At 51.1% G+C, this 47017-nt stretch carries 44 protein-coding genes; 27 read left to right on the top strand and 17 right to left on the bottom strand.

What is annotated here, in order from left to right; genetic code table 11:
• The 4 genes from M0P74_12845 to M0P74_12830 all read right to left on the bottom strand — a co-directional run.
• On the bottom strand, positions 1–459 hold a 459-nt coding region (locus tag M0P74_12845; protein ID MCK9364472.1), incomplete at its 3' end, for an FAD-dependent oxidoreductase.
• Positions 449–1339 carry a ferrochelatase gene (hemH, locus tag M0P74_12840; protein MCK9364471.1) on the bottom strand — a complete coding sequence of 297 codons (891 nt, stop codon included), beginning with the start codon at positions 1337–1339 and terminating at the stop codon, positions 449–451. The genes hemH and M0P74_12845, both read right to left, overlap by 11 nt.
• Complete coding sequence (hemE, locus tag M0P74_12835; GenBank protein MCK9364470.1) at positions 1336–2370, bottom strand: uroporphyrinogen decarboxylase; 1035 nt, start codon at positions 2368–2370, stop codon at positions 1336–1338. Before hemE ends, hemH begins: the two co-directional genes overlap by 4 nt.
• A gap of 140 nt (positions 2371–2510) precedes the next feature.
• Complete coding sequence (locus M0P74_12830; GenBank protein ID MCK9364469.1) at positions 2511–3776, bottom strand: MFS transporter; 1266 nt, start codon at positions 3774–3776, stop codon at positions 2511–2513.
• Between the two features lie 336 nt (positions 3777–4112).
• On the opposite strand from M0P74_12830, the gene queD reads away from it, so the two are divergent.
• From queD to M0P74_12810, 4 genes are read left to right on the top strand one after another with little or no spacing between them, the layout of a single operon-like run.
• On the top strand, positions 4113–4481 hold the full coding sequence (gene queD / locus M0P74_12825) for a 6-carboxytetrahydropterin synthase QueD (protein MCK9364468.1): 369 nt from the start codon (positions 4113–4115) through the stop codon (positions 4479–4481).
• Positions 4478–5245 carry a GTP cyclohydrolase FolE2 gene (folE2, locus tag M0P74_12820; protein MCK9364467.1) on the top strand — a complete coding sequence of 256 codons (768 nt, stop codon included), beginning with the start codon at positions 4478–4480 and terminating at the stop codon, positions 5243–5245. The genes queD and folE2 overlap by 4 nt, the downstream gene beginning before the upstream one ends.
• Positions 5246–5247: 2 nt before the next feature.
• Positions 5248–7314 (top strand): NAD(+) synthase, encoded by a 2067-nt coding sequence (locus M0P74_12815; protein MCK9364466.1) that lies wholly within the window; start codon positions 5248–5250, stop codon positions 7312–7314.
• The gene (locus M0P74_12810; protein MCK9364465.1) at positions 7311–7514 is read left to right on the top strand and encodes a cytoplasmic protein; all 204 of its coding nucleotides are present in this window, start codon (positions 7311–7313) and stop codon (positions 7512–7514) included. Before M0P74_12815 ends, M0P74_12810 begins: the two co-directional genes overlap by 4 nt.
• A gap of 75 nt (positions 7515–7589) precedes the next feature.
• Here M0P74_12810 and M0P74_12805 read toward each other — a convergent pair whose 3' ends face one another.
• The 6 genes from M0P74_12805 to M0P74_12780 form a co-directional block, all read right to left on the bottom strand.
• Entirely contained in the window at positions 7590–9545 is a 1956-nt protein-coding gene (locus M0P74_12805) for an acetoacetate--CoA ligase (protein ID MCK9364464.1), read from the bottom strand.
• A 108-nt stretch (positions 9546–9653) separates the two neighbouring features.
• Positions 9654–10112, bottom strand: coding sequence for a YajD family HNH nuclease (locus M0P74_12800; protein ID MCK9364463.1), 459 nt, complete (start codon positions 10110–10112; stop codon positions 9654–9656).
• A gap of 29 nt (positions 10113–10141) precedes the next feature.
• Positions 10142–10558, bottom strand: a complete 417-nt coding sequence (locus M0P74_12795; GenBank protein MCK9364462.1) for a DUF948 domain-containing protein — start codon at positions 10556–10558, stop codon at positions 10142–10144.
• A 30-nt stretch (positions 10559–10588) separates the two neighbouring features.
• Positions 10589–10963, bottom strand: a complete 375-nt coding sequence (locus M0P74_12790; protein MCK9364461.1) for a YtxH domain-containing protein — start codon at positions 10961–10963, stop codon at positions 10589–10591.
• 132 nt (positions 10964–11095) lie between these two features.
• Positions 11096–11296 (bottom strand): hypothetical protein, encoded by a 201-nt coding sequence (locus tag M0P74_12785; protein ID MCK9364460.1) that lies wholly within the window; start codon positions 11294–11296, stop codon positions 11096–11098.
• 216 nt (positions 11297–11512) lie between these two features.
• On the bottom strand, positions 11513–12901 hold the full coding sequence (locus tag M0P74_12780; GenBank protein MCK9364459.1) for a sigma 54-interacting transcriptional regulator: 1389 nt from the start codon (positions 12899–12901) through the stop codon (positions 11513–11515).
• Positions 12902–13472: 571 nt separating this feature from the next.
• On the opposite strand from M0P74_12780, the gene M0P74_12775 reads away from it, so the two are divergent.
• From M0P74_12775 to M0P74_12665, 23 genes are all read left to right on the top strand, one after another.
• The gene (locus M0P74_12775) at positions 13473–15041 is read left to right on the top strand and encodes a long-chain-fatty-acid--CoA ligase (protein ID MCK9364458.1); all 1569 of its coding nucleotides are present in this window, start codon (positions 13473–13475) and stop codon (positions 15039–15041) included.
• Positions 15042–15098: 57 nt separating this feature from the next.
• Entirely contained in the window at positions 15099–16367 is a 1269-nt protein-coding gene (locus tag M0P74_12770; protein ID MCK9364457.1) for a hypothetical protein, read from the top strand.
• 92 nt (positions 16368–16459) lie between these two features.
• Positions 16460–17641, top strand: a complete 1182-nt coding sequence (locus tag M0P74_12765; GenBank protein ID MCK9364456.1) for an acyl-CoA dehydrogenase family protein — start codon at positions 16460–16462, stop codon at positions 17639–17641.
• A 68-nt stretch (positions 17642–17709) separates the two neighbouring features.
• Complete coding sequence (locus M0P74_12760) at positions 17710–18903, top strand: CoA transferase (GenBank protein ID MCK9364455.1); 1194 nt, start codon at positions 17710–17712, stop codon at positions 18901–18903.
• A 69-nt stretch (positions 18904–18972) separates the two neighbouring features.
• Complete coding sequence (dctP, locus tag M0P74_12755) at positions 18973–20025, top strand: TRAP transporter substrate-binding protein DctP (protein MCK9364454.1); 1053 nt, start codon at positions 18973–18975, stop codon at positions 20023–20025.
• A gap of 13 nt (positions 20026–20038) precedes the next feature.
• A complete protein-coding gene (locus tag M0P74_12750; protein ID MCK9364453.1) occupies positions 20039–20563 on the top strand; it encodes a TRAP transporter small permease in 525 nt (174 codons plus the stop codon).
• A gap of 78 nt (positions 20564–20641) precedes the next feature.
• A complete protein-coding gene (locus tag M0P74_12745) occupies positions 20642–21925 on the top strand; it encodes a TRAP transporter large permease (protein ID MCK9364452.1) in 1284 nt (427 codons plus the stop codon).
• 18 nt (positions 21926–21943) lie between these two features.
• A complete protein-coding gene (locus M0P74_12740) occupies positions 21944–23491 on the top strand; it encodes an acyl-CoA carboxylase subunit beta (protein ID MCK9364451.1) in 1548 nt (515 codons plus the stop codon).
• Positions 23492–23867: 376 nt separating this feature from the next.
• Positions 23868–25547 carry a hydantoinase/oxoprolinase family protein gene (locus tag M0P74_12735; GenBank protein MCK9364450.1) on the top strand — a complete coding sequence of 560 codons (1680 nt, stop codon included), beginning with the start codon at positions 23868–23870 and terminating at the stop codon, positions 25545–25547.
• A 48-nt stretch (positions 25548–25595) separates the two neighbouring features.
• Complete coding sequence (locus tag M0P74_12730; GenBank protein ID MCK9364449.1) at positions 25596–26909, top strand: histone deacetylase; 1314 nt, start codon at positions 25596–25598, stop codon at positions 26907–26909.
• Positions 26910–26945: 36 nt separating this feature from the next.
• Positions 26946–27335 (top strand): carboxymuconolactone decarboxylase family protein, encoded by a 390-nt coding sequence (locus M0P74_12725; protein ID MCK9364448.1) that lies wholly within the window; start codon positions 26946–26948, stop codon positions 27333–27335.
• Between the two features lie 8 nt (positions 27336–27343).
• Entirely contained in the window at positions 27344–29077 is a 1734-nt protein-coding gene (gene pabB / locus M0P74_12720) for an aminodeoxychorismate synthase component I (GenBank protein MCK9364447.1), read from the top strand.
• Between the two features lie 360 nt (positions 29078–29437).
• A complete protein-coding gene (locus M0P74_12715) occupies positions 29438–30589 on the top strand; it encodes a DEAD/DEAH box helicase family protein (GenBank protein MCK9364446.1) in 1152 nt (383 codons plus the stop codon).
• A gap of 16 nt (positions 30590–30605) precedes the next feature.
• Complete coding sequence (locus M0P74_12710; GenBank protein MCK9364445.1) at positions 30606–31439, top strand: KilA-N domain-containing protein; 834 nt, start codon at positions 30606–30608, stop codon at positions 31437–31439.
• 8 nt (positions 31440–31447) lie between these two features.
• A complete protein-coding gene (locus M0P74_12705) occupies positions 31448–31768 on the top strand; it encodes a hypothetical protein (GenBank protein ID MCK9364444.1) in 321 nt (106 codons plus the stop codon).
• 110 nt (positions 31769–31878) lie between these two features.
• On the top strand, positions 31879–33987 hold the full coding sequence (locus M0P74_12700) for a DUF262 domain-containing HNH endonuclease family protein (protein MCK9364443.1): 2109 nt from the start codon (positions 31879–31881) through the stop codon (positions 33985–33987).
• Positions 33987–34331, top strand: a complete 345-nt coding sequence (locus tag M0P74_12695; protein MCK9364442.1) for a hypothetical protein — start codon at positions 33987–33989, stop codon at positions 34329–34331. The genes M0P74_12700 and M0P74_12695 overlap by 1 nt, the downstream gene beginning before the upstream one ends.
• Before the next feature lie 314 nt (positions 34332–34645).
• Positions 34646–35107, top strand: coding sequence for an ATP-binding protein (locus tag M0P74_12690; protein ID MCK9364441.1), 462 nt, complete (start codon positions 34646–34648; stop codon positions 35105–35107).
• Positions 35094–35945 (top strand): hypothetical protein, encoded by an 852-nt coding sequence (locus M0P74_12685; protein ID MCK9364440.1) that lies wholly within the window; start codon positions 35094–35096, stop codon positions 35943–35945. The genes M0P74_12690 and M0P74_12685 overlap by 14 nt, the downstream gene beginning before the upstream one ends.
• A gap of 116 nt (positions 35946–36061) precedes the next feature.
• Positions 36062–36559 carry a hypothetical protein gene (locus M0P74_12680; protein ID MCK9364439.1) on the top strand — a complete coding sequence of 166 codons (498 nt, stop codon included), beginning with the start codon at positions 36062–36064 and terminating at the stop codon, positions 36557–36559.
• 82 nt (positions 36560–36641) lie between these two features.
• Positions 36642–37487, top strand: coding sequence for a hypothetical protein (locus M0P74_12675; GenBank protein MCK9364438.1), 846 nt, complete (start codon positions 36642–36644; stop codon positions 37485–37487).
• 132 nt (positions 37488–37619) lie between these two features.
• Positions 37620–38147 (top strand): hypothetical protein, encoded by a 528-nt coding sequence (locus tag M0P74_12670; protein ID MCK9364437.1) that lies wholly within the window; start codon positions 37620–37622, stop codon positions 38145–38147.
• Between the two features lie 60 nt (positions 38148–38207).
• Positions 38208–38771: a hypothetical protein gene (locus tag M0P74_12665; GenBank protein ID MCK9364436.1), complete on the top strand. Its 564-nt coding sequence runs from the start codon at positions 38208–38210 to the stop codon at positions 38769–38771.
• Positions 38772–38830: 59 nt separating this feature from the next.
• Here M0P74_12665 and M0P74_12660 read toward each other — a convergent pair whose 3' ends face one another.
• From M0P74_12660 to M0P74_12630, 7 genes are all read right to left on the bottom strand, one after another.
• Complete coding sequence (locus tag M0P74_12660; GenBank protein MCK9364435.1) at positions 38831–39628, bottom strand: enoyl-CoA hydratase-related protein; 798 nt, start codon at positions 39626–39628, stop codon at positions 38831–38833.
• A gap of 128 nt (positions 39629–39756) precedes the next feature.
• A complete protein-coding gene (locus M0P74_12655; GenBank protein ID MCK9364434.1) occupies positions 39757–41562 on the bottom strand; it encodes a long-chain fatty acid--CoA ligase in 1806 nt (601 codons plus the stop codon).
• A gap of 51 nt (positions 41563–41613) precedes the next feature.
• Entirely contained in the window at positions 41614–42396 is a 783-nt protein-coding gene (locus M0P74_12650; GenBank protein ID MCK9364433.1) for an ABC transporter ATP-binding protein, read from the bottom strand.
• A complete protein-coding gene (locus M0P74_12645; GenBank protein ID MCK9364432.1) occupies positions 42396–43184 on the bottom strand; it encodes an ABC transporter ATP-binding protein in 789 nt (262 codons plus the stop codon). Before M0P74_12645 ends, M0P74_12650 begins: the two co-directional genes overlap by 1 nt.
• Before the next feature lie 196 nt (positions 43185–43380).
• Positions 43381–44577: an ABC transporter substrate-binding protein gene (locus M0P74_12640; protein ID MCK9364431.1), complete on the bottom strand. Its 1197-nt coding sequence runs from the start codon at positions 44575–44577 to the stop codon at positions 43381–43383.
• A 142-nt stretch (positions 44578–44719) separates the two neighbouring features.
• Positions 44720–45595, bottom strand: coding sequence for a branched-chain amino acid ABC transporter permease (locus M0P74_12635; protein MCK9364430.1), 876 nt, complete (start codon positions 45593–45595; stop codon positions 44720–44722).
• A 208-nt stretch (positions 45596–45803) separates the two neighbouring features.
• Positions 45804–46874, bottom strand: a complete 1071-nt coding sequence (locus tag M0P74_12630; GenBank protein MCK9364429.1) for a branched-chain amino acid ABC transporter permease — start codon at positions 46872–46874, stop codon at positions 45804–45806.
• Between the last annotated feature and the right edge of the window lie 143 nt (positions 46875–47017).

Raw genomic sequence — 47017 nt, 5'->3', positions numbered from 1 at the left:
CCGGCGCGTAACGAATTCGGCAAGGCTTTCGTCCTTCGTATCTTTTCGGGGCGGGACGAAGAGCTCCATGCCCATCCGCATTTTTCCCGGCCAAGAGATGAGGCCGGACTTGGCCAACGGCATGATCATCGTGGGAACCATCAGCATTACGCCTTCCGGAAGCGGATGGAGACGTCCCCCGGAATAGATGAAGGTCCCCTTGCGCTCATCGTTCGAGCAGAGCATCCGGTCGGCAAGCCCCACCTTTTTTATCAACTGCACCGACCAGACCTTCTCCGGCAGGTAACTGTCGGGTCCGCCTTCGATGGTAAAGTCGCCGATATTTTCGGTGAATAATTTGCCGCCGACGGCGTCTTCTTTCTCGAAGAGCGTAAAGTTGAAGCCTTTTTCCTTCAGAGTTACGGCGCAGGCCAAGGCGGAGATGCCGCCGCCGACTATGGCTATTTTTTTATCGTTCATCGTGATCAAACTTGGTTACGACCTCTTTCAAGGCCCGGATAAAAGCAGCGCCGGCATTAAGAGAGGCAATGCGCCGGAAGGAAAGCCCTTTTGCCAGGGCGTACTGCCGGTGGGTGATGTCAATATCGAAGAGCGTCTCGATATGGTCGGCGGTGAAGCCGATCGGAACCTGGATGATCTCTTTAAACCCGGCGGCGGCGATGAAATCAATTTTATCTTCGACGATCGGGGTAATCCACGGTTCCGGCTGACGCTCCGGGATGCTCTGCCAGCCGAGCGCATGGTTCAGGATGCCGGCGCGGGAGGCAACGAGGGAAACGGTCTCCTCAATCTGTCGCCGGTAAGGCTCATCGGCGTATCTCAGCGGCAGGCTGTGCGCCGAAAAGAGGTAAAAGGCCCGCTCGTCGAACGAGTCGCTGGCGATCTGCTTCACCCAGCTTTCGATAAAAAGCGGTTCTCTATACCAACTGTGGATGAAATCAACCGGTGTGGAGAGGGACATCTTGGCGATGTGGACTTTTGCGACGTCTATGTAATTCCCGGTAGTGACGCTCGTATAGAAGGGAGAGAGCAGCAGGACCAGAATCCGCGCCACTCCCGCCGCCGCGGCGCTTTCAAGTACATCTTCAATGAACGGCTGTGCATGGCGAAAAGCGGGGAAACAGAGATATTCTTCGCCCAGCGCCTCGCCCAAAGCCTTGGTCTGTTCCTCGGTGATGCGCGCCAGCGGCGAAAAACCGCCGATCAGGCGGTATCGTTCGATGACGGCCTTCATCGCCGGCGGAGGCAGCTCCCTGCCGATAAAATGCTTTATGAACTCCGGTATCTCCTCTTGGCAGCGAGGGCCGCCCAGGGTTAGAAGGATGACGGCGGTTTTCATTTTCTTGCACTCAGTTCGTGGACTATGTCGATCATGTATTTCACGTTGTCAATAGGCGCCGTTGGCAGGATGCCGTGGCCGAGGTTGAAGATGTGGCCGTTCCTATTTCCCGCCTTAGCGAGGATCTCCGCAACCCGGCGTTTGATGTACGACCGCGAACCGTAGAGGGCCACCGGATCAAGGTTTCCCTGGACTCCGTTCTCATAGTTGAGCTCCTTCCATGCCGCGTCGATCTCGATGCGCCAATCCAGGCCGATCACATCGCCCCCGGCCTCCTGGATCAGCTTCAGCAGATGCGATGCGTTAAAGGCAAAATGGACATGCGGCGCCGATTGATCAAGCGAGGCCATCAGGCGTTTCTGGTGGGGCAGCACAAACTCCCGGTAATCGGCCTGCGAGAGGCATCCGACCCAACTGTCGAAGACCTGCACGGCCTGCACGCCCGCCTTGATCTGGTCATTCAGGTAAACAATCACCATGTCGGTCAGCTTTTCCATCAGCAGATGCCAGGTAGCGGGTTCCTGGTACATCAGCGTTTTGGTGTAAAGATAGTTCCGGGAACCGCCCCCCTCGGTGATGTAGCTCGCCAGCGTAAACGGCGCCCCCGAGAAACCGATCAGCGGAACCTTGCCGTTCAGTTCGCGCTTCGCCATCCGGATTGCGTCCATCAGGTAGGCCATCTCTTCCATCGGATTGATCGCCCGGATTTTTTCCACATCGGCCCGCGTCCGGACGGTGTTGTTGATCCGGGGGCCGTCGTCCTTGGTGAATTCAAAATCAATCCCCATCTTTTCCAGCGGCAGCAGGATGTCGGCGAAGATGATGGCGGCATCTATTTCAAAGCGCCGGACGGGCTGCAGGGTGAGCTCCACCGCGAGCTCCGGCGTCTTGCACACCTCGATGAAGCTGTGCTTGGTTCTTACTGCGCGGTACTCCTCGAGGTAGCGGCCCGCCTGCCTCATGATCCAGACGGGCGTGCAGTCCACGGCCTCTTTTTTACATGCATTCAAATAGCGGTCGGCTCGTGACATAAGCGTTGATCTCCTTGATAAATTTGGAGGGGTATATAAACCAGATGACGCCAAAAAGATAGTGGTTAATTACGCCAGCGCATGAATGCAAACGGCAGGCTGCTCAAATCTCTCAACGCCTGAACTGCCGCAGCCGCCCGCTATTTTTTTCCGCCTGCCATCTTTTGCGCCTCGGGCGTGGCGCGCAACATTAAAGTCATCAGCGGCCCCAGGACTGCGCCGACGCCCAGCGCGGTCCACGCAAGCCCCCACGCCATCGTCTCCGAGCGGAACGGTTCGCCGCGCATCCAGTCGAGCACAAGCCCAAACACCCAGGGACTGACGATCCCGGCGCCGAAACCAAGTACCGAGCGCAGCGCATAAGCGGCGCCCAGATAGTGGGAGGGAACCAGTTCGGTAAGCGCCGTTGAATAGACCGACGAGTCGGCAATCGCGGTAACGTTGTAGAGCGAAGCTACTAACACCAGGAGCCACAGCGGCAGAGTCATCATCCATCCGAACGTAAAGGAGCACATGATGCTCAGGCAGGCGCCCCAGAGGATGGTTCTGGTTCTTCCCCGGCGATCCGAGAGGGCGCCGCCGTAAATGCTGCCGCTCATGCTGGTAATGTAAGTGAGGGCGGTGAAGAGGGCCCCGAAACCGGCGGCCTGAATGTTCATGGCGCCCTTCTGGACGAGAGACGCCGCTAAATATGCAGGCAACCATGCCCATAACCCGAGCAGTTCCCACGCATGAAATACATAAGCCCAGATCAGAAGCATGGCCGGCCTGTTTTTCCAGACGGCGCGGAGCGCGCGGATTCCAGTGAGTTCATTTCCGTGCGGATGAACCACGTTGGGTGTCGCGCGCAGGGTCCAGAACGAGATCATCATTGCGATAAGCGGTCCGCACGCAGTGACAATGAAAGAGCCCTGCCAGCCGACCTTTGGCATTAAAATACCGCTCAAAAACAGCGATACGCCGTACCCCAGCGAAGCGGCGGCAAGAAACCAACCCATGGCACGGCCGCGCTCCAGGGGTGAATAGCGCTCTGCAACGAGGGTAAGGCCCGGGGTATAGGAGGCTCCCGAACATAATCCGGTAAAACCGTAAAGGAGAAAACCGGAGACAAAGCCGTCAGCAAAAAACGCAAAGATCAGCGCGCTTAAGGCGGCCAGAACGCTGCCGACAAGATACGTTTTTTTAGCGCCGAATCGATCGGCAATGAAACCGACCATAAAAAGCGATATAAGATAACCGGCATGCCAGGCTGATTGTATCAGGCCAGACTGGCTTGCCGACATTTCCCAATCGGTTTTCAGCAACGGCAGCGCCGCCGAGTAGGCGGTAAAAACTAACGCAAAAAAACTGCGGCTTAAGCATATCCCGGTAAGCCAGACGAAGTCGCTTTGTGTTTCCGTTTTCAAGAGTCGCGGTCCTGTATTGTAATGAGAAATCCGTTTCGATGGGGAAGTATAGGGAGAACAGGCCTGTGTGTCAATAAAATATGCTTCCGAATAACAGCATGACAAACCAGTCCTTGTCAGTAACGCAATGATCGGCCAATATTTGCCAAACGCCTGCGTTTCTCTCTGCGCGGACAGATCACTCAATTATTTCTTTTAAACCCCCCTGCCCGTGGGGCACAACGAAGCATGAAAATCTTCGGATGTTTTACTTTGCAAACATTTTCATTATTTTCCGCTTATCGCCTGCGCCTTTTTTGTGATATAGGGCAACGAAAATAAGGGGAGGACATTTTCATGTTCGAAGTGACGATAAGAAAATCTTTTGCTGCGGCCCATCAGTTGCGCGACATTGGCGGAAAGTGCGAGGGACTGCACGGCCATAATTTCACCGTCGAGGTTTCAGCGGGGGCACAGGATCTGAACAAGGACGGCCTGCTGCTCGATTTTCGCCTGCTGAAGCGCTGGACAAACGAAATACTTGAGGAACTTGATCATAAATACTTGAATGAGTTACCTTGTTTAAAAGACCTCAATCCCTCTTCGGAGGTCATCGCCCAATTCATGTTTGAAAGATTGGCGGAAAAGGCCAAATCCGCAAACGCCCCCATTACCCGCGTCACCGTATGGGAATCGGAGGACGCTCGCGTATCCTACAGCCTATGATCGACATACAGAATCTAAAAGATGAGCGGAATGTCAACATCCAGAAGGTAGGGGTAAAGGGTCTTAAATACCCCATAACCGTTTTGGACAAAACCCGCAAAACCCAGCAGGTCAATGCGACAATCAGCATGTATGTAAGTCTCCTCCACCATTTCAAGGGGACGCACATGAGCCGTTTTGTCGAAGTGCTGAACGAAATCAGGGAGCAGGTCAACATCCGGACATTCCACGACATCCTGGAAAAAATACGGGTAAAACTGCATGCCTCATCGGCGCATATCGAGATCGAATTCCCCTACTTCATAGAAAAGACCGCGCCTCGCTCGGGCGCAAGGAGCATGATGGAGTATCATTGCCGCTTTCTCGGAACCCGCGACCATACGGGAATGGATTTCATCGTCGGGGTAGATGTTCCCGTGACAACGGTCTGTCCCTGTTCCCGGGCAATCAGCCTTGTCGGCGCCCACAACCAGCGCAGCATCGTGACGGTGCTGGTGCGTTTCCATAAATTCTTCTGGATCGAAGATCTTATCAAGCTGATCGAAGTTTCCGCCAGCAGCGAGGTCTATTCCCTGCTCAAGAGGGTTGATGAAAAATTCGTTACCGAGCAGGGGTACAATAATCCCATGTTTGTGGAGGATATCGTCCGTAACGTAGCGGTGCGCCTTAACCAGGATTCCAACTTTCAGTGGTACAAGGTAGAGGCCGAAAACTTCGAGAGCATCCACAATCACAGCGCTTATGCTTACGTTGAGAAGGAATAGCGATGAGAAACGACGGAGAATTTTTCAATCTCTACAATCACGGCTTTATCAGAACCGCCGTCTGCCTGCCTGAGGTCCGGGTTGCCGATGTCTCCTTCAACACCTCGCAGACAATTGACCTGGCGCGAAAAGCGGCGGAACAGAAGTGCATCTTCGCTCTTTTCCCGGAGCTGGGACTGTCCGCCTACTCCAACGACGATCTCTTTCAGCAGGAGGCGCTTCTCGACGGCGTCCTTGCGGCAATCCAAGAAGTCGCCCGCGAGACCAAAGACCTCAATGTAATTATCGCGATCGGCGCCCCCTTGCGGCTGGACTGCCGTCTTTTTAACGCGGGAATCGTGCTTTATCGGGGGGAAATCGAGGGAGTTGCTCTGAAGTCATATCTCCCCAATTACCGGGAGTTTTATGAAGTCAGGCAGTTTTGCCCCGCGGAAGAAGCTGTCTCTAAAACGATCTCGTTATGCGGGCAGGAAGCTATCCCCTGCGGCGCCGACCTCATTTTCACGGTTGCCAACATCCCTCACCTCCGCCTTTTTCTGGAGATGTGCGAAGACCTCTGGGTGCCAATCCCACCTTCATCGTTTGCCGCCATGGCGGGCGCCACCGTTATCGGCAACCTTTCCGCCTCGAACGCCACCATCGGCAAGGCCGAATACCGCCGCAGTCTCGCCGCCAATCAGTCCGCCCGCTGTCTCGCCGCCTATCTTTACACAGCGGCAGGCCCGGGAGAATCAACGACCGATCTGGCGTGGGACGGACATGCCATGATCTTTGAAAACGGCAATATGCTCGCCCAATCGGAGCGCTTCGCGGATAATTCCCAGATAATAACAGCCGACATCGATTTGGACCGTCTTGTTCAGGATCGCATGCGGCAGACTACCTTCAGTAAAAATGCCTTCACTCACAAGGAAAAACTTACACAGTTCCGAACTGTTACAATAAAGACAGACCAGAGAGGGGAGCGCCTGCTGCTCAAGCGCCAATACGCCCGGTTTCCCTATATCCCGGCTGACCCAGCCATGCGCGATGAACGCTGTTGCGAGGCTTACAGCATTCAGGTTCAGGGCCTCTCGCAGCGGCTCAAATCCTCCGGCATCGAAAAAGTGGCGATCGGGGTATCCGGGGGATTAGACTCCACGCACGCCCTCATCGTCGCCGCCCGCACGATGGACATGCTGAAGCTGCCCCGGGCGAATGTTCTGGCCTACACGATGCCGGGATTCGCGACATCAGAAAAAACATATAGGAACGCCTTGCGCCTCATGAAATCACTGGGCGTAGAAGTAAACGAAATTGACATCCGTCCGAGCTGTATGCAGATGCTCAAGGATATCGGCCACCCGTTTGCAGCGGGAAAGGCCGTTTACGACGTCACCTTTGAAAACATCCAGGCAGGTGAAAGAACATCGCACCTCTTCCGAATCGCCAATAATAGAAACGCACTGGTAGTAGGCACCGGGGACCTAAGCGAATTGGCGCTCGGCTGGTGCACCTACGGCGTCGGCGATCATATTTCGCACTACAACGTCAACTCCAGCGTTCCCAAAACGCTGATTCAGCATCTCATCCGCTGGGTGGCGAAATCAGCCCAGTACTCACCAGAGACGGCAGCAATCCTGCTCGACATCCTGGAGACGGAAATCAGCCCAGAGTTGATCCCGGGCGGAAAAAACGCGCAGCCCTTCCAGAAAACAGAGGAGATCGTCGGCCCTTACGAACTTCAGGATTTTAATACCTTCTACATAACAAGATTCGGTTATCTGCCGACAAAAATAGCCTTTATGGCCTACTGCGCCTGGCGCGACAAGACAAAGGGAGAATGGCCCGATGTGCCATTAGAAAAGCGAAACCAGTACGCAATCGGCGAGATTCGCCACTGGTTAGATGTTTTTCTGTACCGCTTTTTCCAAACCAGTCAGTTCAAGCGCTCCTGCATCCCCAACGGCCCCAAGGTCGGCTCCGGCGGCTCGCTGTCGCCCCGAGGGGACTACCGCGCCCCCAGCGACTCCCAGGCCGCCGTCTGGCTTGAGAATGCGAAAAATATACCGGAGAGTGATGAAGAATGAAAAACAGGCCTCAATACGACGATTTTGACGCAACCGAGCTGTTCTGCCCCCAATGCCGGCGGGCCGTCCCGGTCAGAAAGCGTCTTTTGTTGATTCTGTCGGAGGGCGACAAATACGACTACTACTGCCCTTACTGCGGAACCTCCGTGGGCGAGAAACTCGTGACGGAAAGGGAGAAACCGTTTTCTCTGTTGAGGTAAGAAGTAATAAAAAAGGGCGGCATTGCACCGCCCTTTCAGTAGTTTTTTGTCACTATCCACCTTAAGTAGTTACAATCAATCTTCCTTTAATTCCGGAATGTTTGCATAGAAATCCAGCGACTCCGGATTTTTCAGGGCGTCCTTGTTGGTAACCGCCAATCCGTCGATCATCTTCTTTACCGAAAGCTCGACCTTTTTCATGTTTAACGTGTAGGGGATGTCCGGAACCGCTATTATCTTCGCCGGCACATGACGAGGCGAGGCGTTCTCGCGGATCAGCTTTCTGAGCTTGTTTCTGAGTTCGTCGGTAAGTTCGACGCCCGGCGCCATCATCACAAAAAGGATAACACGAACATCATTTTTCCAATTCTGCCCGACAACGATGCTGTCCGTGATTCCCTCAACGTTCTCCACCTGACGGTATATCTCCGCCGTGCCGATTCTGACGCCGCCGGGATTAAGCGTGGCATCCGATCTTCCGTAAATTATCACCCCTCCCCTTTCATTGATCAGGACATAATCGCCGTGTCTCCAGATATTGGGATATACGTCAAAATAAGCAGCGTGGTATTTCTTTCCTTCCGGGTCTTCCCAGAAGTAGATCGGCATGGAGGGCGCAGGGGCCGCACAGACCAGCTCTCCCTGCTGGTTGACAACCGGCTTGCCGTGTTCGTCAAAGGCTTCAACCTTCATTCCCAGGCCGCGGCACTGCAGTTCGCCGGAATATACCGGTCCAATCGGATTGCCCAGGGCAAAACAGCCGTTTATATCCGACCCGCCGGAGATGGAGGAAAGTTGTATATCTCCTTTGATCTCGCGGTAGATAAACTCGAATCCCTCTTCGGAAAGGGGTGAGCCTGTCGAAAGGATCGTCTTGAGAGCAGTAAGATCATACTCTTTCCCCGGCAGCACCTTCTCGTTTATCAAAGCCGAGATATACCCGGCGCTCGTTCCGAAGACCGTGATTTTCTCCTCCTCGGCCATTTTCCAGAGGGCGCCCGCATTCGGATGGAACGGATTTCCGTCGTAAAGGACAATTTTCGGACCGACGGCCAGGGCACTGACAAGCCAGTTCCACATCATCCAGCCGCAGGTCGTGAAGTAGAATATCGTATCGTCCCGGGTGACATTTGTGTGGAGGATCATCTCCTTCATCTGGTTGATCAGGATTCCGCCCGCGCTCTGCACCATGCACTTGGGAAGGCCGGTAGTCCCGGAGGTGTACATAATGTAAACGGGATGATCAAAGGGGAGCTGCTCGAAATCTATATCTAACCCACTTTCGGGAGAGCGGAAATTCTTGTAAAGAATGGCGTTCTGCAAGGAGCTGATATCCGGTTCCTTTACAGTATAAGGAACGATAACAACCTTTTCGATCGTCGGCAGAGCCTTGATGATCTCGGCAACCCGGGCAAGGGAATCGAGGCTTTTGCCTTTGAAGAAATAGCCGTTCGCCGCAAAGAGCACCTTGGGTTTGATCTGCCCGAAACGATCCAGCACGCCCTTGATCCCAAAATCAGGCGAGGAAGAAGACCAGACCGCTCCGAGACTTGTCACTGCAAGCATGGCGGCGACGGTTTCAATCATGTTCGGCATGAAGCCGGCAACGCGGTCTCCGGGAACAACGCCGCAAGCTTTGAGGCTTTTAGCCAGTCTTGCGACTTCATCATAGAGCTCGGCGTATGTTGTTTTAACCGGCTGATGATCCTCCCCCCTGAAAACCAGGGCGACGGAATCGTCTCGATAACGCAGCAGGTTTTCGGCAAAGTTGAGGCGAGCGCCGGGAAACCAATTTGCCCCGGGCATTTTTTTGTCATCCTCAATTACCCTGTCATACTTCCGGGAAGCCTTTATCCCGAGAAAATCCCAAGCCGCCCCCCAGAACTCGGCGATATTGTTCACCGACCATTCGTGAAGGCTGCTGTAATCCTTAAAATCTTTTCCATACCGCTCTTTGACGAACGCCATAAAGCGGTGCATATTCGAACCTTTGATTCGTTCCTCGGATGGCTGCCACAAAAGCTTACCCATTTTACATCCTCCTTTTTCAAGTTAGATTAAGATATCCTTATATGCTTATATGAAAATTGAATTTATGTTAGCAACATCGCCGCGTTACATTGCGGTGTTTTTTGGGCTTCATTTATTTTTTTTCTTTTCCAATGCTTTTTTCAGTTTTTCGGCAAGGGCTCCCATTCCTTCTTGCGCGCCAGAATCGGCAAAGAAAACGGCTTCTTCCCGAATTGCAGCCGTTCCTCCGAGGTAATCGCCCAAAAGCTCCCGGCTGTGTACATCCTCGTGACAATAAGCGCAGAGATTCTCCCAGTTGCTGCCATCCGACGGGTTGTTTTGATGATTGCCGTCCTTGTGATGAACGGTGAGGAGGTGGCGATTGGAGGAGTCAAACTCCCTGCCGCAGCGGGCGCAAATCAGGCCATGCATGGCAAGGGACCGCTCCCGGTAATCCTCCTCGCCCGGTGCTTGCGCTGCCTTTATCTGCCGCACGACATCTTCAGCGGAACGGGAGAAAGGAGACGTCTCCTGAACCTTTTTTACAAGGATATGCCCGCCCCTTTTCCCGTACGTTACCCCGGCCATAAACTTCCCTCCGCCATTGTTCGAGTAATTTACCGGTGACGGTTGGGATTCCCGGACGGCGAGCCGGTCTTCAGATAATCGAGAAAGACGCTGATTCCTTTTACAACCGCCCCATAGGTGCGAAAGACATTCGCAACCGGGATGCCCACCTGCTGCCGGAATAACTGTTCTTTCCCCAGATAAAAATTCATGGCGCCGTTAATTTTTTCGAATGTCGAGGAAAAATCGTCAACCCGTCGTTCGACGGTGTTCGTAACCTTGTTCACGCGGGTTGTTATTTCCTCAAGATTTTTCATTATAACCGGCAGACTCTGGTTGACGCTGTCGAGCGTCTCTGCCACGCTTAATGACGTCTTTCTGATTTGAATCAAGGTCCAGACGGCATAGCCGGCAATAACAAAAAAGGCCAGGCTGACAATTAACAGGATTATCTCCATATTCGTCATGGTCAACTCCTCTTTTCTCTTCCGCTTTTCCTATGCCTTTTTCTGCTCTTCCTTGAAGGCTTCGACCCCCGCGACGATAGCATTCTTCAAGCGGCTCTTGCCATCCTGCAATGTATCTTTCCCCTGCTCTTTTAACTCTTCCACCCTCTCGCCCACTTCATCAACCCTTTTTTGGGTCTGTTCCTCGAGCTTTTTTAGTTTCGCCAGGGTTTCTTCATAGGCGTTGCGACTCTTCTCTATTGCGTTCTCGTATTCGTCCTTTGCCCGGGAAAGAAGCTCCTCCGTTTTTCTGCCGATTTCTTCGCGTGTCTCCCTGCCGCTTTTCGGCGCATAAAGAATGCCGACAAGGGCGCCCAAAAAACCACCAACAACCATCCCCGCAATAAAATCACCGCGATTGCTCATAGCTGCACCTCCATTATAAATTTTTGACGCAATTTATAAGTGCTTATACAATACATTTGCGGGGATAGTCAAAAAATAAGATAAAAAAAAGGCTGGAATAAAATTCCAGCCTTTTTTACGGTTAAGACAGAACTACTTTGTTGCCGGGGCTGCCGGGGCTGCTTCGGGTGTAGCAGGAGCTGCCGGGGCTGCTTCGGGTGTAGCAGGAGCTGCCGGGGCTGCGGTCTCCGCAGGTGCAGGTGCCGGCTCTTCTTTCTTGCTGCAGCCAACAACCGCGAACGAAATCGTCGCCAGAAATAAAATAGAAATAATCATTGCGAATATCTTCTTCATTAAACGCCACCTCCTTTCGTAGATTTCAATACTTTACAATCACACTGATCATTGACTGTAAACAGGGGGATTCTACTATTTATTTTCAGCTTGTCAAGAAAATTTTATAAATATGTCTAGAGTAAATAGAAATGTCAGGTTTTGTAGCACGTTAATTGTGCGGTTTTTCTGTTCAAAAAAGGAAGGAGGCACCAGCACAATGTTGTTGTCTCTTTTCTATGATTCCTGCTTTTGCACAATACCATATTGCTTCATTTTATTGTACAAAGTTGCCAGAGAGATCCCCAGTTCAAGGGCAACCATGCGTTTTCCCTTGACGGAATTTTCGTGGCGGTTAAGAGTCTTACTGATAAGTTCCCTTTCAGAAATTCTCACCATATCGGACAAATCAGATGATACAGGCTGATCCTTGATGACAGGCAAATGTTCCGTCTCTATTCTGCCCTCATCGCAACTATTAGCGGCAAACTCTATGATATTGAATAATTCGCGAATATTGCCAGGAAACTTGAATTTTGCCAACCTTACGACCGCTTCGGGGGCAATAGTAAACGTCCGGCGAAATTTTCTGCTCAATTTTTTAAGACAGTGATCTATCAGACAAGGGACATCCTCAAGGTGGCTGCGCAGAGGCGGTATTTCAAAATGCACCACATTAAGTCTATAAAAGAGATCGCTGCGAAACTTCATATCGCCGATAAGTTGTTCTAGATTTTTGTTTGTTGCCGATATAATTCTTGTATCGACCTTGATCGGTTTCGTTCCGCCTACCTTGATAAATTCATGACTTTCCAATACACGCAACATTTTCGACTGCAGTTCGAGCGCCATATCACCTATTTCGTCTAGGAACAGCGTGCCGTTATTCGCAATTTCGAACAGGCCCAGTTTACCACCCTTTTGAGCGCCTGTAAAAGCGCCTTCTTCGTATCCGAAAAGTTCAGTTAGAAGGAGTTGGGGGGAAAAAGCCGCGCAGTTTATAGCAACAAAAGATTCTTCTTTCCTGGTGCTTGTGTTGTGTATGGCATGCGCAAATAATTCTTTGCCCGTTCCGCTTTCACCGACAATCATGACAGGGGCGTCGCTGAGGCTGATGTTCTTTACCTGTTTTTTTATTTTTTCTATCTGTAAATTCATGCCGATGATATCGTCAAGAGAGTACAATGCCGTGTGAAACTCTTTCACTTTCGATGAATATATCTTTATCTTATTGCTGAGACTCACTATCTCAGTTATGTCGTGCGTCACTGCTATTCCGCCTATAACTCTGGCCTTGGCGATTATGGGATGTATATCTGCTATATACTCAACATTGCCAACCTTTCTTCTAATCCCCCGCAGGGGTTTACCTGTACGCAACGAGTCGGGAAGCCGCGCGCCCTTTCTAACGTCGCCAACATATTGCCCTATAATATCTTTCTGCTCTACACCTGTAAAACGGGTGTATTCGTCGTTTATAAAAAGGACTATGCCGTTTCGGTCACATATCATAATACCGTCTTTCACTGAATTGAGAACCAGATTAAACAAAGGATCATTGCTGATCTCAACGAGCTTTGATTCCGTCAGATTATCGAGCAGCAATGTCGCGATCTCTTTTTCCATAAGATGTACGGCCTAGAATTCTTCGAATCTTGAGAGTGTGACTTATGTCTAATATTTTAGAAAGTTTATAGAATTCTCTTTGATTATTGTCAATAGATTTGTTTTTTGAACGTGGCCATGGCTTTTTCATTTCTGCTGAAACAACTCGCTAATTGCAATGGAGAGACTCGTCCCGGACGAAGCAAGCGCAATTTTAATAACACTTTTTATATTGGCATGTACATTGCTGCTATATGGAGGTTCCCCGGTTCATTAATGGAAAAATGCACATCGATAAAATTAGCGTCTGCCGCAGATCGTTAAACGCGCCTTTCTGGTTTTTTGCGTTTAATCAGAACTGCGGTTAGAAACCATCGCAAATGGCTGGTTGAATATTCCCCGCGATCCTCGGCTATGCTTCCCACGGGTCGCCAACTGTGAGGTACAGGCAAAACTTTTTTGCGCCGCTATCTGATTCCATCCTATGCATGGACAAAATGTATTAATAGAATCAGCGGAGCAAAGCAAAACTGATGAATAAAATGATGTTGAATATTATAAGCAATTTTACACTTATACCAGGGATTGAAAAATGATTCTTGCGGATTCTCTGAAGAAAGCATATAAATTTTTCCCAAATAAAAAGGCTGTTGTCTGTGGGGACAATAGCTGGACTTATGAAGAATTTTTTATCCGTCTCAATAATTTTTCCAGATATCTTAAAACCGAGGGAATCAAAAAAGGCGACCGGATAGCGATTTTACATCCCAACTGCCACTATTACCTTGAGTCCTACTATGCGCTCGCGATTATCGGGGCAACCGCTGTCCCGCTTAATCATAGGCTATCCGCTGCAGAGCTCTCCTTCATCCTGAACGACGCCGGCGCCCGGCTGCTGATCGCCTCTCCGCGGTTCAGAAAAACGATTGAACAGCTCCGCGGAAATGTTCCCTCACTGGAAGGGATAATCTGGACTGGGGAAACGCCGACGGAAGATGGGGACAAGTCCTATGAAGAGATAATAGCCGGCCAATACCCCGCTTTCGCCGAGGTGGAGACAACCGAAAACGATATCGCCCAGATATACTACACCAGCGGCACGACCGGACGTCCGAAAGGGGTGATCCTGACCCATAAAAACGTCTCCGTCCATGCGCTGGGGACAATCGCGGAGTTGCAGTTGACCGACCGGGACGTCTGGCTTCATGCGGCGCCACTTTTTCATCTGGCGGACGCCTGGGCAAGCTGGGCAATAACCTGGGTGGGGGGGACGCATGTCCTCGTCAGCGACTTCGATCCGGCAGCGGTGCTGGCGGCGCTGGAAAAAGAGCGGGTAACGCTGACCAACCTGATCCCGACGATGCTCAACATTCTGATCAATTATCCGGAGGTGAAGAACTACGATTTCAGCAGCCTGCGGGTTCTGCTCAGCGGCGGCGCGTCGATCGCCCCGGAGGTCGTGCGGCGGATCGTGGAAACCTTCGGATGCGACTACCTGCAGACCTACGGGATGACGGAAACCAGTCCCTATCTGACCCTTTCGCTTCTGAAGGAGCATCTGCGGAAGTTGTCTCCGGAAGAGCAGCTCCGTTACAAATCAAAGACTGGAAGGGAATTTATCGCCGTCGAGCTGAAGGTTGTAAACGAAGAGGGACGAGATATCCGGCAGGACGAGCAGGAAACCGGGGAGATAATCGTCCGAGGGGACACGGTAACGCCCGGCTACTGGCATCTGCCGGAAGAAACCCAAAAGGCAATCCGGGACGGCTGGCTCTACACGGGCGACATGGCCGTCATGGATAGTGAAGGATATGTAACGATCGTTGACCGTAAGAAAGACATGATCGTAACCGGCGGAGAAAACGTCTATTCCACCGAGGTGGAAAACATCCTCTACCAGCATCATGCGGTTCTGGAGTGCGCCGTGGTCGGGGTTCCGGACGAGAAATGGGGGGAGACGGTTCACGCAGTGGTTGTATTGAAGCCCAATATGCCGGCAACCCCAGAGGAGCTGATCGACTTCTGCAAGGAACGGATCGCCCACTACAAATCCCCCAAATCGGTTGAATTCCTGCCAGAGCTCCCGAAAACCGGCTCAGGAAAAATCGAAAAGAAAAAATTGAGGGACAAACACTGGCCCGATATAATGAAGAAAATTTGATATTTCTTATAAGTTTAGTTCGTAATATGCTGATAAGTTCAGAAATACGGCGGAGAAATGAAAAAGATAACAGCAAGCGACATACCATCCATCATTGCTTCCAGAGCCAAGATCGGTCTGGGCAATGCATGCGCTGAGCCTCAAACACTCATCGAGTATCTTATCGAGAACAGAGATTCATTTGAGGCCTTGGATATTTACGGGATGATACAATACTGGACAGATAGATATTTCAGGGAGAATCTCTGGGAAAAGTTCAGGCTTAAGGTATTTATGGTTGACAGGTTTACTTTAGAAGGGCTGAAAAAGGGTTTTACTGAATATATTCCGTGTCGCTACTCAAATATTCCTGGATTGTTCACCAAAGGGTATATCCGCCTTGATGTTGCTCTTATTTCTCTTTCTCCCCCCAATTCCCAGGGCAACTGCAGTTTTGGCGTTTCATCGGACTATACCACTGCCATAGCCAGAAGCGCGAAGACGGTCATCGCCGAGATAAACCTGCAAATGCCATGGGTTTACGGAAACAATTATATTAACATAAACGAAATTGATTACTTCATTGAAACGGACAGGCAGCTCCCGCAAGTTAAATCCGAACCATTTACCGAATGCGACCAAAAGATAGGCGCCAACCTCAACCTTCTCATCGACGATGGAGCCACGATCCAGATAGGTCTGGGAAGGCTGAGCGAAGCAGTGCTCGCCTCCATTTCCAATAAGAGGCGAATAGGCGTTCATTCGGGGCTTATGACCGACGGTATCGCTGATCTTATGGAAAAAGGCGTGATTGATAACAGTAACAAGGGTTTGAAGGCTGGGAAAACCGTAACCACCACTATGATAGGCACGGACAAACTCTATAAATATTTGCATCACAACAGAAAGGTTGAGGCATTCCCCTCTAACTATACCCATAATTTGGTGACCCTGGCAAAGGTAAACCGATTGCACGCCATCAACAGCGCGATTCAGGTAGACCTTTCCGGGCAGATCAATGCCGAGACCGTGGCCAGAAACCAAGTCAGCGGCGTGGGAGGACAGTCGGACTTTATAAACGGCGCAGCCCTTTCCAGAGATGGAAAATCCATTATCATCCTGCCCTCTTCCTCAAAGGGAGGAAGCATTTCGAGGATCGTTCCCTATCTCGACAAAGGGGCCGCAGTAACAAGCCTGCGTCACGACATTGATTATGTGGTGACTGAACAAGGCATTGCTTCGCTGCGGGGGAAAACATTAAAGGAGCGGGCGAAGGCCTTAATTGAGATAGCCGAACCGAAATTCAGGGATTGGCTGGATTCTGAAAGGACAAAAATTTTTCCGTAGTCGCTTCACTTTTGCCAAGCAGGATCGATAAAAAACAAAATATTCTTGAGCTTATTGCTCGAAATTAAACACATAAAATAAAAGGAGATCACATGGATTTTGAACTGGACGAAACACAAAGACTGATGGTTCATACCGCGGAGCAATTCGCCAGAAAAGAGGTTGCCCCTTGGCTTGAGCGGAGAGGTTCCATATCCGAGATGATTGCGAAAATGGGAGAAGCCGGCCTTTTTGGTTGTGCCTTTCCTGCCCGGTATGGGGGAAGCAATGCCGGATTTCTTGCCCATTCTCTGGTATGCGAGAAGATATCGACCGTCGATTCAGGCCTTAGGGCTCCCTTCAACCTGCAGGCCATGACAGGACCTTACACGATCATGGAATGGGGGAGTGAAAAAGCCAAAGAAAAATACATAGCCCCGCTTGTTTCAGGGAAAAAGTTGGGCTGTGTCTGCTTTTCGGAACCTAATGCAGGATCGGATTTGTCCTCCATGGAAACAAAAATTGAAGACAAGGGAGACCACTTTCTGATCAATGGTAACAAGACATGGATATCAAACGGCACTTTGGCGGATTATGCGGTCGTATATGGGACCATGGACCGAAAGCTTAAGAATAAGGGGATTTGCGGTCTCATTGTCGAAACTGATCAAAAAGGCTGGCATCCAAGCGAAATAGACAAGTTAGGGGATAAAAATTCCCCCATAGCCGAGATATTCATGGAAGATGTAGTTGTGCCCAAGGAGAACCTGCTCGGAGATATGGGCAATGGTTTCAAGATTGCCATGACCGCATTGGATCGCGGTCGCATAAGCGTCTCCAGCGGCGCTTTGGGCGTGGCCCAGGCCTGCCTGGATGCATCGATCAATTATGCCAAGGAAAGGGTTCAGTTTGGTCAGCCTATCGGCCAATTTCAGATGGTTAAAGCCATTATTGCCGATATGGTTGCCAATGTCGAGGCGGCCCGCTTTCTGGTGAGAAGGGCCGCGTGGCTGAACGATAATTGCCAGCCCTTTTCCAGAGAGGTGGCCATTGCCAAGTACTTTGCCGGTGAGACAGCGGTAAAATGCGCCGGGTGGGCCATGGAAATTCACGGGGGGATGGGCTATTCCCTGGAATTGCCCGTGGAGAAGTATTACCGGGATTCAAAGCTTTATCAGATTGGCGAGGGAACGGCCAATATCATGAAACTTATCATCGCCGATGACGCGCTCGGCTACAAGCAGGCAAACAGACCCCGGTTAAAGTTGCCCACGGAGTTTAAGGATTTACAGTAGATTTCGGAATAGGCAATTGCGGAAAAGTTATCCCCAAAATAAATTTCCATGAAAGGAAGTGTGCGTAAATGGCAGGCCCATTGGAAGGAATAAGAGTAGTAGATCTGTCTCGGATTGTCGTCGGTCCATACTGCACTATGGTACTGGGAGACATGGGCGCGGATGTGATCAAAATTGAAATTCCCAAAATAGGCGATGAAACAAGGATGTGGGGACCGCCTTTCATCGGAGGGGAAAGCGCTTATTATTTGTCGCTTAACAAGAACAAGCGGAGCCTGACCCTGGACTTCAAAAAGGAGAAGGGAAAAGAGATACTGAGACGTCTTATCGCTGAGTCCGACGTCCTGATTGAAAACTATCGATTGGGAACCCTCGACAAGGTTGGGTTTGGTTATGACGAGTTAAGGAAAATCAATCCCCGCATCATCTATTGCAGCATTACCGGGTATGGGCCGACCGGGCCCATGGCTCACGAGGTGGGAGTAGATGTCGTGGTGGCGGCCGAGGCAGGTCTGATAGGGATAACGGGGGAGGCTGACAGACCGCCATCCAAGGTTGGCGTGGCGATTACCGATATCATTACCGCCTTGTTTGCCCAGGGGGCAATTGCCAATGCCCTGCTGTACAGGGAAAAGACAGGGAAGGGGCAGCGGCTTGATCTGTCGCTTTTTGAATCCCAGGTGGCCACGCTTTTCAATCTCTCCCAGAGCTATCTTGTTACGGGAGAAATTCCTGTCCGCAGGGGGCTGGGCCACGCAAGCATAGTTCCCTACCAGGGATTCAGGACCAGAGACAATGAGTATATCATGGTTACGGTGACAAGCGAGAAAATGTGGAGCAACTTCTGTAAAATCATGGAGATTCAGGAGCTTGAAAAAGATCCTCGCTTTGACGAGAACAAAAAGCGGGTGATGAACAGGGAGCAGCTGGTGCCCCTGCTCGAGGAGAAAATTTTAGCCGGCGATTCCGATGGCTGGGTTTCCCGGTTTCGAGGCGTGGGCATTCCCTGTGGCAGAATCAACACGATGGACAGGGTGTTCGCCCATCCTCAGATAGAGCCTCGCAACATGCTTGTGGAGATAGATCATCCCACTGCGCAGAAAATAAAATTGATAGGCGTGCCGGTAAAGTACTCAGAAACGCCGGGCTCGGTCAGGCTGCCCCCCCCCCTTCTGGGCCAACATAACAATCAGATACTTTCGGAACTTCTGGGCTACAACGAGGATGATATTGAAGCTTTCAGGAAGCAGGAGGTTATTTAAAATATATCAACGCGGCAAGGGAAAAGGATGTCATTGAAGCGACAAATACTGACTAAAGGAGGATTGGATATGAAAAAATGGGTCATCTTATTATTGGTATTGGTTTTCAGCACGGCTTACGCAACGGAGCAGGCTTCCGCTCAGCAGCTCAAAAAGCAGGACGTAATTAAATTAAGGGTCGCAGACTCCCTTCCGCTTGCCAACCCCCTTTCCTCAAAGGGCATACAGCCATGGATGGCCCGCGTCGAGGAATTGACTGCCGGGGAAGTGAAATTTACTCATTTCCCTGCCGGACAGATGGGCAAGGCAAATGATATGCTGGAGCTGGTGCGCAGCAGGGCTGTTGATCTGGCTTATGTTGGGCCTACGTATGTTGCCGGTAATATGCCTTTGAGCGGGGTTATGGAACTGCCGGGGGCGGCCGCCAGTTCAGAGGTCAGCAGCGTGGCATATCTGAGGCTTTGCCAGGGAATTCTGTTGAAGCCGGAATTTCTCAAGAATGGCATTCGTCCCGTCTGGGCATTCGTATTGCCCTCCTACGAAATATACAACACCAAGCGCGAGGTAAAGCTCCCCAAAGATACAAAGGGGCTTAAGATTAGGTCAGGCGGCGGCGCAATGGACTATACCCTTCATTATCTCGGCGCGACGGCAATAAGCAGTCCTCCCGCGGAATCATACGAAGCCGTCCAGAGAGGCGTAATCGACGGGGTCGTTATGAATTCCGTCAGCATTTTCGCCTATAAACTTGATGAACTGGTGAAATACAGCACGCGGGGCACTTCGATAGGATCGTTCGTCGCGACGCTTTCGATCAACGAAAATGTCTGGCAGAAGCTGCCCGCGGAGGTTCAGAAGGCCATGCTTCAGGCGGGCGAGGAGGTGGCCAAGAGTTTCGGGATTGCGCAGGATACCGACATCAGCAAGCTGGTTCAGCAATTTGTCGAAAAACGGGGACTTAAAGTCCACGACCTGACCCCTGACGAACAGAAGATATGGACGCAAGCCATGGCGCCGGTGGAACAGATCTGGGTCAAAAACATAAATGCCAAGGGGTTGCCCGGTCAGCAGGTGCTCGATGAGCGGAAAAAAATAACCCAGGAAATCAAGGCGAAAAAGTGATGAGGAAGGCATTATGATCGAGCGAGGAGTTGCATTGTTGGATCGGGGATGTACTTTGGTGGAAAACGTCTTCGTGGCGGTCAGCGGCGCCAGTCTAATACTGATGATGGTGTGGATCACTGCCGACGCTTCGGGGCGATATCTTTTTGATCACCCCATCAGCGGAACCTATGAATTCAGTGAAGAATACCTGATGGTGATGCTAATTTTCCTGACTCTCAGCTTCACCTATGTCCAAGGGGGACACGTCAGGGTAACGGTGTGTCTGCAGTTTATCCCGAAGGCCGTGCAAAGGTGGATTTCCATCTTCAATGGCATACTGGGTTTGATTTTCTTCATCCTGATCGTGGTTGCAAGCTGGGGAGTCGCGATGCGAGCGCTGAAAATGAGCGTGGTTTCAAACAACATCCTCCAGTATCCCCTGGCCCCATCCTTTTTCATGGTGCCGATTGGAAGCGCGCTGTTGTCCCTGCGCATTTTTCAGTCGCTGCTTGGGGATATCTGGATAAAAAAACATCAGGGACATGAGATAAAATAAATTCAATATCTTGCGATAAACCAGGCATACCCTGGCAAAAGCCAGGGGCACGCCTGGTTGGGGAGGGAGCTGAACGTCATGGATTATTTTCCGCTTATTCTTTTAGGAATTCTGCTGGTTGTCGGCATGCCGGTGGCTTTTGCGATGGGGGTGTCAGGGGCGATAGGGATATATATGATGGGTGGAATGGATACCCTGATGGGTATCCTGGGAACTTCCCCCTATCGCAGTGCCGCCAGCTTTCTTTTGACCACGCTTCCCTTGTTCATATTTATGGCCGAAGTGATTTCGGCGACCAACATCACCCGGGATTTATTCAAGGCCGCTTACAGGTGGATCGGACACCTGCCCGGGGGCTTGGGCATCGCAACCGTAATGGCCAGCGCCCTGCTCGGCGCGATGTCGGGATCAAGTACGGCCTCGGCGGCAGCCATGTCGTCCATTGCCATTCCTGAAATGGTTAAATTCAATTACAAGAAGCCTTTCGCGGCCGGGGTTGTGGCTATGGGCGGCACCCTGGCCATCATGATTCCTCCCAGCATTCCGATGATAGTTTACGGCATCACCACGGAAACCTCCATCGGGAAACTGCTGATTGCGGGAGTATTCCCGGGTCTTCTCACGGCTCTCTCCTATTCATTGGGAATCGTCTTATGGACCCGGTTTGATCCCGGGGTCGCCCCCTCGGTTTCGCCATTTGGATGGAAAGAACGGTTCTCTTCCCTTTTCGGAATATGGCCGGTTCTGGTTCTGGTTCTCCTCGTAATCGGGGGGATGTATTCCGGTTTTGTAACCGCCACCGAGGCCGCCGCCGTGGGCGCTTTCGGGGCTGTCGTGATCGGTCTGGTCATGCGCAGGTTAACGTGGCCCTCTTTCAGCCATGCGGTGAAGGCGACGTTGAGAAGCAGCACGATGATCTTCACAATCATCATCGGGGCCATGATCCTCGGATATTACATGACTATCAGCATGTTTACGCAGGATGCCATCGGCTACATCAAAAACCTGCCTGTAGGTCCTTGGGGAATTATGATCATCATTGTCTTCGTTTACCTGATTTTGGGTTGCTTCATGGACCAGATCGCCATTTTGTTGCTGACCCTGCCGCTTACCTTTCCGCTTGTTACCGGGTTGGGCTTTGATCCCATCTGGTTTGGGGTAATCGTGATCGCCCTCGCGGAAATTGGGTTGGTGACGCCGCCAATCGGGCTGAACGCCTATATCGTCAGTTCTGTAAGCAATGTGTCGCTGGAAGATACTTTTAAAGGGGTAGGCGTTATGCTTCTTTTTGAGGCAGTGGTTCTGGTGATCCTGCTGGCCTTTCCGAAAATTTCAACATGGTTGCCTTCTCTGATGAATTAATGTGATACAGGAAAGAATATGAACGAGAATCTTGATGCGCTTGTAGAGAAACTGAGAAGAAAAAAGGCTGTCGCTGCCGGAGGAGGGGGCGAGAAATATGTCGAAAGACAGCATAAAAATGGACGCTACACCGCCCGTGAGAGAATAGAGCATCTTCTTGATCCGGGCAGCTTCGTGGAAATAAAGATGCTTGCCTCCCTGGATGAAGATAATGCCAATGGGCTTTACGGCGACGGGGTCGTTGCAGGATACGGAAAAATAGACAACCGCAACGTGTGCATCTATTCCCAGGATTATACCGTCAAGGCAGGGACTACAGGGCCCCTGCACCGAAGCAAGATTACTGGCATAATCGAGATGGCGATAAAAACAGGCTCCCCTGTGATCGGTCTGTGGGATTCCGCAGGAGGGCGACTCGACCTGGCGAACAAACCGCTCCCCCTATGCAATTCTTCGATTTTTTTCCGATGCACCCAGGCCTCCGGGATTGTGCCGCAGATTTCCGCAATCCTTGGCCCAGGCGCCGGCAACGCCGGATACGCAGCCGCGCTGACTGATTTCATTTTTATGGTGGACAAGCAAAGCTTTACTTTTGCAACTGGTCCTGCAGGCGTAAAAGAGGTTTTGGGGGAAGAGATCAGCATGGAGGAGCTTGGCGGCGCGAAGGTACACTGTCAGACCTCGGGGCTTGCTGATGGCAGATTCGCTACCGAAGACGAGTGTTTCGCGCAGATAAGGAAGCTTCTCTCCTATCTGCCGTCGAGCTGGAAAAAACCCTCCCCAAGAGGTCCCGTTGATGAAAATTACCGGGAACCGGATGAGGAAATTGGCGATCTGGTTCCCGCCAATTTACTTAAGGGCTATGACATGAAGCGGCTTATCGCCCGCATAGTTGACAGGGGGGAATTTTTTGAGATCAAGCCGGAATTTGCCAGAAATATCATTACATGTTTCGGACGGCTGAACGGGCTGTCGGTAGGAATTGTCGCCAACCAAACTCTCTGTATGGCCGGTTCGCTGACTGTAAATTCCTCCGACAAGGAGGCGCGATTCATAAGATTCTGTGATGCGTTCAATATACCGCTGATCTTTCTCACGGATACAACAGGATTCCTCCCCGGCTCGCACCAGGAACATGCCGGCATATTAAGGCATGGAGCGAAGGTTTTGTATGCGATCAGCGAATCAGTCGTTCCCAAGATTGCCGTGCTTGTCAGAAAGGCCTATGGCGGCGCTAAGCCTGCCATGGGTATAGACAAGGACATTGGCATAGACCATATATATTCCTGGCCTACAGGCGAGTCGGCCATCATGGGGGCTGAAGGCGTTGCGAACGTAATATACGGCCGGGAGATTGCCAAATCCGAGAACCCGGAAAAACTGCGAGAACAGAAAATCAAAGAATTGAAGAAAGCAGCCAATCCCTATCCGATGGTTTACGGAGGGCTTGTAGATGATCTCATCGAGCCTGCCGAGACCAGATGCAGATTGATTGAAACGCTTGAGGCGATAGCGGAAAAGGAAGTGGTCAGACCTTCCAAAAGACATGGCAATATCCCCCTTTAAAGAAATCGTAGCTAATATTTCATTTTTTTTAGGGATGTCTTTGGTTATTGCTATTTGGTTATTGCTGCCGCCTTTCGCCGGTCAATTTTACGTTATCAAAACGACGCTTTCGCTTCGCTTGAAACTGCGTCTTAAGGATGCTGACCCATAAGCATTTGCTCCTGCCCCCTCTTACGAACAATTATCCCTGCCAGATTGCTGATCTGATAGACAAGAACGCCATAGGCAATCCCTTCTTTTTAAGCGATAGCATATAACGATAAAAAAAGATGCAATTGTCTATCTTTATTGATAATGGATTCTGCAGCTCTTTTCGTTATGCGGAATGCATGATATAAAAGACGCTCTACCGAAAGGAATAAAGGGGCATGATGGCATGATCATAGGTATAGACGTAGGGGGGACGCACACCGATGCGGTTCTGATCGACAAAGGCAAGGTTATTAAAAAGACAAAAGTCCCCACGAATCATGACCGTCTGCTTTCCTCGCTTCTCGATGCTACAAATGAAATCGCCGATAAAACCATAATACCTCGACTGGAAAGAATCGTTTTAAGCACGACAATCTCGACAAACGCGATCGTGCAGAACAAGATTGACCGGGTTGGGCTCCTCGTCGCGAGCGGCCCGGGGCTCTCCCCCGAATCCATAAATGCCTATCCGGACATACGTTTTCTGGCCGGTTCCATTAACCACCGCGGCCGCGAGATGGAACCCCTGAACCATGCAGAGGCAGACCGGGTAGTGGCAGATTTCCTTTCCAAAGGAATTAAAAATATCGGAATCGTCGGAAAATTTTCAACGCGCAATCCACAGCACGAGTTCGAACTGCGGAAAATTGTCGGCGATAAGGCATGCCACGTTACCCTCGGGCACAGGATGTCCGGGCATCTCAATTTCCCCCGCCGGATTGCCACAACCTTTCTCAATGAGGCTATCTGCAACCTTTATCAGAGGTTTGCCGGCAGCGTCGCCGACTTCGCGCTGAAACAAGGGATGAATATTCCAATTTATATCCTGAAGGCGGATGGCGGCGCCATGGAGCTTGCCCGCTCTATTGAATTTCCGGCGCAAACCATCCTTTCCGGACCAGCGGCGAGCGTCATGGGAATTATGGCGACGACAAACAGCCGGGTAGATGCCATAGCTCTTGACATAGGCGGCACAACAACGGATATCTCCATCTTTGCCGACGGGGTTCCGCTCCTTGAGCCGTTCGGGGTTACCATCGAAGGCAGGAAAACCCTGATCCGCGGCTTGCGCACCCGCTCAATCGGGATCGGCGGGGACAGCGTTGTTGCTCTCAATGAAGGAAACATTCAAATCGGCCCCAATCGCGAAGGACCTGCCGCCGCGTTGGGAGGGCAATTTCCCACTCCCACCGATGCGATGATTGTCCTCGGCCTGACCAGGATAGGAGACCCGCAAAAGGCGATCCATTCCCTTATGCCAATTGCCGAATCCCTCCATTGCGACATGCAGGAGACGGCACGGATGATCTTTACGGAAACCTGCCGCCGGATTGCATCAGCCGCATTCCAATTCCTTAATGAAATAAACAACAAACCTGTATATACAATTCAGGCCCTGCTGACGGACAGAAAAATTGCGCCTCACAGCCTCTATGTTGTTGGCGGCCCGGCCGAGCAGATGGCCCCAGAAATCGAACGATTGCTGGAAACAGAGTTTGATGTTTGTGATTGCAAGACCCACATCCCCGTCAATTACGAAATTGCCAATGCCATCGGGGCCGCCCTTGCCCGGACGACGGCGGAGCTGACCATCCTTGCAGATACGGAAAGAGGCATCTTGACGATAGCGGAAGATGGGTCGCAAGTCTCTATTCCCGCAAATTTCACACTTGCGGACACAATCCAGGTCTGCTGTGAAAGACTGCGAGAAAAGATTCGCCATACAGACGATTTTGTCCGTGAACCTGAAATCGAGGTAATAGAATCTCAGGAGTTCAACATCGTTGACGACTTCTGTACGGCAGGTAAAAACATCCGTGTAAAGACACAGGTTAAACCGGGAAGCATCGGTGAATGTAAATAGTTGATAGTTATTAGTTAATAGTTGTGAGTTAGGGGGAAAGGAAAAATTGTGGCAACGAAAAAACTGAAAAAAACAGGCCTGATATTCTTTCCCGCCTTTGACTGGGCCATCTCTCCGACTCATCCGGAGCGGGAAGAGCGCCTTCTCTATACGCAGGATCAGGTTTTTGAAGAAGGCCTCCTCGATTTTGACAATATTTACGAATACAAACCGCAAATAGCGACAGCAGAAGACATCAATCGCGCCCATATCTGCGTGCCGGATGCCCTGAGCGTCGTTACCGAATCACACCTCATCTCGGCTGGAGGCGCCATAACCGCAGCCCAGAAAGTGCTTACCGGCGAGGTTGACAACGCCTTCGCCCTCGTCCGGCCGCCCGGTCACCACGCCATGCTCGTTGTCCATGGCGCGCGGGGTTTCTGCAATGTGAACATCGAAGCGATCATGATCGAATACATCCGCAGTCATTATGGCCACAAAAGAATCGCCGTTGTCGATACCGACTGTCATCATGGGGACGGCACCCAGGATATCTACTGGAACGACCCGGATACCCTGTGCATCTCGCTGCACCAGGACGGAAGGACCCTTTATCCGGGGACTGGCTTCATCAATGACTTCGGCGGGCCGAACGCCCTCGGGACAACAATCAATGTGCCGCTCCCCCCGGAAACATCCGATGAGGGGTATCTGACCGTTATCGATCGGCTTGTCCTGCCGATTCTCGACGAATTCAAACCCGACATCGTCATCAACTCGGCCGGGCAGGACAACCACTACTCCGATCCCCTGACCAACATGCGCGTCTCCGCGCAGGGATATGCGACCCTGAACGCCCGGCTCGCCCCCGATATCGCCGTTCTGGAGGGAGGCTATTCGATCGAAAGAGCCCTCCCCTACACCAACGCCGGGATAATTCTGGCCATGGCCGGGCTCGATTACAGCCATGTCCGGGAACCGGATTACAACCCCGACCTGCTCCGTCAGGACGCCTCTGTCACCAGAACAATTGCCGAAGAGATTGATCAAGTTTTGCGGCTTTGGGACTGCAGGCGCAATATGAAAAAAAAACTCGTTGGCGATGCGCGCTGCATGAGACGGAATAAAAATATTTACTACGACACGGACGGGATCAGGGAGCAGCAAACGGAAACAGTGCGCATCTGCGATGACTGCGGCGGCCTTGTCACGATAGAATCTTTTGCCAGTACCGGCAATAACATCTTTGCCGTTATCCTTCCCTCCCGCTGCTGTCCGGAATGCCGGGCCGAAGGAGAGGAATCTTACGGGCGCTCCAAGCGGGGCAAGTACAACCATATCTATTTTCAGGACCGGACAGCGGGGATATTCCTGTCAAAATGAGCAACAACCACAATACTGCTATATGAGGAGACCAACATGACGGAAAATATTGATGAAAAAACGAAAGCGACGGCAAAGCGGCTGTTTGAAGGCGGCATCAAGATGGACCCTTCCTATCTTATCTGGAAGGCGTTCGACAAGGAACTGGCCAAGGATTTTTCACGCTTTATCACCGGCAATCTCTACTCGCGCACGGTCTTGACCCTTCAGGAACGACAGATGGCGGCCTGCGCCATTCTTGCCGCCATTGGCGCCGGGGAAGAGCTGAAACTGCATGTTAACGCCGCGCTCAATGTCGGGTGCGACCCCAAAAAGCTGACCGAGATATTCTTTCAGGTGGCAACCTACGCGGGCATGCCCGCCGTCAACGAAGCTCTGACTATTTTTCGGGATGTGCTTGTTGAACGCAAAGAGTGGCCGCTGTAACCAGGCCTATGGTGAACATAATCCTGCACGATCAAGACCTTGGGCAATGGCTTCAGTTTTCCAATCCCCTTGCGGTTCTCAAGGCGGAGACTCTTTCCGCTGTGGTTCCGCTCTTGGCGGAAGTGGACAATTTCGTGGAGCGCAAGGGTTTTTTTGCCGCGGGTTGGATAGGTTATGAAGCCTCTGCGGCATTTGACTCAGCGTTGCACACCCAGCCAGCGACAGCTTTTCCGCTGGCCTGTTTCGGGATTTTTAAACATCCGCCAATCATCCGAAAAATGCCAGCAGCAGGCTCAGCTTATCCTCTCGAAGGATGGCGCCCCTCTGTCAGCCAGGAGCAATACGCCCAGGCAATCGCCCGGATAAGGGAGCATATCGCGGCCGGCGACACCTATCAGGTGAATTACACCCTTCGTTTATGGAGCAAATTTCACGAAGACCCGTGGAATTTTTTTCTCAATGCCTGCGGAGACGCCCGCTATGGAGCTTTTATAGAGGCCCCTCCTTATTATATATGCTCCGCCTCCCCTGAACTGTTTTTTTCGCTGAAAGGGAAACGCATCTTTTCCAAACCGATGAAGGGAACCGCGCCCCGGGGGAGAACAACCGCTGAAGATAGCGAAAATTCATTATTTCTGCACAATTCAGAAAAAAACAGGGCGGAAAACGTGATGATCGTTGACATGATTCGCAACGATATCGGGAAAATAGCGGAGTTCGGCTCGGTAGATGTTCCCCGTCTTTATGAAATTGAAAAATACCCGACGGTTCTGCAGATGACCTCAACCGTGGAAGCCGTCACAGCCGCCTCTCTATCCGAAATAATGAAGGCGCTTTTCCCGTGCGCCTCGATCACCGGCGCCCCCAAAGCCAAAACAATGGAGATCATCGCCGCGCTGGAAACAGCGCCGCGCAATATTTACACAGGAACAATAGGTTACTATGGACCGGGACGTCGCGCGCTTTTCAATGTGGCAATCCGGACAACCCTTATCGATACAGCCACGGGACGGGCGGAGTACGGAGTCGGCGGCGGCATCGTCTGGGATTCGACAACAGACGATGAGTACGAGGAGTGCCTGACCAAGGCCAGAGTCATCCTTGACCCCGTCTCCCCTGTTCCCTTTTCCCTTTTGGAAACACTCCTCTGGACGCCGGCAGAGGGATTCTTTCTGCAATCACGGCATCTTGAGCGCCTTAAAGACGCAGCGGAATACTTCATCTATCCTTTCGCTGAGCGCCAAATACTCGAAAATCTGCATGCGGCGGTTTCCGGCCTCTCCTCGGGAGAATACCGCGTTCGCCTTCTGCTGGCACAGGATGGAAAGATTGAATGCCAAGCCGTAACTCTGGAAAAACCTGCAACCTGCGGCTCTGTGCGGGTACAACTCGCAAAAGAACCAGTTTCTTCCCGCAATCCTTTTCTTTTCCACAAAACAACAAGGCGGGAGGTTTACGAACAGGCAAAAAATTCCTTCCCTGACGCGGATGACGTAATTCTATGGAATGAGAAAGGCGAGATCACCGAATCGTGCATCGCCAATGTGGTAATTTTAAAAGAAGGAAGGCTTGTTACCCCACCGGTGAGCTGCGGACTCTTAAACGGCGTGTATCGGGCGCAACTTTTGGCCGAGGACAAAATAACTGAAGAGATAATATCAATCAATGATCTGAAAAACGCCAAGCAGATATTTCTGGTAAATTCCGTGCGCAAATGGCGCGAGGCCGTCTTGCTTCCATAGGAGGTAATTGCAAAACGTTTCGTCATGCCCGAATGCTCTTGTCGGGCATCCATGATTTTAGGGAGTTACAAACTGGATTATGATTAAGCTTCGCTTTCCCGCCCAGAAGCGTCGCGGGAATGACAGAAAGGGAGTTTTGCAATTACCTAATAGGTAATATAAAATTTCAGAATCATCCCCTAAATTCCCCTAATTTCATTGACAAATTGCATATTAAGTGATTGAGTGGCCCCGCTTTTCGGCTGGTTTGTTTCATCGTAAAAACAGCAAGCGGTTCCTTCCGCAGATTTCCCCGGAATCAGGGGGCAGGGGAAAGACCGTTATGGCGCCTGACCAACCGTGGCGATACTGAGGAAGCGAGTGGCATATAAGGAAGCTACAGCCCGTATAAAAATCAACAAGCTGCTCGAAGCGGCGGGCTGGCGTTTCTTTCCGGAAGGGAACGCGCCCGCCAACATCCGCCTCGAGCCCAGTGTGACGATCAAGTCATCCGATCTGGAAGCGCTTGGCGAGAATTTCGAGAAGACGAGCAAGGGATTCATTGACTTTCTGCTGCTCGACGCCAAAGGATTCCCGCTCATAGTTCTAGAGGCCAAAGCGGAGGACAAGAACCCGCTTGCCGGCAAGGAGCAGGCCCGCAAGTACGCCAAGTCCCAGAACTGCCGCTTCGTCATCCTCTCCAACGGCAATCTCCACTACTTCTGGGACTTGGAGCGCGGCAACCCCTATATCATCACGTCCTTTCCGACGCCGGAGTCGGTGATCGGCTACCGGCAGGTCACGCCCAACCCGCAACGCCTCATAGAAGACCAGGTCGGCGACGACTATATCGTGCTGACCCAGAGCCCGAACTACCAATCCGCAGCGGCGTGGAAGAACGAGGCCGAACGTCCCGGCTACATCTGTGCCAACAAACTGCGTTTTTTGCGGCCCTATCAGTTGAAGGCTATTCATGCCATGCAACGAGCCGTGAAGGAGGGCAAAGACCGCTTCCTATTCGAGATGGCCACCGGCACCGGCAAGACTCTTGTTGCCGCCGCTGTAATCAAACTGTTTCTCCGCTCCAGCAATGCCAAGCGCGTGCTTTTTCTGGTGGATCGCCTCGAACTGGAGGATCAGGCGATGAAGGCCTTCAAGGCGCTACTGTCCTCCGATTTCAAGACAATCATCTACAAGGAGAACCGCGACGACTGGCGGCGGGCGGAAATCGTTGTGACCACGGTGCAGTCGCTGCTCTTCAACAACAAATACCAGAGGCTCTTCTCGCCGACCGATTTCGACCTGGTCATCTCCGACGAAGCGCACCGCTCCATCGGCGGCAACGCCCGCGCCGTCTTCGATTATTTCATCGGCTATAAGCTCGGCCTCACCGCCACGCCCCGCGACTACCTCAGGCGGTTTGACAAAACCAATCCTTCCACCCGCGACTTCCGCGCCGTGCAGGAGAAGTACCGCACGCTCATCCCTAGTTACGTCAAGGACTACGCCTCCTTGAACCAGTTCGCCGCATAGTGTAAAGGAGGAATCCATGGACAAGACCAGGAAATCAACCATCGAAGTAAAGGGCACTGCTATCACGGTGTTGTCGCAGAAGGAAACGGACTTCATCTGCCTTACAGACATCGCACGTGTCAAGAACGCCGACCGCTCCGACGACCTTGTGCGCAACTGGCTCAGAAACCGTAATACAGTTGAATTTCTCGGTATTTGGGAGCAGCTCAACAACCCTGATTTTAATTCCGTCGAATTCGACGGAATTAAAATGCTGGCCGGGTTGAATAGCTTCGCCCTGACCCCGAAACAGTGGATAGAGAAGACAAAAGCCATAGGCATCGTTTCCCACACCGGACGCTACGGCGGCACCTACGCACACAAGGACATCGCCTTTGAATTCGCTTCCTGGATATCGGTTGAGTTCAAACTCTACCTCATCAAGGAATTCCAGCGTCTCAAGGAAGATGAAAATCGCCGCCTGTCACTCGCCTGGAACCTGAACCGTACCCTTTCCAAGCTCAACTACCACATTCATACCGACGCGATCAAAGAGCACCTCATTCCCGCGGTCATAACCTCCGCCCAAGCAGCCATCACCTATGCCAGCGAGGCCGACCTCTTAAATGTCGCCCTTTTCGGCCAGACCGCCAAACAGTGGCGGGACGTCAATCCCAAGCTTGAAGGGAACATGCGCGAGTATGCCACTATCGAACAGCTATTGGTGCTGGCTAATATCGAGGGCATGAACGCCGAGTTTATCCACATGGGTCTCCCGCAGAGCGACCGTCTAAAACGCCTGAACGAAATCGCCATCCGCCAGATGCAGGTACTCACCACAGCGCCCGCACTGAAACAAATCAAGGAATAACAACAACTATGCTCGACACCGACACCAAACGCCGCATCGACACCGCCCGCGACATCCTCGTCGGCAAGGTGCCCGATCCCAAAAGCCAGGTCGAGCAGATCACCATTGCCCTGATCTACAAGTTCATGGACGACATGGACGTCGAGAGCGAGGAGTTTGGCGGCAAGCGCAAATTTTTCGCCGGGGAGTTTGCCCGCTATGGCTGGGCCAAACTCATGCGCTCCGGCCTGGGCGGCCACGAGACCCTGAAGCCCTATGGCTCAGGAACCAGTACGGATGTCCCAGATTTTCGAGAAGTTTCTGCCGTTTTGGTTCTTGACATAGCATAGAGTCCGGCATATTCATGCCTATCGAAGCTGGCACCCAAGTGTGTCTGATAACGGACATCAAGTAAAAGGGCAAGTTAATAAATGGTTATATTCATTAAGAAGGAATTGAAATGGAAGAGCCAAAATCCCTCGACAGTTTGTTCAAAGAGAAGATATTCCGCATACCCGACTATCAACGGGGCTATGCCTGGCGACGAGAACACCTCAAGGATTTTTGGGAGGACCTGCTCAATCTTTCCGACAATCGGTCACATTACACCGGCGTACTTACCCTGAAGCAAATCCCGGATAGCGATATTGAGAAAGGCGACAAAGAGTTTTTTTTGGTAGATGACCATGCCTATCATGTTTATCACGTCGTCGATGGGCAGCAGCGTCTGACCACGTTCATCATCTTCCTGCAAGCTTTTGTTGATTTCATCAAAGCCCTGCCCGAGAATAATGGAAAACCCGATGAGAATATCTACATAACCGAAAGCCTGAGCGTACTGGACTTAACAAGTCGATATCTTTTCAGGATCAAACCCAATGGTTACCAATATCGCACCTACATATTCGGTTACGAGAGCGACATCGCTATTCAAAATTACCTGCAGTTCCGAATTTTTGGCGAGGAGGGTGGCGGATGCGTGGAAGAAACCTTCTACACGCTCAATCTAAGTAATGCAAAAACTTACTTCACCGAACAACTTCAAGAACTGCATGAGCAGGAAGGATTTGAAGGACTCCGAGACGTATATAAAAAGCTGACCAGGCGTTTCCTCTTCAATGAATATGTAATCAAAGATGAGTTTGATGTTTTTGTCGCCTTCGAAACCATGAATAACCGGGGCAAGAAGCTCTCAGATCTGGAACTACTCAAAAATCGTCTGATTTACCTGACCACTCTTTACAGCGACGAGGAACTGGACGCTGCAGCAAGGAAGAATCTGAGAGAGACCATTAACGACGCGTGGAAGGAGGTGTATCGCCAGCTTGGCAGGAACAAGGTACGTCCTCTCAACGATAACGACTTCCTGCGAGCACACTGGATAATGTTTTATAAATATTCTCGGAAAACCGGACAAGATTACATCCGTTTCCTGCTGAATGAGCAGTTCACACCAAAGAAGGTTCTCAAAAAAGTTGCACGGGAGGTGCTTCTGGAAACACCAGAAGAGATACAATCCGAGCAAGGCATAGACGACTCCGATTATGAGAACGGAGACGATGCTGAGGATGGAACGATCACAACCTTAGCTCAGCTACAGCCAACGGAAATCAAAAACTTTGCAAATAGCTTGAAGGATTCCGCCGTTCATTGGTTCAATTCTTTCTATCCCGACCTCGCAACGGGCATGTCTGTTGATGAGCGACAATGGATTGATCGCCTCAACCGAATCGGTATCGGCTATTTCAGACCGTTGGTCATGTCTGTTCTCAAGAAAGAAAAAAATGAGACCGCACGCATCTGTATTTTCAAGAAAATCGAGCGATTCATTTTCGTCATTTTCCGTATGAACTCCGTAATGGCAAATTACGGGAGCAGCGAATTTTATAATGCCGCCAGACAGTTGTACAACAAAGACGACCACGAACGCATCACACCGGAAGATATTATTATGAAACTGGAGAAGAGGCTGTCTTATACCCTGAACGAAGATAAGACGTTCAGGATCAGTGATTTCTACAACAGCCTCTTCAAGAAGTTCAAAGGGGGTTCCGGCTACTACGGGTGGCCTGCTCTACGTTATTTCCTCTACGAGTATGAAACGAGTCTCTCTGAAGGCCTTCCAAAGAAGGTCGAGTGGAGTGATCTTCTGAAAACGGAGAAAGACAAGCTTTCCATCGAGCACATTTACCCGCAGACGGAGACCGACAAGTGGGCTTCTTCCTTCGTCGCTATCGAAAATGAACACCGTCAGCTTTACAGAGCGTCATTGGGCAATTTGCTCTTGCTCTCAATGTCAATCAATGCGTCGCTCCAGAACGACCGTTTTAATGACAAAAAGTGTGTCAAGTACGACTCGACGGGGAAGAAGATCCGCAACGGTTATTCCAACGGTTCCCACTCGGAGATCGAAGTTTCTTCCAAAAACCCTTCATGGGGACCTGGTCAAATCAGGGATAGAGGGAATAATCTGCTCAAGTTCATGGAGGAGCGATGGAACTTCTGCTTCAAGAACGACGAGGAACGAGAGAAATTGCTCTTCTTGAACTTTGAGGACGCGAGCGAATAATGAATGATTCAATTGCTTTGCCAGATGCTTTGCGGAAGTTCATCGAATCCTCGCAATGGACTTTTGCCAAGACAATGCCGGAATGGCCCCACGAGTATCTGGTTCGAGACCGGGTCGACAGAGTGCTCTTCGAAGCTTTGTCCCGCCACATCCGTCAACACGGTATAGAGCAGAGCTTTTACCAACGCGTTCTCACCTACTTCGCCGAAGATGGATTACTTTACTGGACGATGGGAGAACCAATTGAAGAAACAACGATCATCAATCGTTGCAAGGAGGAGGAGTCATATGAAAACCGTCTCAGGAATGGGACGCTTCCCCGCGACAATCGAGCAGAAAAATGAAGCAGAACAAATAAGGTGCAGCGAATCCCTACCGGCCGTCACGTCGAGTGCTTGGTCGGTTCGCTCCTGGAACCTGTCGGAAACATGTGTAAATCTGGGGATATCCATACCAGTTATTGCAGAGACCAGTATAGTGTCTCCAGTTTTCGACTTCTAAGAATGACGAATTCGCCATAATTTGGAAATGGAAGGACGCTTCCTCATGTTTATCATTAAGACTGATTTTATTCGGGAAGCGCCCCCCATTTTTACCTATGGCCCTGCATGGGATTACATCCTCCTGCCGGACGGTGGGCGATTGTGAGGGAACCTGAATGCCATTACCGATCAATGTCCATGAACTGCTCCGCGGCAAGAGTGTCGAATGGGAGCGACCGGAGTTTAAGGAGGGGTGGAACCCCCTCGGCACGCTGCATACGATCTGCGCCTTTGCCAACGACTTCCACAATCTGGGCGGCGGCTATATCGTTGTCGGGGTTGGGGAGAAGAGCGGACAGCCGGTTTTGTCGCCCAAAGGGCTTGACCCCGGCAGCATAGACGCCATCCAGAAGGGGATTCTCAACCTCGGACACAGCGCCATCCAGCCGGACTACCACGCTATCGTCGTACCCTATGAAATCGACGGGCGCACCATCCTTCTGATCTGGGCGCCGGGTGGCCAGACCCGCCCGTACAGGGCAAAGCTCAAGTTGGGCAAGAACGATAAAGAGTACGGCTATTTCATCCGCAAAGGCTCCAGTACCGTCCGGGCAAAAGGAGCGAATGATGCAGATTGACGTGGTCTGGTTCCCCGAGGAAGGACCGGGCGGCAACAAGTTCTCCGAAAAGATATTCAAGGGGCCTTTGCCGCGGATGACCCGTGACGCGCTGGATTACATCAAGCGCAACTTTGTCAGCGAAACCGTCATCAAGCATCCGGGGCGCGCCGAGTCCTCCCGCGTCGAGAATATTCCTTACATCGCCATTGAAGAAGCGGTGGTGAATGCCGTTTACCACCGCGGCTACGATGTCCGGGAGCCGGTGGAAATCCGCATTATGCATGACGAGTTGGTGGTTTTGAGTTACCCCGGTCCCGACCGTTCCGTGCGCCTGGAGCAGCTTCGGGTCGGAAAGGCCATGCCTCGACGCTACCGGAATCGGCGCATCGGCGAGTTCCTGAAGGAGCTGGAGTTCACCGAAGTCCGTTCCACCGGCATTCCCAAGATCATCGCTGCCATGAAGGCCAACGGCTCGCCTCCTGCCGAATTTGACTTCGACGAAGACCATAGCTACTTTATGGTACACCTGCCGGTGCATCCGGCGGCATTGGAGGTAGCCGATTTAGAGTTGGCGGAATTGGCTGATGCTTTGACCCCGCAAGTCACCCCGCAAGTCAGTCGGCTGCTGGAGGCTTTGATCGGTGATATGTCCCGTGCCGAGCTCATGAGCACGCTCGTACTCAAAGACCGCATGCATTTCGCGAACGATTACCTTCGACCTGCGCTGGAGGCGGATCTGATCCAATACACCATTCCCGATAAACCCAATAGTCGTCTCCAGCAGTACCGACTTACAGAGAAAGGGCGTGCCGTGGTTGTCTCGCTGAAGCGGTTGATTCTGGAAGCGGCTCAATAACCCTGATTTTAATTCCCTCGAATTCGAGGGGTTTAAAACCAAGGCCGGAAGTGCGATCCGGCAGATGAAATAGAAAATTGAATGCGTATTATTAACAAGATGTTGGAGATTCGGCCATGACAAAAGACCTGACCAACTCGTCCGTCCACCGCCAGAACATTCTCAACAACCCTTACGCTCTCCAGGAGATCGAGAAGGCGACCCGGATCAGCGGCATCCCTTTTGAAGGAAAGAGCGTTGTACTCAAGGAACAGGTGGCTTCCTTTTTCGAGGTGACTCCCCGCACGGTGGACAACTACATCGAAAAATTCGGGGACGAACTGCGCCAAAACGGGTACGAGGTGATACGTGATAACCGATTGAAAACATTAAAGTCATCGATTTCCACGATGGATGTTAACGAAATGAATTTCGTTAACATCAAAACGCCCATAATCGGCACCTTTGACTTCCGTGCCTTTCTGAACTTGGTTATGCTGATGCTGGAGAGCGAGCGTGCTGCACTGCTGCGTAAGGCGATCCTGGATATCGTCATTGACACCATCAACGCGCGCACCGGCAGCGGGGCACCAAGTCTTGAACCCTCTTCTCAATGCCGGATTTGGGGACATTGACGAGCGGTTCTATGACAGCGTGGAGTCGTTCACTGGCGTCTGGGGCAAAGAGACGTGAAAAAGAATCAGGAGGATAAAATCCATGAATGATATTGCCTTGGCCGTTTTTGAAAGCTATAAAATCCGACGTCATTACGACGAGGAGAATGAAAGGTGGTATTTTTCAGTCGTCGATATTGTCGCGGCTCTGATCCAGCAGCCGGATTATCAAGCGGCAAGAAACTATTGGAAAGTGTTGAAAAATCGACTAAACAAGGAAGGCAGTCAAACGGTTACAAAATGTAACCGTTTGAAGATGGTTGCAGAAGACGGCAAGATGCGCCTTACCGACGTTGCCGATCCGGAAACACTTTTGCGCCTGATACAATCTGTTCCGAGTCCCAAGGCAGAGCCGATCAAGCTCTGGCTCGCAAAAGTCGGTTATGAACGCCTGCAGGATATGAGCGACCCTGCCCGTTCGCTGGACCGTGCCCGTGAATATTGGCAGCAGCACGGCAGAAGCGAGAAGTGGATCCAGCAACGCATGATGGGGCAGGAAACCCGCAACAAGCTTACCGATTACTGGAAAGAACATGAAATCACCAAAGAAGATGAGTACGCTATTCTCACGAATATCATTCATCAGGAATGGAGTGGTGTCTCAGTGAAGAAACACAAAGGCATCAAAGGACTTAAAACACAGAATCTGCGTGATCATATGACTGAAGCGGAGCTTATCTTTACGGCTCTGGCAGAACTGTCAACACGGCAAATTGCCGAAAGCGTCAATGCCACCGGCATGCCCGAAAACGAAGAGGCCGGAATTAAAGGCGGCCGGATAGCAAAAAGCGCCCGCCTGCAACTGGAATCCAAAACGGGTAAAAGCATCATTACCGGTGATAACTATCTTCCGCCGGCACGGAAGCCAAAGCAGATCATAAAAACGTAGTGGCTAAGGGAATTGGCCGATACTGACACCTTGCAAGTTGCCGGGCAAGTCCAGCGACTGCTGGCTGTATGTAATTGAGCCGAAGGCACGCCGGAAGGAGAGAGATGTGCCCTTCCAGAGTAGGAGGAATACTTGAAAGACATATTGGCCAACATTACTTCGGATCAGGCTTTCCACATATTAAAGGTGCTTTTGGAGAAACGAAGTGATGTTAGGGAGATAATTGTTAGCGAGGCGGAAAAACTACTAGCCCCGGTCGATCCTGATGAGATTGCCGAGGACCTGTTTTTCGCTTTGGAGTCAATCGACGTACATGAGTTATGGGATAGGTCCGGTTCGCACAGCGATGGATACACCTCTCCCGAAGACATGGCCATGGAAATGGTTGAGGAGGAGATTGACCCATTTAGCGACCAAATCATGAGATATCATAACCTTGGACTGCACGAGGAGGAGAAGTTATATTGCATGGGAGTTCTTCAAGGACTTTACAGATTTGACAAGGAAGCAAAATCCGAATTCCGGGATTGGGCATCTGACGTAGCCGGTGAATGCTTCGATTTTGTTCTCAGAAATTGGCAAAAACAAAAAGGGAACGAGCGATTTACAGGCCAAATGGATGAGTTCATCAAAGTAACCTGCCCAAAATGGGCAAGGTAGTACCGTTCCGTTTGAATTATTGCCCGCCTTAAAACGCGTCCAATCGGGAGGATTCAAATCATGAAAAATACTACCAAGAAACCGGGCGGCTGGAGCGCGACCCGCCAACAAATAGCCACTTGGGAGAAACCCGCGCTGCTCGCCCTGGTGAAAGACCTTTATGAAAATTCCGATGAGAATCGCAACTTTATCCATGCCCGCTGTCAGACCGGAGAGGGCGGCGGCGAGGCTCTGGAGAAGTATCGGGCCAAGATTGTGGCGCAGTTCTTTCCCGCACGAGGCGATGGCAAGCTGAAGTTAGGAGAGGCGCGCAAGGCGATCTGCGATTACCGCAAGGCCACGTGCAACCTTGCCGGTACGGTGGAACTGCTGATGACTTATGTGGAAAACGGCGCCAGATTCACCCGCGAGTATGGGGATATCGACGAACGGTTTTACGACAGCGTGGAGTCTGCACTGGAGGAGCTTGCCGACCTGCTGCACGCTGAGGCGCGGGAGATGTATCCACAGCTTCGTGATCGCTTGACGAGAGTGGAACGGATGACCGACGGCATCGGCTGGGGATTTCACGATTTCATCGGAGATGTCGTCAGGCAGTTGGAGAAGGAACTCGGCGGCCGCTGACCAGTACTCTTGGAGATTTACAACTAACGCCGCAGCGGCGCGACTTTAGCCGCTTTTAGTTACTCGCCCCGGAATACCGGTTTCCGTTTTTCGGCAAATGCGGCGAGGGCCTCCAAGCGGTCTTTGGTGGGGATGGTCACATCATAGGCCTTTGATTCGAGCGAAAGGGCAACGCCAAGGGATGCCTCCGTCCCATAGTTCAGCGCAAACTTCGCCTGGGCAACCCCGATCGGACCGTTTTTCGCTATCTCCCGAGCCATCTCCAGCGCCGCCGCCATCAGCTCCGCCGGTTCGACAACGCGATTGACCAGACCGATCCGGAGGGCGGTCTCGGCGTCTATCCTTCTGGCAGTAAAGATCAGTTCTTTTGCCTTCGCAAGTCCGACGATCCTCGGCAGCCGCTGGGTGCCGCCGCCGCCCGGAATGATGCCGAGGCTGGTCTCGGTCAGCCCCATGATTACGTTGGAGGAGGCGATTCTGATATCGGAGGCAAGGGCGAGCTCCGCGCCGCCGCCAAAAGCATATCCGTTTATCGCCGCGATTACCGGCACACGCACCTGCTCCACGGCGGTAAAGGTGTTGCGGATCGTGAAGATAAAACGGCGCACCTGATCATCGCTCAGGGTGCGGCGCTCCTTCAGGTCGGCACCGGTCGAAAAAGAGGATTTTTTAGGGTCTCCTCCTGCCGCGCCGGTTATAATTATGCAGCGGAGGGTTTGGTCAAAATTTGCCTCGCGGATTGTATCGGAAAGCTCCGCAAGGAGTTCAAAATTAAAGCAGTTCATCGCCTCGGGGCGATTGAGCGTGAGGATCAGGATTCCTTCCTCGGTCCTTTCCTTCAAGAGAATATCAACCATGTGAACTCCTTATAATTTATAAACATAATAGATAATTGCAGACATATTCATCGGTAAGCGGGTTTAAATTGCCCTCCATCATAGCCCTCCCCCGCAGGGGGTATTTCTCGGGACAGTCTCCCCTGCCCTTAATCTCCTTTGTACATCGACTCTATCAGATCGGCATATTGCGCATTGATGAACTTGCGTTTGACCTTCATGGTCGGGGTTACCTCACCGTCTTCGGTATAGAGCTTTTTATCGAGGATACGGAATTTACGGATATTTTCAACCCGCGCCACCTGATCATTGACCTTGTTTATCTCTTCCTGAATAAGATTTATCACCTCTGCCGTATGCGTCAAACTTGCAAACGTGGTGAATTGAACCTTCATATCCTGCGCGTATTTGACCACGTTTTCCTCATCAATTACTATGATGGCGCTGACAAACTTGCGTTTGTCGCCGATAACCACCGCATCGTTTATGTAAGGTGAAAATTTCAAAAGATTTTCTATGAACTGCGGGGCGATATTCTTGCCGCCGGCGGTAATGATCAAATCCTTTTTACGATCAGTGATCTTAAGAAAGCCATCCGGATCAATCTCACCGACATCGCCGGTATGCATCCATCCGTCCTGCAGGGCCTCGCGGGTTGTCTCCTCATCGCGGTAATAACCCTTGAATATCCCCTTGTGACGAACAAGAATCTCTCCATCCTCGGCAATAACGACCTCTGTTTCCGGAAGAGCCCTGCCGACCGTTCCTATCTTGAAGTTCTTTTCTTCAGACATATGGGTAATGCCGGTGGTCTCCGTCATCCCATAACCTTCGCGGATTGGAATTCCTATGCTCTGAAAATATTTCAATATACTGGCTGAAATCGGCGCGGCGCCGGAAAAACCAATTTTCACGCGGTCAAAACCAAGACGCTCCTTGAGCTTGCGGAAAGTTACAAAATACGCAATCTGGTAAGCAATTGTTAACCATAGCGAAACCGGACTACCCGACAGTTTTTGGTTATTGTAACGTTCTCCGATCATGATTGATGTCTTGTAAACGAGTTTTTTAAAAGGCGTGGCATCCTTCATCTTCAGGACAATGCCGGAGTAATATTTTTCCCAAATCCTCGGCACCGCATGAAACAACGTCGGAGAGACATCCTTCATGTCCGCCATAACCGTGTCGGTGTTTTCAGTAAAGTTTACGGTGTGGCCGACCGTCATATGCACCATCATATCAAAAATCTGTTCATATACGTGATTTAATGGAAGAAATGATATAGTTTCATCGTCCGGGCTGCCCTGGGTAACGATGGTGGCTTTCTGCCCCACCCAAAGATACCCCTCATGCGAGAGCATGGCCCCCTTGGGAGGACCAGTTGTCCCCGAAGTATAGATAATGCCTGCTATATCCTCCCCTTTTCCCAGAGCAATAAGTTCATCAAAAAGTTTAGGCATCGCTTTGTCGATCTTTTCTCCAAGCGCGAGCAACTCGTCAAAGCTCATCACCATCGGGTCATGAAAATCACGCAATCCTTCCGTGTCCCAGACGATCATCTTTTTAAGGGCGGGGGTATTCTGGCGAAAGGTGAGGGCCTTGTCCAATTGTTCTTCGTCTTCGCAGAGATAGACAACCGACTCGGAATGGCCTACTACATATTCGCACTCCTTGACGGGATTGGTCGTATAAACGCCGACAAAAGTGGCGCCCGCGGACATCGCCCCAAAGGCGCAGTAGAGCCACTCCGGTTTGTTTTCGCCAATGATTGATACATGATCGCCCTTGCGCACGCCCAGTTCGTGCAGCCCCAGGGCTACGTATTTGACCTTTTGCAGATATTCCGACCAGTGGACGTCTTTCCAGATGCCAAGATCCTTGTATCGCAATGCCACCCTTTCCGGCTGCAAGCCCGTCATGTTAATCAAGGCCTTGGGCAGTGTATCTATAAGCATGCCGCTTTTCTCCCTATTGGCATAATATTTAATTCAAACTGCTTTTTCGTTTTACCGGAAACGGACCTTGCGGCGATAACGCTTGTAGCCCTTCACCGAAACCTCTTTGGCTATCCCCAGATAAAACTCTTTGACGTCCTCGTCTTCCCGCAAAACCTCCGGCTTGTCGGCGCGGACGATCCGGCCGTTTTCCATAAGAAACGCGAAATTGGAATACTTCAACGCCATATTGACATTCTGCTCGACCAGCAGAATCGTGACCCCGTCTTGCTTATTGATGTCGGCAATGATCGTGAAGATCTCCTGCGTCAGCAGCGGCGACAGGCCCAGGGAAGGTTCATCGAGCATCAGCAATTTGGGACGGCTCATCAGGGCCCGCCCGATGGCCAGCATCTGCTGCTCGCCGCCGCTGAGATGCCCGGCCTCCTGATCGCACCTTTTTTTCAGGATCGGGAAGTATTCAAATATACGTTCTATATCGTCATTGATCCCTTTTCTGTCTCTTCTGGTATAGGCGCCCATCCGGATATTTTCCATAACGGAAAGTTCCGGAAAAACCTCTCGTCCTTCCGGTACATAGCTTATCCCCATGCGAACGATTTCATCGGTATTTTTGCGATCAATGCGCTCGCCGAGAAATTCAATGGTCCCCTTTTCCGGCTGCTCCTCTTTTAAATCATAGAGAAGCCGCATGATCGTCTTGAGCGTTGTTGTCTTGCCGGCGCCATTTGAACCCAACAGGGCAACGATATCGCCCTGTTTTATTTCAAAAGAGATGCCGTGGAGGGCCCTGATCAAATCGTACCAGGTTTCGATATTGCTTACTTTCAGCATCAGCGCTCCTCCCCAAGATAGGCCTTGATAACCTCCGGGTGGCTCTGCACGACTGCCGCAGTCCCTTCAACAATCTTCTGCCCCTGATTCACCGCAAGTATCCGGTCGGAGATGCCCATGATCATCTTCATATCGTGTTCAATAAGCAGGATCGTAACCTTATAATCTGCCTGAATATCCTTTATCCAGATATTCAGGTCTTCCTTCTCCTCGGTGTTCATCCCTGCGGATGGTTCATCGAGCAGAAGGACTTGCGGTTCTAGCGCGAGCGCCCGCCCCAGTTCGACCAGCTTGCGCTTGCCATAGGGCAGGTTCCCCACATAGCTGTTGCGAACAGACTGAAGGTCAAGAAAATCTATTATCTTTTCCACTATTTTCCGGTTGGCTATCTCCTCTTTTGCGGCAAATGATCCTCTGCCCCAAAGAAAGGCGCCGGCAAAAACACCGGTTTTCATATGCAGATGCCTTCCCAGCATCAGGTTATCCATTACCGTCGCCTTGCCAAAAAGCTCTATGTTCTGGAAGGTTCGGGCAACCCCTTTGCGGGCGATGTGATCCGGGGAAAGCCCTACGAGATTTTCCCCATTGCAGATAATACTGCCGTGGCTGGGCTTGTATATTCCGCTGATCATGTTGAAAATGGTAGTCTTGCCGGAGCCGTTCGGCCCGATTATGGAAAAGATGGAATTCTTTTCGACGCTGAAGCTGATATCATTGACCGCCTTCAGGCCGCCAAAGCTTATGCTTAAATTTTCAACCTTAAAATGATCCATTTCCGGAAATTCCATTCATTTAATTCTGACTCTCCAATACAACCGCTCCGCACCTGCATCTATTTCAGAGAAATCCGTTTCCACCTTGGTCATCCCACAAAAGGAGAGAGGGAATGTTATTTGCCCAAAGTGAGGGCAGCGGAAACGCTATTTTCCCACTGCCCTCTAAAAAGCATCTTGCAATTCAACAAAAAGCTGCCGGACTCCGCGGTTACTTATTCCATGTGGCCAGATCGTTCTTTGTCCAGCCCTGAAGGTCAATGTAGCTGCCATTCGGCCCGCATTTCTGAATCATTACCGAATCGGTGCCCTGATGCTGCTTTTCCGTCCAGGTGACAGGAGGGCCGATTGTCTGGTGTCCTTTGGTGGAATTTAACGCCTTTAAAAGCGACTCCGTGCTCAAGTCTCTTCCGGCCCTCTTTAGAGCGTCAACAATCGGGTCGGCAAAGAGCAGACCCGCCAGATAAAAGGTCCCCCAGCGCTCCTGCGGGGCAAGCCTTTTGGCCGCCTCACGGTATTTAACCATGTATTTGTTGGTGGTTGAGCTGGGAATCTCTCCGAAAGCGCCCGTTATAACACCTTCCCAGAGGCCGCCGGTAATCTTGAACATAAGCGGGTAATCGGAAAGCGTGTTCGAGGAAACCCACTGCGGTTTGAATCCGACATTCGCGCTCGTCTTCAGGGCAATAACAGCGGTAGTGGGACCAACAAACATCATGACGGTATCGGCGCCGGAATTCTTCAGGCGCAGGATTTGTGATCCCAGATCCTTTTCCGTCGGCTCCACGGGAATTTCCGCTACAAACTGCATTTTGTAAGTAGCCAATCGTTTCTTTGCCCCATCCAGACCATCTTTTCCGTAGGCGTCATTCTGATAGAGCATAGCTATTTTTTTGGATTTGAGATTTTCGACGATGTATTTCGCAAGGATGCTCGCCTCATCGTTGTAGAGAGGGTAAACGGCAAACAAATACGGATCAAGTGGCTTGATGAAGTTGTCATCGGCTGCGGAAGGACCAACCCATACAATCTTGTTTTTGGAAAGATAATCCTTGACAGCCATGCCGCAGGCAGCGCCAACGCCGCCGACAAAGGCAAAGACCCCCTGGCGCTCGACCAGTTCCTTGACCACCGCCGATGTCTGGGCGGGATTGTACATGTCATCCCGGATAAAATACTTGATCTTCCTGCCGTTAATGCCGCCCTCTTCATTGACGATATCAAAAAGCAGCTTGCTGCCCCTCGCCACCGACCCCCAAGGCGCCGCCGGCCCGGTCTGCGGCCCCCACTGACCGATGCGGATCTCGTTATCGTCAAACCCCGGGGGATTGGCCGCCGATGACAAAGCCGTAAGCGACAATAGCGCCACTAACGCTACCATTGTGACAAAAATTTTCTTGCTGCCCATGATTGTGACCTCCTTTTTTGAACGTTTTGGATTTTCCGTTAGCTGGCTCACTCTATCCACACTTCCGTCCGACAAAAAACAATGACATTCCTTTATCTTAACTCCCATGCCCGGAGCGGGCACAACGAATGATTAAAAAAGTCTAAACCTTCTTTATGTAATGCTTGGCGAAAAGCCCGCTCGGACGTAAGCACAGCACCAGAACTATGACTATAAAGGCGATGATCGGTTTCCATTCCGGCCAGAAATACCCGAAATAGTTCTCAATTAGCCCCATCAGCCCGCCGCCGATAATTACCCCCGGGATGCTCATGAGCCCCCCGAGAACAGCGGCGGCAAAGGCGCGCAGAAACGGCTCCATCATAAAGGCAGGATCGAGCGTTGCCCGGGAGGCAAAAAACATTCCCGCAATCGCACCAATCAGGGAGCTGAACCCCCAGGCGAAGGAGAACATCCTTTCGGTTCTTATCCCCATGATTTTTGCGGCGTTTTTATTCTGCTGCGTCGCCCGCATCGCCGTTCCCAAACGGGTATATTTAAAGAAAACAAAAAGAAAAAGCATGATGAAGGCGGTAACGGCAAGTATAGCGATTGCCCAATTGTTGATAATCATCCCCTTTACTGGTTCGTAGGTAACCGAGGGATTCACGGGGAGGGAAAAGAACTGCTGCTCGGCGCCCCATTTCCAGCTTGCCAGTCCCATAAGAAACATCTCCGCCCCCAGCGTAATAACAATCATTCCCAGTATAGTCGGATGCTTGGCGGGACGTAGGAAGAGAAACTCTATAAGAACCCCCATCACGATTGAAAACAGCATCGTGATCAGGAAAGCCATCCAAAAAGGGTATCCATAAAAATTAAGGATATGAAAGGCAACAAAGGTGGAAAACATCGCCATCTCCCCCTGGGCAAAGTTAACCACCTCTGATGTCTTGTAAATTATTACCACCGCCGTGGCAAAGAGACCATAACAGGCGCCAATTGCCAATCCTTCCACAAAAAGCTGACCAAAGGGCATTTTATCACCTTCCCGAATTATGCTCAGTAGGGGCGATTCGCGACCCCCCTACCAAAGAACGAATCAATGACCCCCAACATTTTTTATGAACAGCAAGCTTCGCTTTCAGTCTCTAAAAGTTTTGAGTCATAGCCGATAAAACTGTTTTTATCAAAGTATCCTAAACACCTACAGACTATCCACCTGAGCAGTTACCAAATATCCATCTCTAAAACGGCCAGGTCATCCAGTATTTTTTAAAACGGATCCAGACGCCGAACATTCCCAGCGGCTCGAAGATGATAATTCCGATCATAATAAGCCCAATGGCCATGCTGCTGAAATTTTCGAGACCTACGGTAGTGAACCACTTATCGGAAATGTAGAGCATGAACTTCCCGAAATAGGGAACCTCGGCGATGTTTTTAAACAGGTCGTACTGCAGATAGGTGATAAGCGTCGCCCCCATGATGCTCCCCGAGACAGTGCCGAGGCCGCCGACGACAACCATCACCAAAAACATGATCGATAAAATCATGTTGAAGGTAAAGGGATCAAAGAATCCCAGGATAAAACCGAAAAGGCCGCCCGCAATGCCGGCATAAAAGGCGCTGACCGCAAAGGCCAGTGTTTTGTAGATGGGTAGATTTACACCGATCACCTCCGCCGCGATATCGCTGTCGCGAATCGCCACAAAGGAGCGGCCAACGCGTGTTTTCAGTATATTGACCGCGCCGACTACCATAATAATCGCGATTATAAGAATCAGGTAATATTTCTGCAGGTCATTCGTCACCGGCAGACTGAAGCCGAGCTGCTTTATTCCCAGATCAAGAGGCGGCGTCTTCATCCCCATCCGACCTCCGAATATTTCCATGGCGCCGATGATATGCATTATCGTCAGCCCAAAACCAAGCGAGGCGATCGCCAGATAGGGGCCCTCCAGCCGCAGGGCCGGCAGCCCCAGAATAAAACCAAAAAAGGCAGCGACAAACGCGGCAATGATAATTGCCAGCAGAAACGGGATATGGAAAGTTGACATGAGCATGGCGGTCCCGTACGCCCCGATCGCAAAAAAACCCGCGTGACCGAGGGATATCTGCCCGGTCGAGCCAGCAAGTATATTCAGACCCACGGCCAGGATCACGTGCACCATGATGATATTCAGCAGGTATATGTAATAATTGGGGGCATAAAGGGGAAAGGTGAAAAGGAGGATCAGCAGGGCGGATGTCCAGAAGAGCACTACCCCGCTCTTGAAGAGCTGAACGTCCTCATAATAATCGCGTTTCATATCCATAGAGAGACACCTCAAAAATGACAGTATTCAGCCGACCGGAGAAGTCATGTAAATAACCGTCAAGCAACTGCAAGGCCGGCAGTGGGCAATAACTATCGAAAGCTGTTTCTGCTGCTGAAATATTTTTTAAAAACGAACAAATT

The organism is Syntrophales bacterium (assembly GCA_023229765.1).
In the GTDB taxonomy this organism is placed as follows: Bacteria; Desulfobacterota; Syntrophia; order Syntrophales; family UBA5619; genus DYTH01.
This window is presented reverse-complemented; position numbering and strand designations above follow the sequence as displayed.

Excerpts from the sequence above, each read along its gene's own strand:
- M0P74_12645 (MCK9364432.1), bottom strand. The coding sequence starts at position 43,184 with ATGGAATTTCCGGAAATGGATCATTTTAAGGTTGAAAATTTAAGCATA.
- M0P74_12740 (MCK9364451.1), top strand. The coding sequence starts at position 21,944 with ATGAACGAGAATCTTGATGCGCTTGTAGAGAAACTGAGAAGAAAAAAG.
- folE2 (MCK9364467.1), top strand. The coding sequence starts at position 4,478 with ATGATCGACATACAGAATCTAAAAGATGAGCGGAATGTCAACATCCAG.
- queD (MCK9364468.1), top strand. The coding sequence starts at position 4,113 with ATGTTCGAAGTGACGATAAGAAAATCTTTTGCTGCGGCCCATCAGTTG.
- M0P74_12810 (MCK9364465.1), top strand. The coding sequence starts at position 7,311 with ATGAAAAACAGGCCTCAATACGACGATTTTGACGCAACCGAGCTGTTC.
- M0P74_12635 (MCK9364430.1), bottom strand. The coding sequence starts at position 45,595 with ATGCCCTTTGGTCAGCTTTTTGTGGAAGGATTGGCAATTGGCGCCTGT.
- M0P74_12630 (MCK9364429.1), bottom strand. The coding sequence starts at position 46,874 with ATGGATATGAAACGCGATTATTATGAGGACGTTCAGCTCTTCAAGAGC.
- M0P74_12785 (MCK9364460.1), bottom strand. The coding sequence starts at position 11,296 with ATGAAGAAGATATTCGCAATGATTATTTCTATTTTATTTCTGGCGACG.
- M0P74_12665 (MCK9364436.1), top strand. The coding sequence starts at position 38,208 with ATGAAAAATACTACCAAGAAACCGGGCGGCTGGAGCGCGACCCGCCAA.
- M0P74_12780 (MCK9364459.1), bottom strand. The coding sequence starts at position 12,901 with ATGGAAAAAGAGATCGCGACATTGCTGCTCGATAATCTGACGGAATCA.
- M0P74_12790 (MCK9364461.1), bottom strand. The coding sequence starts at position 10,963 with ATGAGCAATCGCGGTGATTTTATTGCGGGGATGGTTGTTGGTGGTTTT.
- M0P74_12745 (MCK9364452.1), top strand. The coding sequence starts at position 20,642 with ATGGATTATTTTCCGCTTATTCTTTTAGGAATTCTGCTGGTTGTCGGC.
- M0P74_12800 (MCK9364463.1), bottom strand. The coding sequence starts at position 10,112 with ATGGCCGGGGTAACGTACGGGAAAAGGGGCGGGCATATCCTTGTAAAA.
- M0P74_12760 (MCK9364455.1), top strand. The coding sequence starts at position 17,710 with ATGGCAGGCCCATTGGAAGGAATAAGAGTAGTAGATCTGTCTCGGATT.
- hemE (MCK9364470.1), bottom strand. The coding sequence starts at position 2,370 with ATGTCACGAGCCGACCGCTATTTGAATGCATGTAAAAAAGAGGCCGTG.
- M0P74_12725 (MCK9364448.1), top strand. The coding sequence starts at position 26,946 with ATGACGGAAAATATTGATGAAAAAACGAAAGCGACGGCAAAGCGGCTG.
- M0P74_12710 (MCK9364445.1), top strand. The coding sequence starts at position 30,606 with ATGGACAAGACCAGGAAATCAACCATCGAAGTAAAGGGCACTGCTATC.
- M0P74_12805 (MCK9364464.1), bottom strand. The coding sequence starts at position 9,545 with ATGGGTAAGCTTTTGTGGCAGCCATCCGAGGAACGAATCAAAGGTTCG.
- M0P74_12650 (MCK9364433.1), bottom strand. The coding sequence starts at position 42,396 with ATGCTGAAAGTAAGCAATATCGAAACCTGGTACGATTTGATCAGGGCC.
- M0P74_12765 (MCK9364456.1), top strand. The coding sequence starts at position 16,460 with ATGGATTTTGAACTGGACGAAACACAAAGACTGATGGTTCATACCGCG.
- M0P74_12795 (MCK9364462.1), bottom strand. The coding sequence starts at position 10,558 with ATGACGAATATGGAGATAATCCTGTTAATTGTCAGCCTGGCCTTTTTT.
- M0P74_12680 (MCK9364439.1), top strand. The coding sequence starts at position 36,062 with ATGACAAAAGACCTGACCAACTCGTCCGTCCACCGCCAGAACATTCTC.
- M0P74_12815 (MCK9364466.1), top strand. The coding sequence starts at position 5,248 with ATGAGAAACGACGGAGAATTTTTCAATCTCTACAATCACGGCTTTATC.
- pabB (MCK9364447.1), top strand. The coding sequence starts at position 27,344 with ATGGTGAACATAATCCTGCACGATCAAGACCTTGGGCAATGGCTTCAG.
- dctP (MCK9364454.1), top strand. The coding sequence starts at position 18,973 with ATGAAAAAATGGGTCATCTTATTATTGGTATTGGTTTTCAGCACGGCT.
- M0P74_12640 (MCK9364431.1), bottom strand. The coding sequence starts at position 44,577 with ATGGGCAGCAAGAAAATTTTTGTCACAATGGTAGCGTTAGTGGCGCTA.
- M0P74_12685 (MCK9364440.1), top strand. The coding sequence starts at position 35,094 with ATGATGCAGATTGACGTGGTCTGGTTCCCCGAGGAAGGACCGGGCGGC.
- M0P74_12735 (MCK9364450.1), top strand. The coding sequence starts at position 23,868 with ATGATCATAGGTATAGACGTAGGGGGGACGCACACCGATGCGGTTCTG.
- M0P74_12700 (MCK9364443.1), top strand. The coding sequence starts at position 31,879 with ATGGAAGAGCCAAAATCCCTCGACAGTTTGTTCAAAGAGAAGATATTC.
- M0P74_12705 (MCK9364444.1), top strand. The coding sequence starts at position 31,448 with ATGCTCGACACCGACACCAAACGCCGCATCGACACCGCCCGCGACATC.
- M0P74_12770 (MCK9364457.1), top strand. The coding sequence starts at position 15,099 with ATGAAAAAGATAACAGCAAGCGACATACCATCCATCATTGCTTCCAGA.
- M0P74_12695 (MCK9364442.1), top strand. The coding sequence starts at position 33,987 with ATGAATGATTCAATTGCTTTGCCAGATGCTTTGCGGAAGTTCATCGAA.
- M0P74_12655 (MCK9364434.1), bottom strand. The coding sequence starts at position 41,562 with ATGCTTATAGATACACTGCCCAAGGCCTTGATTAACATGACGGGCTTG.
- M0P74_12660 (MCK9364435.1), bottom strand. The coding sequence starts at position 39,628 with ATGGTTGATATTCTCTTGAAGGAAAGGACCGAGGAAGGAATCCTGATC.
- M0P74_12750 (MCK9364453.1), top strand. The coding sequence starts at position 20,039 with ATGATCGAGCGAGGAGTTGCATTGTTGGATCGGGGATGTACTTTGGTG.
- M0P74_12775 (MCK9364458.1), top strand. The coding sequence starts at position 13,473 with ATGATTCTTGCGGATTCTCTGAAGAAAGCATATAAATTTTTCCCAAAT.
- M0P74_12690 (MCK9364441.1), top strand. The coding sequence starts at position 34,646 with ATGCCATTACCGATCAATGTCCATGAACTGCTCCGCGGCAAGAGTGTC.
- M0P74_12675 (MCK9364438.1), top strand. The coding sequence starts at position 36,642 with ATGAATGATATTGCCTTGGCCGTTTTTGAAAGCTATAAAATCCGACGT.
- hemH (MCK9364471.1), bottom strand. The coding sequence starts at position 1,339 with ATGAAAACCGCCGTCATCCTTCTAACCCTGGGCGGCCCTCGCTGCCAA.